The organism is Cognatiyoonia koreensis, assembly GCF_900109295.1.
GTDB lineage: Bacteria > Pseudomonadota > Alphaproteobacteria > Rhodobacterales > Rhodobacteraceae > Cognatiyoonia > Cognatiyoonia koreensis.
The window spans coordinates 1,076,804-1,132,471 of record NZ_FOIZ01000001.1 but is presented as its reverse complement, the minus strand read 5'-3'; the positions used below and the strand labels follow the sequence as shown (position 1 = coordinate 1,132,471).

Here is a 55,668-nt window from a genome sequence, read left to right as displayed (position 1 = left end):
AATTACAAGGACGGGCTGTGCATCGGTCCGGGCGGCGGATTGGTCCGCAATTATCCCCATATTCCCGGTATTGATTTTGCAGGGACGGTCAGTGCTTCAGACGATCCGCGCTACAAACCAGGTGACGCTGTCGTCTTGACCGGCTGGCGCGTTGGCGAGGCGCATTGGGGCGGCTATTCCCAAAAGGCGCGGGTCAAGGCTGATTGGCTGGTACCGCTTCCAGCGGGTCTGGACGCGCGGCAAGCGATGGCAGTTGGCACGGCTGGCTTCACAGCAATGTTGGCCGTGATGGCACTGGAAGATCACGGCATCAAGGACGGCCCGGTGTTGGTAACAGGTGCGGCTGGCGGTGTCGGTTCGGTAGCCACTGCTATTCTTGCCAACCTTGGATATGAGGTTGCCGCTGTTACCGGGCGCCCCGAGACAGCCGACTACCTCAAAAGCCTTGGCGCAACCCAGATCGTTCCGCGTGATGAATTGAATGAAACAATAAAACGTCCACTGGAAGGTGAGAGCTGGGCGGGCTGTGTCGATGCCGTCGGCGGTGAAATGCTGGCTCGTGTGCTCGGTCAGATGAAATACGGGGCAAGCGTAGCGGCTGTAGGACTGGCAGGCGGTGCCGCGCTTCCGGCGACGGTCATCCCGTTCCTGTTGCGCGGCGTGAATTTGCTTGGGATAGACAGTGTCATGCAACCTTACGACAATCGTGTCCGGGCATGGGAGCGTATCGCGAAGGACTTACCAATGAATAAGCTTGAGGCGATGATACAGCCAGCAACGCTCGAAGACCTCCCGAAGCTCGGTTCGGACATTCTCAAGGGGCAGGTCAAAGGTCGGGTCGTCGTGGATGTGAACGCCTGAACCGGCGCGAGTAATACAAGAGCCATCCGGAATCAGATGGCTTGATTTGACCGAAGGTGCATCCCGTCCGCTGATATCGGACGGGAGCCAATTCTTCTTGCTAAGTCATTGATTTATTGGGCCGTTCATTGTCGCAAATGAGGGGCAGAACGCCTTTAAAAGTTTTGTGAAATAGAGCCTAGGGGTTATGGTTAGCGCACAAAAAACAAGCAATGGGGAACAGATTATGGCACCTAAGCCACCACTGATGGATCTGCCGATAAAAACGGCAGATAGCGGTTTTTACCGCGGATTCACGAAAGATGTGACAATCACCGCCAAGATTTTGGTTGGTGCATTGATTATTTGGGCAATTGCTTTCCCGGGACCGGCTGCGTCCGTGTTGGGTGCAATCAATGGGTTCATTCTGGCGACATTTAACTATTGGTATGTTTACGTAATGGCATTCTTTGTCATCCTTTGCTTTGCATTGGCTCTTTGGCCTGCAGCAGGGCGGCTCAAGCTGGGTTTGCCAGAAGACAAGCCTGAATTCTCAAATTTCTCCTGGTTCTCCATGATGTTCGGGGCAGGGATCGGCATTGGGATGTTGACCTTTGCGACGGCGGAACCGATGTATCACTGGGCAAGTAATCCCCAAACGATTATGGGGGAAACCACTGGAAGCTCTGCTGACAACGTGCGGTCAGCCTATGTTTGGTCCTTCACGCATTGGGGATTGGCTGCATGGGCATCCTACGCAATCGTGGGCCTCGCACTCGGCTATTTTTCCTATCGCAGAGGTTTGCCGCTCACGATCAGGTCCGGCCTGACACCGCTTTTTGGAAAGGCGCTTTCCGGACCGCTTGGGCACGTCGTTGACGTTGTCGCAGTTGTTGCAACTGTCCTCGGCGTCTCGCAAACGCTTGGTTTTGGTGTCGAACAGTTCATTTCTGGCCTATATCGGATCGGCTTTGGCGAATGGCTTTACACTGCGGACGCTGAAGGTGCGCGATCTTCATCCACAATGGCAATCATCTTTGCATTGGTTGTTATCATGGGGGCTTCGACGCTATCAGCCTTGTCCGGTGTGGGAAAAGGCATCAAGTGGTTGTCCAACATCAACATGGGGCTCAGCTTCTTTGTGCTGGCGTTCTTTATCGTGTTCGGATCGACACTGTTCGGTCTGACGGCGCTTGGCCTTGGCATCTGGGATTATCTTGTATCCATTCCTGGAAATATCTTCACGGTCTGGGCTAAGGATGGAACCGAGACCGGCGATGCACTTGCAGGTTGGCAGGGTGGCTGGACCATCTTTTACTGGGCATGGTGGATCGCATTCGCACCATTTGTCGGCGTCTTCCTTGCGCGGATTTCGCGTGGGAGAACAGTCCGCGAGTACGTGCTTGGTGCGATGGTGATCCCGGCGGTTATGTGTTTCGTCTGGTTTGCGCTAGTCGGGGGCACGGCAATCGATCTTGAGCTTAACGGCGATGCGAACGGAGCGATCACTGGGGCAGGGCAATCTGACCAGTTATTTGCAATGCTGGCGGTTATCTTGAGCCCGACACTTGCCTGGGTGATGTCTGTTCTCGTTGTGATATTGTTGTTGACCTATCTGGTTACGTCCGCTGACTCTGCGGTACTGATCATCAATACGATCAACGCTGCAGGCGACGAAGGTCCAAAGGCACGGCCACACATCCTGTTCTGGGGTGCGGCGCTTGCATTGGTCGTTGGCGGTCTGATCATTGCTGGCGGTCTCGGGGCTATACAGACAGCAATGGTGATCGGCGCGTTGCCATTCAGTCTGGTGATGGTTCTGATGGGTTTTGCGCTTATCAAAGGTATCTGGCGTGACGGACAGCGCGAACGCCACGGCGTGGAAGCGCACACATCCGAGCAACCCGCCGAGTAACAGCCGAAACGGCAACTTAAGATTGGCCCCGGTGCTTGCGCATCGGGGCCTTTTTCGTTTGGGTGCAGATTATGGAATTAGATATTGCTTGGGTCCGGGCCCAGTTTCCCGCTTTTAGCCAACCGTCCCTGACGGGACAGGCCTTCTTTGAAAACGCCGGTGGCAGTTACACCTGTAGGCAGGTGATCGACCGTCTGCATCGCTTTTACACTGAACGGAAGGTGCAACCCTACGCACCATATGCAGCGTCTGAACTTGCAGGTGCCGAAATGGACGAGGCACGCGAACGGTTGGCGGAGATTCTGGGTGTGAAGACACATGAAGTGTCTTTTGGACCTTCCACGACCCAAAATACCTACGTGTTGGCTCAGGCAGTGCGGCAGTGGCTCACGCCTGGTGATGTTATTGTTGTCACCAATCAGGATCATGAGGCGAACACAGGACCATGGCGCCGTCTAGCGGCCGAAGGTATCGCGGTGCGCGAGTGGCAGATTGATCCGGTGTCAGGCCTCCTCGATCTCGCCGAATTGCCGGAACTTCTAGACGGTGCGAAAGTGCTGGCATTCCCGCATTGCTCCAACGTGGTAGCTGCGATCAACGATGTTGCCGCAGTTTGTAAAATTGCACGTCGACATGGCGTGCGCACCTGTGTCGACGGTGTGTCCTATGCCCCGCATGGGTTTCCCAATGTTGGCGCACTTGGCTGTGACGTTTATCTGTTCAGCGCCTACAAGACCTATGGGCCGCATCAAGGGATCATGGTCATGCGCGAGGATTGGGGCTTTGAACTGCCTAACCAAGGACACCATTTCAATGGTGAAAGCCTGTATAAACGGTTTACGCCCGCTGGACCCGATCACGCACAGGTCGCCGCAAGTGCAGGTATGGCGGATTATATGGAAGCGCTTTCAACTCATCACGGCGGGGCGAACCCACACGACTTGATGCGCGGTGCTGAAACAGCGCTCCTCCAGCCTTTGCTTGATTACCTCAAGGAAAAGAACTCTGTCCGGGTCATCGGTCCGACGAATGCCCAAAAACGCGCGCCTACGATTGCACTTGCCGTACAGGAAAATGCAGAGAGTTTGGCAAAAAAACTCGCGCCACATGGTATTATGGCCGGCGGAGGCGATTTTTATGCGCAGCGCCCACTGGAAGCGATGGGGATAGACTTGTCCACAGGCGTCTTGAGACTCAGTTTCACGCACTACACGAAGAAAGCCGAGATCGACCGGCTAATGTCTGCACTTGATGCGGTGCTCTGAACCGCTTGAACTACTTGAGAAGATGTCGCCGCTAAGGGTTTCCCAAGAGCAAGTCTGCATTAGGTCAGGCCATACCGTAAGGCAAAAGAGTACCCTGCAATGACAGAAAAATCACCTATCCTGATGTGGTTCAGACGCGACCTGCGTTTGGGCGATCATGAGGCGCTGAGCGCTGCGTGTGACAGCGGTAGACCTGTCATCCCCGTGTTCATCTACGACGAAGAAACGCAAGGGCAGGGCGCAGCACCTCGCTTTCGGCTATCTTTGTCGATCGAGGCGTTATCCAAAAGCTTGGTCGAGAAAAAAAGCAAATTGATTTTGCGCAAGGGTGACGCCTACAGCTGCCTGTCAAAGTTGATAAAGGAAACCGGCGCTGGCTCTGTCTACTGGTCGCGCCTTTATGACCCGGTGTCGAAGGATCGGGACACACGCATAAAGGCGGCTTTGAAGAAGGACGGTATTGAAGCCAAATCGTTCAAGGGCCATGTGCTGTTCGAGCCTTGGACAGTCGAAACCAAAAGCGGTGGTTTCTACAAGGTTTATACGCCGATGTGGAAAATGGTGCGTGATCGTGACTTGCCCTCCGCATTGCCAACGCCCAGTAAGATTCCGGCACCGGACAGCTGGCCTTCGTCTGACGCTTTGAATGGTTGGCGCATGGGTGCCGACATGAACCGAGGGCGCGATGTCGTGGTTTCGTATTGTACGGTCGGTGAAACAGCGGCGTCGCATCGGCTAGGTGTATTCATAGCCAACCGAGTCAGTAATTATCAGAAGAACCGGGATATCCCCGGTGTCGACGGCACATCAGGTCTTTCCGAAAACCTGACCTACGGCGAAATCAGTCCACGCAAATGTTGGCATTCCGGCTGGGACGCGTTGCACGATGGCAAGAATGACGCAGAAGTGTTTCTTAAGGAATTGGTCTGGCGCGAATTTGCTTATCACTTGGCCCATCACACGCCAAGGATCGTGAGCGAGAATTGGAAAGAAGATTGGGATGCATTTCCTTGGAAAACTGACGAGCGCTTGGCGGAGATCAAAGCGTGGAAGCAAGGCCGCACCGGTATCCGGTTTGTAGATGCCGCCATGCGGGAAATGTACGTCACTGGCACGATGCACAATCGTGGCCGCATGATTGTTGCGTCATATTTGACCAAGCATCTGATGTGTCATTGGAAAGTCGGAATGGAGTGGTTTGCGGAGTGTCTTATAGATTGGGATCCGTGCAGCAACGCCATGGGCTGGCAGTGGTCTGCCGGATCAGGTCCGGATGCCACGCCCTATTTTCGCGTCTTTAATCCGGTGACACAGCTCGACAAGTTCGACAAAGATCGCGAATACGTACGCAAGTGGATTGCAGAAGAACGACAAAATCCCTCCGCCACGGCAAAAAGCTATTTCGAAGCAATTCCAAGGAGTTGGAACATGTCATCCAATGATGATTACCCTGAACCAATTGTCAGTGCGGATGAGGGGCGAAAGCGGGCGCTTGAGGCCTATGAGTCTCGGGATTTCTAGCGAACGTCGCGGAAACGTTAACATTTCTATAAAACCAGCCCGTGACTCCCGGCGCACACGGTTTACACTTATGAGTGTCAGCTAGAACTACTGCTCTTTGCATGGCTGACGACGAACATTGATACAGGACGCACGATGATCTTGACGACGACTGAGGGGCAAAAGAATTTGCCTCGCTACTTTGCAGCTGTTTACGAGCGAACCAAAGACATCAAGCGTGGACGCTTGGATATTAAACTCCCTGATGGACGCGTCTTTCGATGTGAGGGCCCCGAGCCGGGGTTTGTCGCAGAGGTTCACATCCACAATCCAGACATCTTTGCCCGCACGATCCGTGACGGCGACATGGGGTTTTGCGAAGGTTATCTTGACGAATGGTGGACAACGCCGGACTTGCTGACATTTATGGACCTTGTGCATGACGATGCCGAAGAGATGTATGACGGATTTCCCGGACAGGCGCTGGTCAGAACCTACGAAAAGCTGCGCTTCTGGCTGCAATCCAATTCAAAGCGCCAAGCAAAAAAGAACATCAGCTATCATTATGATTTGGGGAATGATTTCTATCGTCTCTGGCTTGATGAAACGATGACGTATTCAGCTGCAAAGTTCGAAACTGGTCAGGAAAGCCTGGAAAAGGCACAAGAACAGAAATACGCGTCCATGATCGATCAGATGGGCGCGGTTTCGGGTGATCATGTGCTTGAGATTGGATGCGGTTGGGGCGGATTTGCTGAGTATGCAGCCAAGGAACGTGGGATCAAGGTGACCGGCCTGACGATTTCACAGGAACAGTATGATTATGCTGTGCAACGGATTGCTAATGCCGGTCTGTCTGACATGGTGACATTCAAAATGCAGGACTACCGGGATGAAAAAGGTACCTACGATGGTATTGCAAGCATCGAAATGTTTGAAGCTGTAGGTGAAAAATACTGGCCGGTTTATTTCGATACCGTGCGTGATCGCCTGAAACCGGGCAAGAACGCCACACTCCAGATTATCACTGTCGCTGATCGCCGGTGGGAGGTCTACAACCGTGGCCCGGATTTTATACAGAAATACATTTTCCCCGGTGGCATGCTGCCCAGTCCGACCAAACTAAAGCAAGCAGTTGAAAACGCAGGTCTTTCTGTTTCTCATTCAATCGAGTTTGGTGATGGCTATAGTCAGACGCTGCGTCGTTGGTATGAGACGTTCAATGAAAAGTGGGATCAGATCTCGGCACTTGGTTTCGACGAACGCTTCCGCCGAATGTGGAACTTTTATCTGACCTCTTGCGCGGGAACCTTTCATAGCGGAAACTGCGACGTAACGCAGATTACCGTCAAAAAACCGGCGTAATTGATCGGTATACGGCCTGCGACGAAATGAGGACGCAGTGCTATGCCAACCGCCGGACGCTTGACCGCCGCCATCGCCTTTGCCGTGATTGGCGGATATATCGCGACTTTGATCAGCCCGCTTTTCGAGGACGGGAAACAGCCAAGCTGGTGGTATCCGCTTTGCGTCCTTTCCGGTCTTTGGGCGGGTTGGGTTGTCGTTGGTAAACGCGCAGGGCGGGGATATTCCTCGGCGGTCGGGAACGGGATTACGGGCGTGATTGCGCAGTGCTTCTGGATCATCTTCCTGATGTCGTTTGCGGACATGATCAAAAAGTCTTTGCGAAAGTCCTATGATGGTCCCGTCGAGGCAGTTGTGAATGTTTTTGAAATCATGGCTGAATACGGCTTTGCCTTCTGGTCACCAACGCTTGCTGGAATAATCATCGGATGCGGTGTCGCAGGCGGACTATTCGCTGAATTCTTCGCGAAACGCTTTCCCTAATGAATCTATTTGCTTACGGGACGTTGCGATCTGCCGAATTGATGCTGGCTGTCGCAGGACGATCCGCGCGCGGCATACCTTCTTGGCTTGAGGGTCATGGTGTCTTTCCAATCTCTGGCGACGTCGTTCCATGTATCAAACCGAGTATGGAGCAAGCGGCAGAAGGTATCCTCTATACAGAAATGACATTAGAAGAACGCAAGAGGCTGGACCTGTATGAAGGTGCATTTGGTTATGAACTCAGGCAAATAACCGTCATGACCGCCAACGGTGCTGTCGAGGCGATGATCTATTTCCCGCCGGACGACGTCGCTGTGCAACAGGGTACTTGGTCGCTTTCTAAATGGGAAAACGGTCACCTAGTCCCTGCAATTCACGCGGCAAATGAGCTTTTCTCTCATGACCCGCTTCCAAGCCACGCAGAACTGCGGCGCATGTGGCCGATGATCGAAAAACGTGCTTGGGCGAAAGTCAGAGCGACGAATGAAGATCTTGGACCTGCCACCCTCAGATTCTGCCCAGAGCGGGAAGACGTTGCGGCGTATAACTTGGCACCTCCTCAAGGGAGTTTTTTCCGGTTGCAGAAGTTTCAGGTTGATCACCGCCAGTTTGACGGCACCCGGTCTGGTGATCTTGTTCGTGAGGTATTTCTGGCAGTCGATGCCGTTATGGTCCTGCCTTACGATCCTGCAAGAGATCGCATTCTTCTTGTCGAACAGATCAGGATGGGGCCGCTGATGCGCGCCGATCCAAACCCCTGGTCACTAGAGCCGATCGCCGGGATGATTGACGCCCGCGAAACGCCGTTGGAAGCTGCATTGCGTGAAAGCATCGAAGAAGCTGGGCTGACCTATGACCGGACTGAAAAGATGATGTCCTTTTATCCGACCCCTGGTGGAACGACAGACTACTTCACCTGCTACCTCGGACTATGTGATTTGCCAGAGAAGGAAACCTATTCTGGCGGCCTGGACACTGAAAGCGAGGACTTGAGACTGCATACAGTGACCTTTGAAAAGGCGTTGTCACTTGTCACATCTGGAGAAATCAATGCCGGTCCATTGATCGCAATGCTTTATTGGTTGGAAAGGGAACGTTCCCGGCTGCGCACCGCTGCTTGAAACCTCAAGCTGGCCCCCATAGACATATGCTAGGGTAGTGAAGGGGCCGTTATGAATATCAAAGAAAATCTTGCTGAGGCCGTTGGCAATACGCCTCTTATCAAGCTGAGAGCGGCTTCAGAAGCAACAGGCTGCACAATTCTTGGCAAGGCTGAATTCCTTAACCCCGGACAGTCTGTAAAGGACAGAGCGGCGCTCTACATGATCCGCGATGCAATTGCGCGTGGCACGCTGAAGCCGGGTGGCACGATAGTGGAAGGAACCGCTGGCAACACGGGAATCGGTTTGTCACTGGTCGGAGCTTCCATGGGCTTCAAGACGGTTATCGTGATACCGGAAACCCAGTCTGAAGAGAAAAAGGAAATGTTGCGACTTGCGGGTGCGGAACTGATTCAAGTGCCTGCTGTCCCTTACGCAAATCCGAATAATTACGTCAAATACAGTGCGCGGCTTGCAGAGGCACTCGACAAGACCGAACCAAACGGTGCGATATGGGCAAATCAATTTGATAATACAGCCAACAGGCAGGCGCATGTGGAAACGACCGGCCCAGAAATTTGGGAACAGACTGATGGCAAAGTCGATGGATTCACCTGTGCCTGCGGATCGGGTGGCACTCTTGCAGGCGTTGCCGAGGTTCTACAGCCAAAGGGCGTCAAAGTTGCGTTGACGGACCCGGACGGATCCGGGCTCTACAAGTTGATGACAGGAATTGATCCCGCCCCTGGGAATTCCATTTCCGAAGGGATCGGACAGGGCCGCATCACGGCGAACCTTGAGGGATTCAAGCCGGATTTTTGCTACAAGGTGCCAGACTCCGAAGCATTGCCGATCGTCTATGACCTTCTGGCTAACGAAGGCCTTTGTATGGGCGGATCGACGGGGATCAACATCGCTGGCGCGATACGTCTCGCAAATGATCTTGGGCCGGGGCACACGATCGTCACCATCTTGTGCGATTATGGCACGCGTTACCAATCGAAGGTCTACAACCCCACATTTCTTAAAGAGAAGGGGCTGCCTGTTCCGAAATGGCTCGACAGAGCACCATTAGACGTTCCTGATGTGACTATCGCAGAATGAGTTTTCGGCATTTCTATTGGCTGGCCGTTTTCTGTGGCGCGGTGCTGTTCGGAATGGCCGCAGCCGCGCAAGACGTGGGTTCGCCGTCACTGGTGCCACTGGAGTCAGTTGGGCAAGAGGTCACATGGGACAGGGTCGCAGAGTCGACCGAGGATGTCCTGACGGGCCCGAAACCGTCACTTTTCCGTCTTAGCCGACTGCGCGATGAACTCGTTACGTGGCGGGATCAATTTGCGAATGGTAGTGAAATAAATTCAGGGCGGATTGCCACGGTGCAATCCCAAATTGCAGCACTTGGTCCAGCACCCGAAGAAGGTGATGAACCGGCCGCAATTGCGGCGCGTCGATCTGCGCTGGAAGAGCAACTCGCGGATCTACGTGCCCCTGCGTTATTGGCCGAAGAGTCGTTTGCGCGTGCGAATGGCTTGATTGCAGAGGTCGATGCCCTCATCCGTGGTCGGGATGCCCAGACACTTACAACCCGGGCACAAGCACCGATCAATCCGGTTCATTGGCCCGGTGCCGTTCGGGATATGGGACAGGCGATCGACGTATTCTGGTCGGGAACCATCTCGAAGATCAGGGCCGACATAATTTCTGGAAACCTATTCAGGACACTGCCAGTCGGGCTTCTGTTTCTTGCGATTGCTGGCGTGTTGCTCGCGCGCGGGCGAAAGTGGGTTCTCGGCCTGCAATCTTCGGTCGACAACGGGACGGCGCGCGGGAAAGCCGTTTGGCACTTCCTGCTTTCGGTCTGGGAAATTATCCTGCCATACCTCGGCTTGCTCGCTCTTGTAACGGGCTTAAACCGTATGAGTATTTTGGGTGAAGGCGGTCAGCTTTTACTTGATGCTGTCTTCAACGGAGCACTTCTGATCATTCTGACCCGTTGGCTGAACGAGCAGTTCTTTCCGCTATACGGTGACGACGGGCCTCTGCGTTACGGCCTCGAAACACGCCGAAAGGCTAGACGCGTCGGCACCATCCTTGCCTGGCTTCTGGCAGCTTCGATTGTTTTGACCGGATTGATGCGGATTGCAGAACCTGCTGAGATTTCAGTTAGTGTCGTCCTGTTACCGATCCAAATATTGCTCGGATACATGCTGTTTCGGTTTGGGCGGCTTTTGCGCACTGACCCGGCTGTACCAGAACATTTTGACAGTGAGGACTCTCCGCCAAAAGGTCGAGCGCGCCGATTTGTCGGCATACTGTGCATGGGAGTGGCAATAGCGACGCCAGTCCTAGCCGCTGCAGGCTTCTCAGATGCAGCCAGCGCACTTTTCAGACCGTCTGTCCTGACACTTGCAATTCTCGCGGTAGTGATCTTGCTGCAGAGGTTTGTGAATGATCTTTGGGAGTTGCGGTATCGCGAACCAGGACAAAGCAGCGGATCGCTGGCGCCTGTTCTGATTGGGTTTTTGTTCTTCCTTGTCGCGCTTCCTTTGCTTGCGATCGCTTGGGGCGCGCGCATCGAAGATCTCTTTGAAATCTGGGCTCGGTTCCGCGAAGGGTTCGTCATCGGCGATACACGTATTTCACCAAGCGACTTCATTACCTTCGCTGCTGTGTTCGCTGTTGGATTTTTATTGACCCGGTTCATTCAGGGTACGCTGCGAGCAAACGTTCTGCCCCGGACAAAACTTGATCTAGGCGGACAAAATGCCGTCGTTGCGGGCTTTGGTTATGTCGGGATTATCTTGGCCGCCATCATCGCAATCACGATGGCTGGGATCGACCTTTCTAGTCTTGCGATTGTGGCTGGTGCTTTGTCCGTCGGAATCGGGTTCGGACTGCAGAATATCGTTTCTAACTTTGTCTCGGGAATCATCCTTTTGATCGAACGTCCCATCGGTGAGGGGGACTGGATCGAAGTGAATGGGACGATGGGATACGTTCGTGATATTTCTGTTCGATCCACACGGGTTGAGACTTTTGACAGGACAGACGTCATTATCCCCAATGCTGATTTGGTGAGTGGACAGGTCACAAACTGGACTCGCGGGAATGCCGTCGGACGGGTCATCGTTCCGGTTGGTGTTGCCTATGGGACAGATACCCAGAAGGTCATAAGTATTCTCAAGGATGTCGCGATGAACCATCCTCTTGTCTTGCTCAACCCTGAGCCAAACGTACTTTTTCTTGAGTTCGGTGACAGTTCGTTGAATTTTGAGATCAGAGCCATCCTGAGGGACGTGAATTTCGTGATGCATGTGAAATCGGATCTAAACCTCGCGATCGAAAAACGTTTTGCAGAAGAAGATATTGAAATCCCGTTCCCGCAGCGGGATCTTTGGATCAAGAACCCGAAGGCTCTCGAAGGTGGCGAGACATGACCCGCATGCTGTTTCACGAAGATGCTTACTTGCGTGACGCCGGAGGAAAGGTAACCGGATTGACTGAAGAGGGTGGCATCATCCTAGATGCCACCAATTTCTATCCGAATTCTGGCGGGCAACCGGGGGACAGTGGCAAACTGATTTGGAATGGCGGCGAAATCGAGATCGCAACGGCCATCAAGGGGCAAGGTGACGACATTATACTTGTTCCGGCAGAGCCAGCTGCAATGCCGGCTATCGGAACCCGGATTGAACAAAAGATAGACTGGGACCGCCGCTTCAAGCACATGCGTGTGCATACGGCGCTGCATTTGCTCTCAGTTGTCATTCCACTGCCCGTCACAGGCGGTGCCATTGGTTCAGAAAAGGGGCGTTTGGATTTCGACATGCCAGACGCACCTGAAGACAAAGATGCTTTGGATGATACGCTGAACCGGCTGATCGCGTGTAACTTTGCAGTGTCCGAGGAATGGATCACCGAAGCCGAGCTGGACGCGCAGCCAGATCTTGTCAAGACAATGTCGGTTCAACCGCCACGGGGTACCGGAAGTATACGGCTCGTGCGTATCGGTGTCGGTGAGAATACCGCGGACTTGCAACCTTGCGGCGGTACCCACGTCAGCAACACCTCCGAGATCGGTCGTGTTCGTATTGGCAAGATTGAAAAGAAAGGGCGGCAGAACCGGCGCGTCAATCTTCATCTTGGAGTATTGTGATGCGTATATGGCTGCCAATGATCGCCTTGATATGGCCCGCTGTGTCATATGCCGATACATTCGTTGGCTGTACAAAAGCCGAAGCGGAGACAATTGCGCGCGCTGTCAGTGATGCCAAAAGGATCAGCGTCAGCGCTGCCGCTGCTGTTGGTGATACGCCCGAATTCGAAACCTGGTTCGGAAAGTACAGTCCGGCTGCTGCTGAAACCGTGCGTGGAAATTTGAAACGTGTCGTGACCGCTATACGCACGGGCAGGATAAGAACAAAGTGCGAAGACATCAGCCGCAACGAATGTGAGCCCGATATTTATGCCTATGTCTATGATGACGAGCCTTATTTGATCCGGATTTGCCCGCCATTTTTCAGCTTGCCGAACATGGCGCGGCTACGCCCCGGACAAACGAGCAGTAATTTCGGCACACGAGCAGGCACAATCGTCCATGAGATTACGCACTTCAATAACGTCGCCGATACCGATGACAACTGCTATGCGCGAGACGTCTGCGCCGACTTTGCACAAGACTACCCGTCAGAGGCTTTGCGCAATGCTGACAGCTACCAATATTTTGTTGAGGACATCACTTACTTCAAACCCACCGAAGAAGTTGTGAAGCCGCAATTCAACGCTTCTGTAGGAGAGGGCGTGGATTGACCTATCGCCTCGCTGCCTCGGTGACAGCGCTTGTCTGCGTTATCCTCTTTCCAATTCTTTTGCTGGCTACTCCCAGTTACATGGGAACATATGGAGTGGCGAGTAACGCGGAGGCAGCATTCATGAGCAGGCGCGCCTCTCCCATGCTTTTGGGACTCGGGGTTCTTCTATGGATGTCGCGCAGAACAACAGATGGCGCGTCGATTAGAGCGATCAGCGCCGGCGTGAGCGTTACCTTTGCTGGGATCGCTGCTACCGGGATATACGAATTCGTATCATCCGTGGCGCATTGGTACATCTTAATCGCGGCTGTGGGTGAACTTGTCATTGCAGCCGTGTTCTTGCGATTTGTACTTCTCAGTCGTGACTGAAGAGATCCCGCTCCGCAGCCTTGTTCATCGCCTGCTCAGTTTCGGGTAATCCCTCTCGTGACAAAAGAATGGCTATAGGACGCAGCGGTGGCACGTGGCTGCAAACAACCATCATCATCACCATAATCGGGACTGAAAGAAACATACCGGGAACACCCCAAACTGCCCCCCAGAAAGCGAGAGAGATAATGATTCCGAATGACGAAAGTCGCAATGCACGCCCCATCAGCATAGGATCGATAACGTTTCCATTGAGGAACTGAATGATTGCAGCGATGACAAAGATCAGCGCTGTCGTTGTCGGATCACCGAATTCAACATGCGCAACTAGCGCGACCAGTCCTGTCGCGACAATCGAACCAACATTCGGTATGAAGTTAAGAACAAACGTGATGACGCCTAGCGCGGTCGCAAGTTCCAGCCCGAAAAACTTGGCAAGTACATAGACCATCGCACCAGTGATGGCGCTAATGATCGTCTTGACCAGCAAGTAATAGTTCACGCGATGGATGATAGACGCGATGATCTTACCGACACGTTGCGCCTGCGCTTCGTCACCAATGAAATTATGAAGCTTTGTTCCAAACCAGATACGCTCTGCAAACAGAAAGCCAACAAAAAGGATCACGAGCACTGTCGCCTGCGTCATATTCCCTGCTTGTCCAGCAGCAGTGCGCAGGTAACTTGACAGTTCCACGGAACGCAACGCATTGAGGATGGCGGCTTCGCTGTCTTCGCCCAACCAAGTGAAAAGCGATGCTACGGCCTGCGGTGCCCGTTCTGCATAGGACAAGGTCGTCACAAGAACTGTGTTGACCTGTGCCAGCAGGATAGAAGTCAGTAGCAACAAGCCAGTCGTGATGAGGACCAGCGCGACAAGACTGGCTGCCCAGTTTGGAATGCGCACAGGGCCAACGCGTTGTCGCGCAATAAAGTTGATGACGTCGCTCGTCAGCGAGAAAACGATGATGGCGACAGCTAGCGAAATCAGGATGAATCGGGCCTGCACAAGCAGAAACAAAACGACAGCAAAGGCGATGATGACAAGCGCGGTAGTCTGAACACGCGCCAGATCGAAACGGCTTTCTTGCTTATCGGGTGGTAACGGGGTGTGCTTCATCATGGTCTCCAGCCACCGTTATGCGGTCTATATCTGTGAACTGCAATGAGATCGAATGACCCCTTGCGCCTTTGCAGGCTGTTCGCTAAAGACCGCCCCTAAGGACGGGTGGCCGAGTGGTCGAAGGCGCACGCCTGGAAAGTGTGTAGGCGGGAGACCGTCTCCAGGGTTCGAATCCCTGTCCGTCCGCCATCACTTCAAATTCGTCAGAGGTCTGTGCAACAACGATCACATCGATCAGTTGAAATTCTGCATTTCTTTGGGAAAGTTTGGCTCCGGCGGTAGGGATCGAACCTACGACCAATTGATTAACAGTCAACTGCTCTACCGCTGAGCTACGCCGGAAAACCTGAAGCGTCGTATAGCGATGCCACTTCCGAGCGGCAAGGCCCTTTTTGCGGAAATTTCAGCGCACTTGCGTCAATGTAAATTGTGCGTTCGGGGAAAGGGTAGGGTGCGCGACGACTGCTTCGTTTTCGTGTAGATGCACCAAGTGCGCAAAGACGTTCCGCGATGCGGCGGGCAAGAGCGTTTCGGGCGTGTCGTCATAGATTTGCAGTGTCAGCGCCGTGACGGATGCAGGCCCGGCAGAGAGCGAGTTCAATATCTGCTGCGTGCGCATTTCGCGATGTTCAATCAACCATTTCAGGCGTGCCTGCGGATCGGTGACTGGTGCCCCATGCCCAGGATAGAAAACCGAAGCATCGACCCCCTGAAGCCGCCGGCAGGAATCCAAGAAATCAGTCAAATCTCCATCAGGTGGAGAGACAAGGGAACTTGCCCAGTCCATGACCAGATCACCGGTAAAGAGAGCATCCCGCCATGCAAGACACAAATGGTTTCCCATGTGGCCGGGTGTATGGATTGCACGGATCGCCCAATCTTGTCCTGCAATCGCCTCCCCATCAGTCAGCGTCACATCAGGACGAAAATGCGGATCGACGCCTTCGCCGCCGCCAGCAAGGCCAGCATCTGAAAGTTGGCGCATGACCTTGCTCTGGCCTGCGTACCTGTCGCCAAAGCCGATAATCGTTGCGCCCGTTTCTTCGGCAACCGCAACAGCAAGCGGTGAATGGTCAATGTGCGAATGCGTGACGAAGATATGCGTCACGGGCCGGTCGCGCACTGCCGCAAGAAGTGCGAAAAGATGCTGCATGTCATCCGGACCGGGATCAATGATTGCGAGCGATTCCTCGCCAACGATATAGGTGTTTGTTCCCGTAAATGTCATGGGTGATGGATTCGGGGCAAGAACGCGCCGCAGTCCAGGTTGCAGATCATGGACCACGCCGGGAACGGGATCAAATGTGTCTTGCAACATATGGACCTTTCCGATGACCGGCAGCTTGGGTACGGTAAATCTATGTTTTTCAGTTGGCTCAAGCAATACATGCCTCGCGGTCTTTACATGCGTGCCGCGCTGATCCTCATCCTGCCGGTGCTGACGCTCCAACTTCTTGTTTCGGTTGTATTTATCCAACGTCACTTTGAAGGCGTGACTCGTCAGATGACAAGTGCGGTCAGTATTGATCTGCGCTTTGTACGCGATACAGTAAACGCAGCACCGACCTTGACCGCAGCACAAAGGGTCGCCGCCGAACTGGCCGTTGCACTTGAGCTTGACGTTGCATGGCCCGTCGCAATTCCAGATATCGGCAATGACAAGCACTGGACGGATTTGACCGGGAATGCGGTGCGTACCCGGCTCGAGACCCTCGTCAGCGACATCGGAGCGGTTTCGCTGGCGGAGAGGCGACTTGTGACAGTGTGGCTTCAAACGGACAAGGGTCCACTGGAAGTGTCTTTTGACAGGCGTAGGGTATCTGCATCGAACCCACATCAGCTACTTGTCATTATGGCGGTGATGGGGGCGATCATGACGGCAATCGCATATTTTTTCCTGCGCAATCAGTTAAGGCCAATCAAGCGAATGGCAGCGGCGGCTCAGGCCTATGGGAAAGGCAGAATCGCTAATTATACGCCTGGCGGCGCACAAGAGGTCAGAGCCGCTGGTACGGCGTTTCTTGACATGCGCAATCGACTTGAGCGACAGGCCCAGACCCGCACGATGATGTTGTCCGGAGTCAGCCATGATCTGCGCACTCCGTTGACACGTCTTAGATTAGGCCTTTCGATGCTAGACAATACTGATGGTGCGCCGCTGATCCGGGACGTTGATGAAATGCAGCATTTGGTCGACGCCTTTCTTGACTTTGCTCAGGCGGATGCGACGGATGAACCCGACCTCATAAGCCCGCATGATTTGCTGAAACAGGTTGTCAAAGACTGCATCCGCGGAGGGATGTCTGTCGAAATCGCAAAGCACGAAGGACCCGATGAACCGGTTCCGCTTCGCAGTCTTGCCATCAGACGTGCACTTGAAAACCTGATAGGAAACGCAGTGCGTTATGGCACCATGGCGCGCGCCTCTTGCTATGTCACGGATCGTGCAGTGAGGTATGTTGTAGAGGACGACGGACCCGGTATCCCACCTGAACAAAGGGAAAACGCTACCAGGCCGTTTGTCCGGCTTGATCCATCCCGTAATCAGGACAGAGGTTCTGGTGTTGGCCTTGGTCTTGCAATTGTCAACGATATTGCCAGAAGTCACGGTGGGATCCTACGGCTTGGTGAGAGCAAGGAACTTGGTGGATTACAGGCAGAACTGGTTCTCGCAAAATCATGACTGATAATGCAATCGAGGTCGCAAATGCGGCAGCCGCACGCGGCGAGATGGACGTCGCATTCAACCTTCTTGTTCGCGAGGCTCCATCGCCTGAACGGAATGCCGGGATTTGGCGTTTTTGTGATTGGCTCGCAAGTGCCGGGTTCATTGCCGAGGCAGAGGATCGTTTGCGCCGGATGCTTGTCAGCGACCACGATTTTGCTTCAGACGCTTTGGTCAAGCTTTGGACGAACTATGCCGTCCTTGATCCACGGATCAAAGACGATCTTTGCGATTTCCTTTCGCAACAGAAAACGCCAGGCCACGCGCGGCGCGGCCTCCGGCTCATGTATTTCATAGACGGCGCCAGCGAAGTGCTTTTTGAAACATACAGTACTGTTCTGAACGGGTATGAAGGTACCGAGACTCAAAAAGACGGCATAATTGCCGATCTGCTTTCCATCTCAGCAGGACATGGAACACGGCAACAGTTAAACGACGCATTGGCATCAGCCAAAGGACAGCTGACACTGAACCCCAACCGCCTATCGCTTCATCTTGATCGCTATTTCATGGAAAATGGAGGCGGCGAAATATGCCCGAAATTTACAAGACGACGCGCTGCCGCTTTCACAGGAGAGATCGATACTGCATCGGCTGAGGTATGGTCCCGTCTTGCGTCCCTTGAAACGTCCGTTGCTATCGTCGGCAATTCATCGGTTGAAAGGGGAAGGCGTAAAGGCGCAGAAATCGACGGGCATGACATCGTTATTCGCTTCAATCTTCCTAAACAAGATCAGGCATTCGCCATTGACTACGGATCCAAGACTGATCTCATCGTCATTAACCATTCGATCTTGCAACGGCTGGATATCGCATCGCTTGTTGGCGAGCACTTGCTGATCACAGGGCCCGACTGGGACAGTTTCACCGTCAATCGCAAAGCGGCACGCCAGCTTATCAAGCAGGGCAATCGCATTACCATTATCCCACAGCACATACGGAACGAATTGACCCGCTCGCTGCTCGGGTCGGCAAGTTCCGGTTTGCAGGTCTGTGCAGCAGTAGCAGATGCTCGGCGAGGAACAGAAGGTGTCGGTTTCTTCGGCTTTTCCATGACTGACCAGATCGGCGATAGTCCGACTTCGGCGAATTACTTCCGCAAAAGCCGCCCGGTCTTTCGCCACAACTGGAAAGGCGAAGCCGCCATACTTGAAGCGATCAGATCAAACCAGCCTTGGCCAGATGTGCGGTCCGCGCGCTATGAAAATCATTGGGGATCACGACAGATGTTTCGTCCAAAGCGATTCCGCCTTCTTGGCGATCATTCAGACTACCACTGCGGATCCGCTGCGGTCATGCTGCATTTGCGAGATTGCCTCGCACCCCAAGGTGTCGTCACAGATGACGCAGAATTCGATACGCTTGTGGTGAACGGTGAAGGATCGATGCATCACAACAGCCCAGCTTATATCGAGAAGATGGAGGCTTTGAAGGTCGCCCAGGATGCCGGTCTTGAAACCATGCTTGTCAACTCGGTCTGGCAGGCAAACGATAACCGCTACGACGATGTTTTGAAAAAATTGGACAAGATTTACGTCCGCGAACGCGCGTCCCAGGTGGACTTGAAACGGCGGCACGGCATTGACGCCACACTTTATCCGGATTTCGCTTACTACAGCCGCTTGGATCCTTCGCCAAAAGTCTTGGATTTCGAAGGGCGCATGGTTTGCACCGATGTCTACAGCACCGAGTTCAATACATTTGTGCGCTGGACAGGAAAGAAAGAAGCGAAGTTCACATATCTCGATATGCAGGAATTTACCTGGTCTGAGTTGGTCGCGAGCCTTAAAACCGCAGAGATCCTGATCACTGGCCGTCAGCATGCCGTCTATGCAGCATGCCGCGCGGAAATTCCTTTTGTTGCTTTCCCGGGCAACACCCACAAGATCGAAGGACTTTTGATGGCGGCAGGTGTCGACATCCCGATGTGCACGAGAAAAGCAGATCTGAACAAATTGATCCGTTGGGCGCGACGCAACAAGGCAAGCTATACCAAGCTGTTTGAGTGGCTGAAGTCCCAGCCGACTTGGTTCCCAGGGATATAGCTTACGTTTTCAGCGTGATCGTATGAGCCGGTTCACCCCAGTCGATGCGCACAAGTAGCCCACCGCTCGTGGCGTGATCAAGCGTCAACTTTGCATCCCGTTTTGCGACCATGTCCTGTATGATTGCAAGGCCCAAACCGTGACCGGGCACAGTGTCATCAAGCCTTTGACCTTGTTGCATCGCGATCTCGAATTTGTCTTCCGGGATTCCGGGGCCATTGTCAGCGATTTCCAAATAGCCATCATTCTTCGATCCTGCCGCCGATATCCTGATTTCGTCTTTGGTCCATTTCGTGGCGTTGTCGATCAGGTTGCCAAGCAATTCCGTCAAAGCGAAAGAATCGAAGGGGCATCGCGTCTCCGAAGACACTTCGATCACCCATTTCGTCTTGGCATTCCCGACGCGGCGTTGGAATGCTTTGACAACACGTGCGACGACGGGTGCCACCTCACAAGAAGCGGCAACCCGTGTTTGTTGATCACGGGTGCGTGCAAGTTCGCGTTCCACAAGATGCTGCATATCATCAATCTGTGCATCGATTTCAGCGGAAATCGTAGTTTCATCTTCATGCCGCAGATCTTGCGCCAGCGCGCGCATGACAGTCAGCGGCGTTTTCAAACCATGCGCTAGCGTGCTGGCACGGGTTCGTGCATTTCTGATGCTTTGTTCCTGATCTTCGAGCAGGGCGTTTACCTCATCGACAAGAGGGGCAACTTCAATCGCATAATCGTTCGACAAGCGCCGGCTTGGATCCGATTTGACCGCGTTTACTTCCGAGGTCACTTTATTCAGTGGCCTCAATCCGACACGCACCTGAAACCACGAAGCAAGAACGAGAAACGCCCCCAATACTGCCATCGCAAGTGACACATTTCGCGAAAACTGCGATATCGGGTTTTCGACAATTGCTTCGTCGACCGCGATGGTCAGTAGGATTTCCACGTCACCTGATCCTTGCATCAAAGTGATGAGCCAAGTTCCTGTGCGGTAAATTGCGTCATCCGATCCGGTGATTGAGGCAAATTCAATTGTTCCGCGTTCCTTTGGGCGAGGTACGTCAAGGGGCTCAGCCCAGAGTGAAGCAGACAGAACAGGGACGGACCCTTCGGTGACTGCTTGCCAATAGTACCCGCTTAATGGTTGCCTGAAACGCGGATCATCAAGTTCAGACACAACCAGCCGGCCATCCTCGTTAAGTTCGGTTTGGCTGGTAAGCGCGATCAACCAGGCTTCCAGTTCGTCATGAACGCGTTCTTCGAAGTACCCGCGAAAGAAATGGTTAAGAAGTAGGGCTGTCGCCAAGAGCGCAATCAGCGTCGATATCGCTGCTGCGATCAGCAAACGCAGACTGAGCGACGATTTCAAGCGGCATCCTCTGGGATCATGTATCCGAAACCCCGTCTCGTCTCGATTAAGTCAGTGCCAAGTTTGCGGCGCAATCTGCCGACCAGGACCTCGATCGCGTTGCTGTCTGGTTCCTGATCGCGAAAATAGATGTTCTCAGCCAGTGTGCTTTGCGGCACGATCTCACCCTTGTGATGCAATAGAAAGCTCAGCAGTCGAAATTCAAGCGGCGTCACCTTGACCGGCAGGCCCTGCACCGAAATGCGCATCTGGCGAAGATCGAGTTGCAGGTCACCAGCTGAAAGAACGGTCATTTTCTGCTTGGAGTTTCGGCGCAAGAGCGCGCGCAATCGTGCAAGAAGCTCCTCCATCTGGAACGGCTTGACCATGTAGTCATCAGCACCTGCATCAATGCCTTCCACGCGCTCGTTCCAGCTGCTTTTTGCGCTTAGCAGCATGACTGGAAAATCGATGCCTTCCTTCCGCCAATTACGAAGAACACTGATCCCGTCAAGGCGAGGGAGTCCAATATCGAGGATCGCAGCAGCATAAAGCTCCGTCCCACCTTTCTCCCACCCTTCTTCGCCATCAGTCGCAATTTCAGCAACGTAACCTTCGCTCTTCAAGACATCTGCGATTAAGCCCGCAATCCTTGTTTCGTCTTCAACGATTAGAATTCGCACTCAACACCCCCTCACGCCAAGTGTCGCGCCCGACAGCGCATCGACAGTGACGGTTTGTACTGTTCCGTTGGGAGTCACCATCTGTATCCAATACTCAGAGCCACCACGGGCCCCGTTGAACCCCACACGGATCAGGCGACCGGGATAACGATTCTGTACGATCGAAAAGACTTCTCGTAGGGATTTCGCTTCCCCGCGAGCAATCGCTGCGTTTGCATTTGTCATGTCTTGACGACTGATCGCTACGCCGTCTGCGCCACTCGGAGCACTACATCCGCTGCGGTTGTTTCTGTTCGCCCTGCTGGACGGTTCTTCTTTTTCGGGACCAGAGGGATTGCTTGCAACTGATGGAGCCGTCGGTTTCGAGGCAACACTGGGTCGGGTCGGTTGTGATGGCGGCGATGGCTGTGACGGCGGAGAAGGGCCCGAAGGAGCAGACGGCGGTGATGGATCGGATGGTTCACTTGCCTCTGACGACGCTTGCGCACTGCTCAGCTCCGTCAACGCAGGACTGCAGTAAATAGCACCTACAGCAAGTCCCAGCCTTGCAAGCGCAGCCCGACGGCTCAAGTTTTTCGAACTGCCGCTCATTCCGTCATTCCTGAATTCCGGTCCACGGGCTGGATGAGGTGGCACTCCATGAACTGTTGCAGGGTCGCTTCGGCATCTTGACTGATCTGTTCAACCGACGTTTCCGGGAACGCTGCTGAGAGAATGCTACAAATTTCGCTCAATGATGCAGGTTCTTCCAGTATTGTCCAAATGACCCTTGAGCCGGGATTCATGCGATGAATACCGACACCATATGCATCGGCAACATAGTGCTGATCCCCCAAACCTACCTCCGTGAAGTGAGGGACCCGGTGAAACGACGTACTGTTGTCAAATGCTGGAAGCAACGCTGTGTCAACGGTGCCCAAATCAACTTCCGCCGGCATTTCGTGTAACTCCGGCACCGGAAGCAACTGGGCCTGCGTACCAACCAGAGCGCGTTCGAGTTGATCCGCTGCCGCCTCAGCCGAGCTATAAGTTAACCGAAAGCGCTGTGCAGACCGCGCAACACCATAGCTGGCTTGTAGAATGCGACCAGAGTGTGTGATCCGTGCGAAATTCTGCGTCACGAGATCATCCAACACGTCAGCTTCGGAAACCGGGCTCAATTCCGCTAGATCATACGTATCAGTGCGGTCCAGCACCACAATAGCACCAATCGGCAGCGTCTCTCCGCGCGCGGCAAGTGTCTTGGGCGAAAGATACGCATACTGCTTATTCGCAGTGACAGTCGTGCGGATCGCCCATTCCTGAAACGTTTCGCTGAACTCTGCCGGTAGGGGTTGGCGAATACGCATCGCGATCCCGTTCGCGAAACCGTTCATATAGCCGTTGCTGTCGATTTGAACGGGAAGAAAGTCGTCTGTGAAGACACGGTAGCCACGATGTGCCAAAACGGCTGTTAGTGTGCTCTTGCCACTTCGGCGGCGATTTGGAAACAGGACAAGTCTGCCATCGATTTCGACCGCGGCGCAGTGAAGGCAAAGCCAGCTTGGATTTGCTTCGATCTGTTCCCAAGCAAGCGCGACAATCATCTCGCAAACGGCATTCACCGCATCCCAGCGCCGCGCGGGTTCTGCAGGGTCGCGCAGCTGGCAACGGTATATGTTATTGCCGACGTTCGTAAGAACTGCGCTGGGGACGACCGCCGGGTCGGCGCAGTGTGTTGAAAAGTTCCATGAAGGCAGGACAGCACGAATGGTGGGCAAAAGACTATCTGCATCATTCAGCAGAACCGGAGCCTTCAGCCCATCAAAAGTGATGGAGGTTTGCGTAACATGCGCTTCAGTCAACATAAGCGATAGTCTAAATCAAAGTGTTACCGCGTCAAAGCGGATGACTCTCCCCGCAGGCAACGGCGGGGAGAGATACTGACAATCAATTCGTGCAGTATTGCGGATCATTTGTATCAGTGACGTCCGGGTTGCAGTCATCGGAAGACCGGCTGGGTCCGGATGACCGTGATGGCCGGCTGTTGCGGGACGGTCCGCTGTTGCTTGAAGGACCGCTGTTTGATGAAGGACCACTGTTGTTCGAGGGACCACTGTTCGATGACGGCCGGCTGTTGCGGGACGGTCCGCTATTTTTTGATGGACCGCTGTTCTTTGAAGGTCCGCTGTTTGAAGAAGCACCAGAGGAACCGCTGTTTCCGCTGGATGCATGGGCCATGCTGAGGGTCGTCAGGGCAGGGACGGAATATGCAGTCAAGGCAAGGGCACCGATTTTAGCAAGAGCGCCGCGGCGGGAATGTTTCTTGGAGATTTCGTCGGACATGGGGCTTTCCTCGTTCTATTTATTTTCTCAAGAAGCCTTCGGATCTTTGGGTCCAAAGACAGCGTATATCCCTTCTACATGCTATATCCGAACAGCTGGCTTAAGTGGACTGTCAGCGTTTTGTCAGGTTCAAAAGCCAATGAGCAATCTGCTGACTTCGCTCGTTCCACATAGATAATGGCGCTAAAATGAAATCTGGCGGAGAGACAGGGATTCGAACCCTGGGTGGGCTTGCACCCACAACGGTTTTCGAGACCGCCCCGTTCGACCACTCCGGCACCTCTCCGCGCTAGGGGTCAACGTTTCGCGATGTAATCGCGGTACGCAGACCATGCAAGCAGATTTGCCGCATATCCGGAGTTTCACTACCACCTGCTTGGAATTGAGGACTGCATCGCCTATCTCTGAAATGCTCAACGTATCTGAAAGGCTTCTGATGTTCTCTCGCTTGTCTTATGGAATTGCACTTTTTACGGCAGTCGCCGTCGGGGGAACTCTGTCCGCGCAGGACAGCGAAGCAGACAAGATAGGGAAGCTCTATGATGTACTCGCACTGGCGGATCTGCTTTCGATCATGCGGGAAGAAGGTTTGGCGTATGGTGAGGACATCGGAACTGATCTTTTCATGGGTGATCCGGGGCCGGACTGGGATAAAGCTGTCAGTACGATCTACAATCTTGACCGCATGGAAGCGGAAGTCAAAATCGCCTTCGCGACCGATCTGGCAGACGATGATATTGACTCCATGATTGCATTCTTCGACTCAGATCTCGGCCGTACGATTATCAACCTTGAAGTTTCTGCACGGGAAGCCTTGCTGGACGAAACGGTTGAAGAAGCGAGCAAGGAGGCTGCGGCGCTTGCGCTGGCAGATGAAGACCCGCGGATGGAATTGATCAAAACCTACGCCGACGTGAACAACATTGTTGAGGCAAATGTTGTCGGAGCAATGAACGCAAATTTCGCCTTCTATATCGGGCTGATGGATGGTGGAGCGTTTCCGCAAGCGCTTTCGGAAGAAGAAATTCTTGCCGATGTTTGGTCGCAGGAGCCTGACATCCGCACTAACACGACAGAGTGGGTCTATTCGTTTCTCTACTTGGCATACCAGCCGCTCGCGGACGAAGACATTCAAGCCTACATCGATTTTTCCGAAACAGAAGCGGGCAGGGACATTAATAACGCTTTGTTTTCTGCATTTGACGGGATGTTCGAGGACATCTCCAAGAATCTTGGTCGGGCTTCATCGAGATTCATGACGCGGCAGGAACTCTAAGGTTCAAGTGCCGTAAACCATAAGTGCGGTCACAAGCGCGCCCGGATTCCCGCTGTATAGTCCGAGATCGCCCTGCAGTTGCGTGATACGTGCCGGGCGGTCTCTGACTGGTACTTGTGCTGCATCCATGGCCATTCGCAGTGACGGACCATCACCGGACCTAATTTCGTTCAGGATCTCGGGGTAGTTCGTCTTTACGGCCAATTCCACACGGCCACGTCGCTGGGTATACTCTTGATTCTCTACCGCGGTGCCGAAGCCCGAAATTGGCAGCAGAAGCGGGTTGCCTATGTGATTGGCATCAGTTGAACATCCTGCCAGCAGGACGAAAATGGAGAGACTGCGTAACGTCATATTCTTCTCGTTCATAAGGGGTTGACTTGAAGGGCACTTCGCCAGATAAGCCGCCATCCGCACAAGGCACTTGTGTGGCGCTATGCAAAATGACGCCGATTGGCGCGCAGTTGGCAGGCGGGGTGACCCGAGAACACGCAAGTGGCCTGATTGACGCGGAAATTAAAAGGAACGACCCAATGTTTGCGGTTCTCAAAACCGGCGGCAAGCAATACAAAGTCACCTCTGGTGACGTGCTGCGTGTCGAAAAGCTTAATGCCCAAGCGGGCGACAAAATCCAATTTAATGAAATTCTGATGGTTGGCGACACCGTCGGTACACCACTCGTCGAGGGTGCTGGCGTCCAAGCCGAAGTGATCGATCAGATCAAAGGCCCGAAGACGATCAACTTCGTTAAGCGTCGCCGGAAGCACTCTTCCGCGCGCAAGAAAGGTCACCGCCAACAGCTGACGCTCGTCCGTATTGGTGACATCCTTGAAAAGGGTGCCGACAAGTCCGGAATCGCAGCTGCTGTTTCTGGCCGCGGCCTTGCCATCGCTGCCGGAGCCGTAGCTGTTGTTGCAGCTGCTGGTGCGGTTGCAGTCGCGGCCTCCACGCCGAAGAAAAAGGCTGAGACTAAGAAGGCAGAAGCGAAAGCTGAGGCGGCTCCGAAGGCAGAAAAGAAAGCACCTGCCAAGAAAGCAGCGGCAAAGAAGGAAGCTACAGCAGGCGGCGATGATCTCAAGGAGCTGTCAGGGGTTGGCCCGGCACTCGAGAAGAAACTTCACGCTGCTGGCGTCACCACATTTGCGCAGATCGCTGCGTGGACACCGGAAGACGTCGCTGCTATGGACGAGAAACTGTCATTCAAAGGCCGCATCGACCGCGAAGGTTGGATCGATCAGGCCAAGAAACTGGCAAAGTAAGGACAAAGACCAATGGCACATAAAAAAGCAGGCGGTTCATCCCGTAACGGTCGCGACTCTGCTGGTCGCCGCCTTGGCGTCAAGAAATTCGGTGGCGAAGCCGTCATCCCGGGCAACATCATCATGCGCCAGCGTGGCACAAAGATGTGGCCAGGCTCTGGCGTTGGTATGGGCAAGGACCATACAATTTTCGCAACGGCCGAAGGCCAGGTGAAATTCCACAAGGGTCTCAAAGGCCGCACCTTCATTTCGGTTCTCCCAGTGGCGGAGGCCGCTGAGTAAGCCGAAATTCCAAAGGCGATACATTTGGGGGATCGGTTGCAAGACCGATCCCTTTTCGTTTGCGGAGTTCAATTTTCGTTCGCTGACTTGGCAATGGTCTATTTCATACCTCAGGCCTGTCATAACTTGGCCACACGCGGGGCAGTGAGTGAACTTCTGGTTTTTCGGAGGAGGGGAAACCATGATGCATGAAATGATTACAGATCAGATCACGGTTACATCAGACCGGTTTGTCTTGCGACCGCCGCAAGCCTCTGATGCTGGCTTGTTGAACATGTACGCCGGTGATCGCAATCTCGCTCGCGGGACACGATCAATCCCGCATCCTTTGCCGCCTGGCACTATGGAAAACTTGATTGTCAGAGCGTTGGGTCCCAACCGAACCGAAGACATCTGGATCATGGACGGCTCTGCCACCGGCCATGCGGAAGTCTTGGGAACCATAAGCTTGACCCATATGGATCGCGCCCAATCCGAAGTCTTCTACTGGGTTGCTCCGGCATTCTGGAACGTTGGCTTTGCCACCGAAGCAGTTAAATCCCTGCTGTCTGCCAATCCGCATCACGCCGAACGCTATTTTGCTGAGGCATTTCAGGATAATCCGGGCTCTGCTCGCGTTTTGACAAACTGCGGTTTTGATTACCTCGGAGATGCAGAGGCGTTTTCCGTCGCGCGCAATGCCGTTGTCCCGACGTGGACCTATACGTTGAAAGTGCCGAGCTAGGTCATTGACCGCCCGGCCATGCCGGGCCGTGTCCCGGTAGGGAGACACGAAATGACACCAACTTTGAAGACCGAGCGCCTAACGTTGCGTCCGCCTCTACCGACAGATGCCACGCCGATTACCGCAGCCTTGCAGAATCCCAATGTTCACTTCTGGCTCACCGCTGTGACACAGCCATACGACTTCCAGGATGCCGAAAATTTTCTGATATCTTGCACCCATGCGAGTGCAAATTTGCATTGGGTTCTTGATGAAGGTGGGGGTTTAATCGGTTTAATTTCAATCGGATCAGAACTTGGCTATTGGCTTCGGACAGAGGACCACGGACGTGGTTTGATGACCGAAGCTGCGACTGCGGTGGTGACAGATTACTTCACTTATGCTGACGATCCACTCGTGTCTGGTTATCATTTGGGCAATGATGCGTCATGCAATGTTCTGAAAAAGCTTGGTTTTGTGAATACACACATTGATGCCCCGATTAAATCAGCGACTGGTCAACCTGTGCCAACGCAGCGCATGGTGCTCACAAAATCCTTATGGAACGCACGATGATCGAACTTGGCTATCGGAACCTTGAACATCAGGACTTTCACGCCCTTCATCCGATCGTGAGTGACTGGCATATTGTGCGGCAACTCGGATCATGGCCATTCCCGTCCGATCCGGAATTTACGCGGTCTCGTTGTCTGGCCTATGGCGGTGTGGGCTTTGTCTGGGGGGTCTTCACTGACATCGGACTGATTGGTACAATCGGCATAACAGAAGGTGAGCTTGGTTATATGCTCGACAAGCGGTTCTGGGACCAAGGCATCGGGACGCGGATCGTCAGCCATGCCTTGACAGAAGCTTTCAAGAAGTATGATTGGGATCAGATTCATGCCTCGGCCTGGTTCGACAATCCGGCTTCGACCCGAGTATTGACGAAACACGGTTTTATCGAATCCCATCGCGAAATTGTTCATTCCAAAGCCCGCGACAGGCCTACACCTGTGATCCAACACGTTCTGACCCGCGAAGCTTACAACGCCTTGAGGGACAGCTCAGAATAGCTTATCGCACGCACGACCCCGTCAGAAAGACACCGCCATGAAGTTCCTCGATCTTGCAAAGGTCTACATCCGCTCTGGGAGCGGTGGTGGCGGGTGCGTGTCATTCCGTCGTGAGAAATTTATCGAGTACGGTGGTCCCGATGGTGGTGATGGCGGCAACGGTGGCTCTGTCATCGCAGAATGCGTCGACAGCCTGAATACATTGATCGATTTTCGCTATCAGCAGCATTTCTTTGCCAAGAATGGCCAGCATGGGATGGGTAGCCAACGCACAGGAGCAAGCGGCGACGACATCATTCTGCGCGTGCCTGTAGGAACCGAAATCATTGACGAAGACGGCGAAACAGTTCTTGCAGATATGACAGAGGTTGAGCAGCGTTTTGTGATCGCGAAAGGCGGGAATGGCGGCTGGGGCAACTTGCGTTTCAAGTCGGCCACAAATCAGGCACCCCGTCGTGCTAATCCTGGACAGGAAGGGATCGAACGCACGATCTGGTTACAGCTGAAGCTGATCGCAGACGTCGGGCTGCTGGGCATGCCGAATGCTGGCAAATCTACGTTCTTGGCAGCCACGTCGAATGCGCGACCCAAGGTCGCCGATTATCCGTTTACGACACTTGTTCCGAACCTTGGTGTCGTCGGCATTGATGAGGTGGAATTCGTCGTGGCGGATATTCCGGGCCTGATTGAAGGTGCGTCTGAAGGCAAGGGACTTGGTTTCGAATTTCTCGCGCACGTCGAACGCTGTGCGGTTCTGCTGCATCTTGTCGATGGAACGTCTGGTGATCCGATGCGAGACTATAAAGCAATCGTGCAAGAAGTTGAAAGTTATGGTAATATTTCTGACAAGCCACGCATTACAGTGCTTAACAAGATCGATGCGCTTGATGCGGAGGAACGCGTCTTTCTGCACGACGAAATGCAGGATGTCTGTGATGGTCCTGTGCTTTTGATGTCCGGAGCAACTGGTGAGGGAACGGCGGAGGTACTACGCGCATTACGCTCAGAGATTGACGACAACCGGCTTCGCCACAAAAAAGCCGAAGAGGACAAAGAAGAAGTCCAGCCATGGAAACCCTGACAGCTGCGAAAAGACTTGTCGTAAAGATCGGTTCTGCTCTTCTTGTGGACCGCGAAAAGGGTCTGCGACACGAATGGTTGAAATCTCTGGCAGAAGATGTGGCCCGTATTCGTCAACGCGGCACTGAAGTTATCCTTGTTTCATCGGGTTCAATTGCACTTGGGCGGGGTGTTTTGGGTCTGCCATCCAGCGAGTTGCCTCTTGAACAATCACAGGCTGCCGCTGCTGTCGGACAAATCCGTCTTGCAAGAGCTTACGAAGAGGCGCTGGAACCTTTTCGCATCAAGACCGGCCAAGTTTTGGTCACTCTCGAAGATTCAAAAGATCGGCGCCGCTACCTGAACTCACGCGCAACTCTTGAGACGCTTCTTTCTCTTGGGGTCATACCAATCGTAAATGAGAACGATACAATTGCGACAGATGAAATCCGGTATGGCGACAATGATCGGCTTGCCGCCCAAGTCGCTGTGACAATTGGCGCCGATCAGTTGATACTGCTTTCTGATGTCGATGGGCTCTACACTGCAAATCCGGCACAAGACGCTAAAGCCGAACATATTCCGCTGGTCGACGATATCACTGCCGACGTCATGAATATGGCAGGTGACGCCGGATCTGGCCTGTCAAAGGGCGGCATGAAGACAAAGATCATGGCAGCCCGCGTTGCGACAGAAGCCGGCTGCGCGATGGCAATCACATTAGGATCACCGCTCAATCCATTGCAAGAGCTAGAAAACGGCGCGAAAGCGACTTGGTTCACGGCACAAATTTCACCGCAAGCCGCGCGCAAGCGTTGGATTGCAACAATGAAACCTTGCGGGAAAATCTCGATTGATGCTGGTGCTATCAGAGCGCTTCACGACGGTAAGAGCCTTTTGCCAGCTGGCGTTACCGCAACCTCTGGTGCATTCGAGCGAGGCGATCCAGTTGCCGTTCTGGCACCTGATGGTCACACGCTGGCACAAGGTCTTTCACGATACACGGCGGATGAAGCAGCCCGCATTCAAGGACTGCGTAGCACTGACATCGAAGCCGTGCTTGGATATAAAGGCCGGGCCGCACTTATTCACCGAGATGACCTTGTTTTGCAGGAGCGGACACGATGAACGAACTCAATCCAAACTTCATGCAGGAAATGGGCGCTGCCGCGAAAGGTGCAGCGCGTGATCTGGCGTCGGCAACTGCACAGCAGAAAACAAGAGCACTTGACGCTGCCGCTGATGCCATCTGGGCGCAGCGCACCAAGATCATAGCGGCCAACAAGACCGATCTCGATTACGGGCGAAAAAAGAACCTCACCGGTGCCATGATGGATCGTTTGATGCTTGACGCAGTGCGCATAAAGGGAATTTGCGATAGCCTGCGGTTAGTGGCAGCTCAGCAAGACCCAATTGGGTCTGTTATGGAGGAGTGGAACCAGCCAAGTGGCTTGCATATCCAGCGGGTACGTACACCAATTGGGGTTATCGGAGTTATCTATGAATCCCGCCCGAACGTTACCGCCGATGCTGCTGCTTTATGTCTGAAATCAGGCAATGCCGTCATCTTGCGCGGTGGATCTGAATCTTTCCATTCATCGACGGCAATCCACGCCTGCCTGTTGGAAGGTCTGCGCGCAGCAGGGCTGCCAGATGCCGCTATTCAGCTCGTTCCAACCCGTGATCGCGCGGCTGTCACGGCAATGCTGCAAGCCACCGATTTTATCGATGTTATCGTGCCCCGCGGTGGAAAGGGTCTTGTCGGTCTTGTTCAAAAGGAAGCCCGCGTCCCTGTTTTCGCGCACCTTGAGGGCATCTGCCATATTTATGTAGATGCGACTGCAGATCTTGAAAAAACGCGCAGTGTCGTAGTGAACGCTAAAACGCGCCGCACCGGTATTTGCGGGTCTGCAGAATGCTTGCTGATCAATAAGGCATTTTGGAACACTGACGGGGAAGTACTTGTCAAAGATCTGCTGGACGCTGGAGTGGAGGTGCGTGCGGAAGGGGCCGCACAGGTTCCCGGCACAGTGCCGGCAAAAAACGATGACTTCGGGAAAGAATTCCTCGACATGATCATAGCAGTCAAGATTGTCGACGGACTTCAGGCCGCGATAGAGCATATTCGTACGTATGGATCGAACCATACGGATGCAATCATGACCGAAGACGACGACGTTGCCGCAAAGTTCTTCAAGAACGTTGATAGCGCAATTCTAATGCGAAACGCATCGACGCAGTTCGCCGATGGTGGAGAGTTCGGTATGGGGGCGGAAATCGGTATTGCCACCGGAAAATTACATGCTCGTGGACCGGTTGGAGCGGTTCAATTGACAAGTTTCAAGTACCTGGTCACCGGTGACGGAACAGTTCGATCCTAGAAGCGTGCGACAATCTGCGTTGCACTAATGTCGGTTCTCAATTTGCGATGGCTGCCCGCCATAACTGTCGGCAACATCGCGAATTGGACATGTGAGGCGCTATAGTCAATGGACGAACCCATGTGTGTGAGCCCGTTCCAAGGTTCTTCATCAATTTTCAAGCGATCAGACACCGCCGTCATGACCCAGTCCTCACCGTCACGTTGTACGGTAACTTCCCCTCCCGTCGGCATTGCTGTTTCAAAACATAGCAACAACAAGAATGCGATACGCACTTCGTCCCGACGATGTTCGCCTTCAGCCTGCCAATAATAAGTGAGGCGCCCGCCGCGCGCATTTGCAGTCAAGATCGACAAGACATCCTTGCGACTGATGATTTGATCACCGTATGCGGCACCAAATGCGATGCGAAAGAACCGAATACGGGCGTTGGCGTTCTGAACACTTTCAGAGATGAGAGAGAGTTCAGAACCGGAACTGGCTCCCGTCAATTCTAGCAATTCAACACCATTGCCGATGGCACCAATTGGGCTAATTAGATCATGGCAGATTCGTGATCCAACGAGTGTTGCCAATCTATCTTGCATTGAGGGCCCCGATGTTAGAAATGAATGCGATCCTTGAGCCGGGTATGCTTGTGCGCAATCCTGAAGAACCCGACTGGGGGATTGGACAGGTCCAATCTAATATCAACGCAAAAATCACAGTGAATTTTCGCGAAGTTGGCAAGATGGTGATTGATGGGACTCGTGTCATGCTTGTGTTGGTCCAATCTGATACGCGATAGCCAGCAAGTCTAGATGCAACCTGTGGTAGTGCAAGGCTAGGCCATACGAAACATGTTTTACAAGTGCAAATCCGAGATGGTTGCGAAAAGTCCAGCGCGTCCCTAAGAACGTCTGACGCACGTTTTTCTTTGGTGACTGACAAACCTGATGGCATCATCCATCCCACAGTTTCAGACCCATTTTGCACGCAATGACGCGGACATCCTTGCCGCTCAGCGGCTCCGGTACGACGTTTTTGTCAAGGAACTTGGTGCTGTGGACAAAACCTTTGATGGGGCAGACCGCGTAGAAAAGGATGCGTTCGACAAGTACGCAGATCATTTGCTTCTTCGTGACCTTAGCCGCCCGCAGTCTGATCAAATTGTCGGTGTCTACAGGCTGATGAATGCCAAGCAGGCAGAACTCGCCGGGGAGTTTTCTACCGAACGGGAATACGATATCGCGGCACTTAAAATGTCGGGGAAATGTCTTCTGGAACTTGGTCGGTCCTGTCTGCACCGCGACTATCGGGGCGGATCGGCTATGTTTCATATCTGGCAATCGCTGGCAGATCATATTGAAGTCACAGGGACAGAGATTCTGTTCGGGGTCGCATCCTTCCATGGCATCGACCCAATGGGACATGCAGCTTCGCTGAACATGCTCTTTGCCGATCACAATAGCGCATTCGCCGTGCCGTCGCGTCAGCATCTCACGCTGCCTGTTGTGAACGCAGACAAGAAAGAAGCGCTTCGTCAAACCCCGGCATTGATCAAAGCCTATCTGCGTCTTGGCGGAACAGTCGGGCAGGGGGCATATGTTGATCGTGAATTCAACACGACAGACGTATGTATGATCCTCGACGTAGCAAATATGAACGACCGACATAGAGCAATCTACGCCAGATGAATTCACCGACTTGGCAATCCAAGGATATTCCGCCAGGCACGCCGATTTCGACTTCTGGTTGGCTGCGGGTGGCGATAAAAGGTTTCTTGCTTATTGCGCTCATCGCAATCTGCCTCATTTTGCTCTTGTTGCTACGATTGATCGAGGCCCCGCTTTGCGGAGAACGCCGCCCCGTAACGCCGTTCATTACACAATTCGTTTGCAGGACAGCATTTCGCATTATCGGCATCAGGTACCGCATTATAGGTAAGCCAATGCCGGGGCCAGGCGCAGTTGTTGCTAACCACTCAAGCTGGCTTGATATCTTTGCCTTAAACGCAGGCCAGCGCATCACTTTTGTGGCAAAGGAAGAAGTCGCCGGATGGGCTGGCATCGGATGGCTCGCAAAAGCGACTGGAACCGTTTTTGTAAAACGCGACAGGCGCGAATCTCTGAACCAGATTGAGGCGTTCAAAGAACGTCTTGCCGTAGATCAGCGTCTCTTGTTCTTTCCGGAAGGTACGTCAACAGACGGGCTACAGGTCTTGCCATTCAAGCCAACGCTATTTGCAGCGTTCTTCGCGCCAGAGTTTACTCATCTTTCGTTGCAGGCAGTCACAGTTCGCTACGAACCGGCCCCAAGTCAGGACCGCAGATTCTACGGGTGGTGGGGCAACATGGACCTTGCGCCACACCTACTCGCCACACTGGCCGCTTCACCCCAAGGTGGAGTCACGGTTATATACCATCCACCGGTCCAGATTGATGACTTCGAAAGCCGAAAAACCCTGGCAAGATCGCTGGAGGATCAAACGAGATCAGGCCTCACGCCATTGCCTTGATACAATCTTGCAGCGCAAGAACAGGGTTATCTGTTTTCCAGATCTCATCGCCGATCCCAAAGAAATCAGTGTGCGCTGCCAACTGGCGAAGGATATCGTGATCGAGGGCGCCTTCCGCGACAACCGGTACCTCAATCATCTGGGACCACCATTCAAACAGCTCAAATTCTACTCTATTTCCGTCATCCAACGTGGACTGACCAACCGGACCAAATGCCACGTAGTCGGCAGACAGCTCGCCCGCAGTCATTCCATCGTGGCGTGATTGGCGGCAGTACGCCCCGACAATCGCATCTTCGCCCAAATCCTTGCGCACCTTCATCACGGACTTGGCACCGTCCGTCAAATGAACGCCATCAAGGCCAAGTCGTTCTACCATTTGCACATGGGTTTCGATCACCAGCGCAACGTCACGTGCGTGGGTTATTTCACGCAACGCATCAGCCGACTTTGCGATCCGGTCCTCATCTCTGGTCCCAAGCGCAAGACGCACGCAAGCGACCGCCACCGAATCCAGACATGCGGCAAGCGTTTGCGGAAATGTGGATAATTCGATTTCGGATGGAGTGATTAGATAAACCTGCGGCAGGTCTTGATTGTCGGACATCGGTCAACCCTTTTGGTCGTGTTACCATTGCTTTACCGCGCTTTTCACGGCTTGGCTATGGTGCAAAACCTGTGCATAAGCGCGCCATGCCAACTCCAAACCCGCAACCGACTTTTGTCCTCGTCAGGCCGCAAATGGGCGAGAATATCGGTGCGTCAGCACGCGCGATGTGGAATTTCGGGCTGGATCGTATGCGGATCATCGATCCACGCGACGGTTGGCCCAATCAGAAAGCAGTCGCCATGGCGTCGGGGGCAGGGCGGCTCTTGGACGAAGCGCAGCTGTTCGCGACAACGGCGGATGCTATCAGCGATTGCACCTTCGTCTATGCAACGACAGCGCGGCCTCGTGATCTAACCAAGCCCGTGTTTTCACCTGAAGAGGCAATGTCGGATTGCGCAGCGCGTATTGCATCAGGCGAAAAGACTGCGGTGCTCTTTGGACCTGAACGGGCCGGTATGGAAAACGACGATATTTCACGGGCTAACGCAATTATTTCCGTCCCTGTGAATCCTGATTTCCCGTCACTGAACCTCGCACAATGCGTGCTGCTGACAGCCTATGAATTTCGCCGTCAGGGCGAGATTGCAACCCCGACCACCGCCGCTGCGTCGCACGACATGGCCGCGCAGGTCGAGATTGAAAAACTGGCCGCACACTACGAAGACCGTCTGCACGAAGCCGGGTTCTTTTTTCCGGATCATAAGGCCGCAAACATGAAGCTGAACTTGCGTAATCTTTGGTCGCGCATGCCACTGACACGTGCCGACGTACAGATGTTGCACGGGGTCATGCGCCAGATGGTGCGTTGGAGAAACCGCGCGGACTGAGATTTTCTTCCAAAGAAGGCCCTAAATCTGCCCCAAAGCGTTGTTATGCGCGAACAAACAACGCTGGGCAGGCGAATGGAACTTGCGCAATACATCTGGTCTAATCTTCAGACATACTTCGGTGTGAAATTTCTGTTGTCGCCAGTCTATCTGGCCGCGACAGTTATCATCGTCTATGTCGTATGGTCGCTACGGGGCCGCACAAAACCGTTCCTTACATACATGTTGCCAAAGGATGTCTGGACGCATCCGTCAACGAACGTTGATATCAAGGTCGCTCTTTTCAACGGTGCGATCACGGCAACCGGTGCGCTTTCAGCTTTGCTAATCACGCCATACGTCACTTTTGCGATCACAACGCAGCTTGCGCAATTAACAATGAGCGGCGGATCAGAGATTACAGGACTCGTCAGGAGCATTCTTGCAGGGACAATTTTATTTCTTGTTCAGGACTTCTGCAGATACTGGAACCATTACCTGCACCATGAGCAGCGCTTTCTTTGGCCATTTCATGCCGTCCATCACAGTGCTGAGGTGATGACACCAATCACGTTTCTGCGGGCTCACCCGATGTATTCCGTCCTACAGATACTAGTTATTTCCGCACTTGTCGGGATCGCGCAAGGCCTGATCCTATTCGGCGTCGTTGGCACGATCGACATTTCGGTGATCTACGGAAGCACGCTCACATTCAATGCTTACGTTTTCTTCGGCGGGCACCTGCGCCACAGCCATATCTGGATCAGCTACGGGCGCCTGTTGGAGCATATCCTGATTTCCCCGGCGCAACACCAGATCCATCACTCGTCAAATCCGAAGCATCATGATTGCAATTACGGAGAGATATTCGCGATCTGGGACTGGATGTTCGGCACACTTTACGTCCCCGATGGATATGAAGACTTGAACTATGGTCTTGCCGATCGTGATGGAAATATCATTCCGCAAAAGCACCCCACCCTTAAGGACGCAATGATCGGGCCGTTTATCGAAGTATGGGAAGAAATCCTCAAAGGCACGTCAAAAGATCCGGAAAATAAGTTTCCAGCGGAATAGACAGACACATCGTCACACGTTCCCGCCCTTGAAGCCTAAGATGCTCCGCCATAGGTTCCGCGACAAAGATCTGGAGCGCAACATGGCAGATAAGACCCGCAACATCTTCGAAGAGGTTGGAACGACCCAAAAACAGGTGGCGGCCCCTGGCGGAATCGACAAAGGGAATAGCGGTGCGCGCAAGCAGATCCGTACCTGGTTGGTGATCCTCTTTGCGCTGGTCGCCGTCATGATCGCGGTGGGTGGGCTGACACGCCTCACGGACAGCGGGCTTTCGATCACGGAATGGAAACCTATCAACGGAGCCATACCGCCGACGTCCCTTGAAGCTTGGGAAGAAGAATTCAACAAGTATCGCGAAATCCCCGAATATATTGAGCAGAACAAAGGTATGACCCTTGCGGAATTCAAGGTTATCTACTGGTGGGAATGGGGACATCGTCAGCTTGGGCGCGTCATCGGTCTCGTCTGGGCACTCGGCTTCGCCTATTTCTATGTCACGCGGAAAATTCCGAACGGTTGGACGTCCCGATTACTTCTGCTTGGTGGATTGGGCGGTTTGCAGGGCGCAGTAGGGTGGTGGATGGTTTCGTCTGGGTTAAAGCCTGGCATGTTGGACGTCGCGTCCTACCGCCTTGCAATACATCTAGGCCTGGCATTCGTGATATTCGGTTTTCTGACATGGAATATCCTGCAGTTGTCCCGACGGGAATCAGACCTCCTTAAGGCGCGAAGGGCCGGAAACCCGATCCTCTTCACACTCGCGACCGTGCTGCTTGCCTTTACGTTCTTCCAAATCCTTCTGGGCGCTTTGGTGGCTGGCATTGACGCTGGAAGGGCATATCCGGATTGGCCCTTGATGGCAGGCGGCTTCTTTCCACCGCAACCGTTCGATCTGCAACCTGTCTGGCGCAACTTCTTCGAGGATGCGGGGTTGGTGCAATTCATGCATCGCATTGCCGGCTACATCCTATTTCTGTTCGGTGTTTACGCAGTTATCCGGATGCGCGGCAGCGCCAATTCATCAATCCGTTTCGCTGCACATGCAGTTATTGCCATGATGTTTCTACAAATGGTCATCGGAATCTTTACGGTCATGTACTCTGCACCTGTTCACATCGCTATCGTGCATCAATTCGGAGCGGTCATACTCTGGGTTCTTGTGCTGCGCGCGCGGTTTCTAACCCGCTATCCGCACCCGCAAAGCATCCGCGGGAATGGTATATGACAGCCTACAAAGCCCTGATGGCATTTACCCGAGACACGCATGCCCTTGCCCAGATCGCAGGACGGCTTGGGTGGGATCAGGAAACCATGATGCCGCTTGGTGCTACCCCTCAACGTGCAGAAGAACACGGGGCGTTGGCGTCCGTCTTGCATGCACGTCGTACGGATCCGCGGATTGGTGATTGGCTCGAAGCGGCAAAGGCGGACGATGAGGTCGCTGTCGCAAATATCCGCGAAGTCCGCCGATCATATGCCCGAGCATCGAAAGTACCGGCAAATCTAGCAACAGAAATCGCGAAAACGACGTCCTTGGCACATCGCGTTTGGGCCGAGGCGCGAGTGAATGAAGATGTTGCTGCGTTCCTACCCATGTTGGAAAAAGTTGTGGCATTGCGGCGCGAAGAAGCGTTGGCAATCGCTGATGGCTCGGACCCGTACGATGCGCTGCTTGCCGACTATGAGCCCGGTGCATCAGGCGAAACGATTGGGCAAATGTTCGCAGCGCTTCGGTTGCGCTTGGTCCCTTTGCGAAATGCAATTCTCGAAATGCCGGTTCCTGAAAAGCTCACTGTAGTTTTTGATGAAAGCGGGCAGCTTGCATTGTCGGAAAAGCTTGCACTGGCTTTCGGGTATGACAAAACCTACGGCAGGATCGACAAGGCCGTTCACCCATTTTCATCAGGGTCGGGGCTGGATGTCCGCATAACCACCCGAACGAACCCGCACGACCCGTTTAACTGCTTTTATTCGACAATCCACGAGGTCGGCCATGCTGCCTACGAACAAGGGATTGACCGGCAGTATTTACTGACACCGCTGGGCAGTGGTGTATCCATGGGTGTCCATGAGAGCCAGAGCCGTATCTACGAAAACCAGATCGGCCGCAGTCGCTCCTTTACGGGATGGCTATTTGGCCAGATGCGCGACCAGTTTGGTGATTTTGGCATCGCCAACGAGGACGCGTTCTATGCCTGCGTGAACCGTGTCGCTAATGGGTTCATCCGGACAGAAGCAGACGAAGTGCAGTACAATTTACACGTCTTACTTCGATTTGACATTGAGCGTGCGTTAATAAGCGGTGATCTGCAGGTGTCGGATTTGGAAGCGGCTTGGAATGACCGGTTTGCCGCTGATTTTGGCTATTCCATCGACAAGCCTTCAAATGGTATTCTGCAGGACGTGCATTGGTCCGAAGGTTTGTTCGGATACTTTCCAACGTATTCATTGGGCAATGTCTATGCCGGATGTCTCCACGAGTCGTTGCGCAAAGCAGTGCCCGATTTGGACACTGATCTTGCCAAGGGTGACACATCAAAGGCGACAGGTTGGTTGCGCGAGCATCTTCAGCAATTTGGCGGGCTTCGCACTCCACGTGACACGATCAGTCACGCGACTGGCGCGGAACCGTCTGAAGAGCCATTGTTAAACTATCTTGAAAAGAAATTCAGCGATCTCTACGAACTCTAGTCCCATTTTGGTGCGCGTTTCTCTAGAAAGGCGGCGATCCCTTCCTGTGTATCGGGAATAGCCATATTGCGGACCATAGCATCGCCGGCAAACTCATAGGCACTCGCGACATCCATGTCTGCCTGTCGATAGAACGTTTCCTTTCCAAGTTTGACAGCCGCCGTCCGTTTTGCGGCGATCATTGCAGCAAGCTCGCGGGTTTTCTGTTGTAGCATGTCTGGCGGCACCGCTTTATTTACCAGCCCCATTGTGACAGCCTCTTCTGCGCTTATGAAACGACCTGTTGTCAGCATTTCAAATGCTGCTTTGCGACCGATATTGCGCGTCAACGCGACCATCGGCGTCGAACAAAATAATCCAATATTAACGCCATTCACGCCAAAACGTGTATCTTCAGCCGCAACGGCCAGATCGCAGGTTGCAACAAGCTGGCAGCCAGCTGCGGTCGCGATTCCATGAACCTGAGCAATGATGGGTTGGGGCAGGGCATGAATCGCAAGCATTAGCGCCGCGCACCGATCGAACAAGTCTTTCAGGGCTTCGGCATCTTTCGCACGCATCTCCCCTAGATCATGTCCTGCGCAAAATGCCTTCCCGGCACCGGACACGATTACGACTTTCACAGTGGGATCATCTGCAATTTTATCAAGTAGGGCATGAAACCTAGCGATCATCGCATCGGAAAGCGCATTAAGCTTTTCGGGCATGTTGAGAGTCAGATGGGCAATGCCTTCTGCATCAGCCCGCTTCAGGATTGTCATTCTTCGCCTCCTCTGGTGTGATGCCAGACTAGGGTGGTGGATGTATGAAACTCAAGATGGACGTTCTCGCGCTGCAGGACTTTCTGCGCACGGACTTTCCGCAGGTCAGCTCAGATTTTGTGATCGATGGATTGACTGCCGATCTGTTGAGAGTGCGGCTGAAGACGCGAGACAATCATTTGCGTCCCGGTGGGACGGTTTCTGGCCCGTCGATGTTCGCGCTCGCAGACGTCGGTGTTTATCTGGCGATCCTTGCACGCCTTGGTCCTGTCGCGCTTGCCGTGACGACGAGCTGTAGCATTGATTTCATGCGCAAACCGAGAGCTGGGCAGGATCTGATTGGCGAAACGCGATTGCTCAAGTTAGGTCGCGTTCTGGCAGTCGGAGACGTGCTCATGTTTTCGGAAGGTGAAAATCAACCAGTGGCAAGGGCTAGCTTAACCTATTCGATTCCTCCTGAACGCGGGTAGGACAGTCATATTAGCTAAGAAGACTGGGCCGAAACGCGTCCGGCCCAGTCAGGAAGATGCAGGTGTCTATGCCTGTCAAAAAGGCTGCGCTGCTTCTTCAAGCGTGTAGAGACACTACAAGGTCGCGCGTTCACATGCTCTTGCTACCTACTGTCTCTTCGGCTTGAGCTTCCCGTGGAATGACGTGCGGCGGCATTCTGTGCATCTGCGGAGACCTCAGGAGTTTAATTAAGCCAGCCGAGTACTTTTCGCCGCGGGAAGGTCGCATCGTCCATGCCGTTCGAATTGCAATTAATGGGCTGATCCAACATGAGGACTTCAAGGGCGCGATGCTGGGTCTGCGGAAATTGTAAGATCAGCCCCGAGAAGACACTGCTATTTGATGAGGTATTTTAATACCTAAAACACAAGTCTATGTTTTCACGTAAGAATATAGCAAATTAAGTCGTTGACCGTGCTTGTAGGGCGATTATAAGCCAGCTATCGAAATGACAGGGCGCACGCGCCTCCAACCGACTAGGTGAATTTATGAAAACCTTCTCCGCGACTCCGGCGGATATCGACAAGAAGTGGTACGTTATCGACGCTGAAGGCGTTGTTCTAGGCCGTCTTGCATCGATCATCGCCATGCGCTTGCGCGGCAAGCATAAGCCGTCGTTCACACCATCCATGGACATGGGCGACAATATCATCGTGATCAACGCTGAAAAGATTCAGATGACCGGTAACAAGCGCGATGAACGCTATTACTGGCATACCGGCCATCCCGGCGGCATCAAGTCCAAGACCAAGGGCGAAATCCTCGAGGGCGCACACCCCGAGCGTGTTGTCATGAAGGCCGTTCAGCGCATGCTTCCAGGCGGAAAGTTGTCCCGCCAACAAATGACGCATCTCCGCGTATTTGCCGGTGCCGAACATGGCATGGACGCTCAAAAACCCGAAGTTTTGGATGTTGCATCAATGAACGCAAAGAACACGCGCACACAGCACAAAGCCGAAACGACTGGCACACCGGGGACTGCATAATGGCTGATCAAGTGAATTCTCTCGAAGAACTGGGCCAAGTTGCAGAGGGCGTCGCACCCGTTGCTGACGCGCCTGTACAGGTCGAAATCAACCGCGAGCCAGTTCGTGACGAACTGGGCCGTTCCTACGCAACCGGTAAACGGAAGGATGCGGTTGCCCGCGTCTGGATCAAACCTGGTTCTGGTAAGGTCACTGTGAATGGAAAGGACATGCCAATTTATTTCGCACGTCCTGTTTTGCAGATGATCCTTCGCCAACCTTTTCAGGTTGCCGGTGTCGTTGATCAGTTCGACGTTGTCGCAACTGTTAAAGGCGGCGGTCTGTCTGGCCAGGCTGGTGCGGTCAAGCACGGCGTCTCAAAAGCCCTACAGCTTTACGACCCGTCTCTGCGCGGTGCCTTGAAAGCCGCGGGTTTCCTGACCCGCGACAGCCGCGTTGTCGAGCGTAAGAAGTACGGCAAAGCCAAGGCGCGTAAGAGCTTCCAGTTCTCCAAGCGCTAACAGCAATCGATCGCAAACAAATAGGGCGCGCCCACCGGGTGCGCCCCTTTTTATTTCAACATGCACTTTTCTTTGTGGCCTAAAAAGGACGGCTTTTTCCTACCGAATTACGCAATAACGACAATACTTGGATGAAATTTCAGATTGCCGTCACGTCACGCTGGCAGAAATATTTGCCGAATTCTGACCTTGCGCTAAAATCATGTTCATGGATTTTGGTCGCATCATATTGTTTCCCGTGATCCTCACACAGGGACTTTGGGTCGCCGCGCGCGCGCAATGTATGCCTGAACCAGAGGGTCCGCGTACTGGAACGTTGGGACACGGGCCGGAATTACGCGTCCTTATCGTTGGTGATAGTTCGGCGGTCGGGGTCGGGGTCCGTCATCAGGATGAGGCTCTTGCTGGCCAGACTGTGCGACGACTGGCCCAGGATTTCACGGTACATTGGCGGGTTATCGCAAAAACGGGCGCAACTGCCGGCGACACAGTTAAGCGACTGCAATCCACAACTGCGACACCCTACGATGTTGCGATCACTGCCCTTGGTGTGAATGACGCAAAAAACGGAGTTTCCGCCAGTGCATGGCAAAAGAACTACACTGAGGTTCTCCGATTGCTCTCCACACGATTTGAAGTCAAGCACATCACGGCATGTGGCTTGCCACCTGTGCATGACTTTCCCTTGCTGCCACATCCATTAAAAGGGATACTTTCGCGACGCACACAGCTATTCGACCGGCTTCTGCAAAATATCGTTCATCATCATCTGCATGCGCAATTTCTGCCTTTGCCGAAATCCCTTGATCCAGCTCACATGGCAGAAGACGGATTTCATGCTGGGCCACTCATATATGATGAATGGGGAAATCATACGGCGGCGTCGATTAACCAGCACTTTGCCCATTGATCTTTTTTGCAGTTCGCCACACGATTGGCCATGGCATCGCAGTCGCTTAGCTCTGATCAGAAACGCAGCATCCGGCTGATATCATTACCTTTTGCCTACGCGTTTCTCCTGCTTGCTGTGCCGATGTCGGTTGTGGTTCTGTTCAGTTTCTGGACTCAGGACTTCATGACCGTCGATACCACCTTCACATTGAACAACTATCGCGAAATCTGGGAAACACCGATCTACGGAGCATTGCTAAAGCGTTCAGTGATGGTGTCCGGAATCGTAACGGTTGTGACTGTGCTCTCTGCCTTTCCGATCGCCTATTTTGTTTCGTTCCATGTTCGCCCAGAACGTAAATCGCTCTGGCTCTTTTTGATTACGATCCCGTTCTGGACAAGCTATCTGATCCGAGTGTTTTTGTGGAAAGTTATCCTAGGCTTCAATGGCGTCATAAATTCGGGATTGATTTCGTTGAATATCATCGACGAGCCCCTCACTTTCATTCTCTACAACGTCAACGCGGTGATTATCACACTCGCCCATGCGTTCGCACCTTTCGCAATCTTACCGATTTTCGTGGCGCTCGAAAAGATCGACAGGTCGTTGTTAGAAGCTTCAAAGGATCTCGGCGAAAACGGTGTCATGACTTTCTTTCGAGTGACATTGCCACTGGCGATGCCTGGTGTCGTGGCTGCTGTACTGATCGTTTTCATCCCCACCATTGGTGACTACGTCACACCAGAACTGATGGGTGGTGCGGGAGGCAAATTGATCGCAAATATGATCCAAACGCAGTTCCTGGCGCTGAACAATGCCCCGCTGGGGGCAGCGCTTGCACTTATTGCTATGCTAAGCGTTGCTTCGATTAGTCTTGCTTTTGTTTTTCTGAACCGCAGGTACCTGAGAGGCCGCTCATGAAGGGGCTTCGAATCTACGCGATCCTCTACCTGATTTTCCTTTACGCACCGATCCTGCTGTTGCCCATCTTTGCATTCAACGACGGTAAGATCATTGCCTTCCCACTGCAGGGCTTCACAACAAGCTGGTTCGGCGAACTTACAAGTAACAAGGCACTTCATGTAGCAGTCGGAAATTCCTTGTTCATCGCTTTCGTCACGGCGTTGTTGGCAACCATTCTTGGGTTATGCGCCGCGCGGGCAGGGGCGATGGCCAACTTTCCTATGAAGAGAGGTATCACCGGCTTCATCATGTTGCCCTTGGTTTTACCCGAAATCATTGTTGCTGTTTCACTTCTTGTCGTGTTGCGACAAGTGCTCGATTTATCGCTGTCAAACTGGACGATCATCCTCGCGCATATTCTGATTTGCACGCCTTTTAGTATCGCCATTCTGAACGGGGCGTTTCAAAATCTAGATCCTTCAATGGAAGAAGCCGCACTCGATCTGGGAGAGACGCGCTGGACAGCGTTCACGCGTGTGACGCTGCCTTTAGTGATGCCCGGTATCATCTCATCCATGCTTATTTCGTTCACAATCAGCCTCGATGAGTTCATTATCGCCTTCTTTCTGACTGGAACAAGCCCGACAATGCCAGTCTACATCTGGGGGCTTTTGCGGTTCCCCGGCCAACTTCCCGTGGTTATGGCCTTGGGAACCATATTAGTTGCGCTTTCGATCATTCTTCTGTCGCTTGCCGAGATGTTTCGCCGCCGTGGCTTACGGCGTTCTGGCCGCAAGGATTCCGGAGGTTTCCTGTGATTACCCTTCAAAAAGTAAACAAGTTCTATGGCGACTATCACGCCCTCCGCGATATCAATCTGACAATCGAGGCGGGTGAGTTTTTCTCGCTGCTGGGGCCCTCCGGGTGCGGCAAGACCACGCTGCTACGGACGATAGCAGGATTTGAGGGCGTTTCGGACGGAGTCGTTACTATCAGCGGCAAAGATATGGCGGGTGTTCCAGCCAATCTGCGCCCGACGAATATGGTTTTTCAGTCATACGCAATTTTCCCGCATCTGAGTGTAGCTGAGAACGTTGCATTTGGTCTGCGCAAATCCACTATGACCAAGGCCGAAAAAGAGACGGCAGTAGAACAATCACTCGAAATGGTCGGTTTGAAAGGCTACGGAGGGCGCGCGGCCCATGCTTTGTCGGGCGGACAGCGACAGCGTGTTGCGCTTGCGCGTGCCTTGATCCTGAAGCCAAAAGTTCTCCTGCTTGACGAACCATTATCTGCACTTGACAAGAAAATGCGCGAACAGATGCAGGTTGAATTGATCAGACTGCAACGCAGCGTCGGAATTACATTCATTCTGGTCACGCATGACCAAGAAGAAGCGCTGGTGATGTCCGACCGGATCGCCGTCATGTTCGAAGGCGAAATCGGACAGCTCGCGGATCCTGAAACACTTTATCGCCGTCCCAACTCCCGCCGGGTTGCGGAGTTCATTGGCAAAATGAACTTCATCCCCGCCAAGGTAGTCTCGCACGGGATGCCATCAGAAATCGAAATTGCCGGGCTTGGTCGCGTCAGCATAGAAGATGTACCAGGCAAAGAGAGCATCGATGTTGGGATTCGGCCGGAGTCACTGTCGATACTGTTTGAGAGTGACAAAGCACCTCGTCATGAAGTCGACGCAACAGTAGATGAAGTCGTTTACTACGGGGACATGACATACTACGACGTGCGTATTAAAAACGTACCGGAACCCATTACTATCGCAATGAAAAACCTGATCGGTAGACCTGTTCTTGATGTCGGTGATGCGGCGCGTGTCGCGTGGGATGAAAGAGCACTGGTCGCATTCTAGTTTAGCGCAATCGCAAAACGAATCGCGATCGTTTCCAACCCCGGATTAATTGTTTGCGTGTCGGCATTTGACCGGTGATCGTAGCTAACCAGTACTGTCGATCCGTTATCGAACGCATATCCGACCCCTAATGAAGACCGGAATTGCAGTGTGCCACCGAGATTGACTTCGGCATTGTCGAAGTACAGGCCGGGCATAAGCGCTGCTTCGATAAACAATGGCCCATTAAAAACATCTTCTGTCGTCCATTTTGCGCCGGCACCAATCCACATGCCGTTCTCATCTGTGACAGAAGCAGCAATTGTTGGTTGGAAGGGGCCATACTTACCCGCAACGTCATAACCTATCAGAACCTCTGATCCGACGATTTCATCCTGAAACTCAACACCTGCGGCTTGAAACGAAAGCCGAGCGGTTGCGTCTGACGCCCGCAGGCAGTCTGTTGGGCAATCGTTGAGCCCCATGTCACTGAGGCTTGCAATCAAGAAAATACCTGCAAGTGTTCCGTCCATTACAGCGTTCTTTCAGCCGAATGAAATCGACGCAAGAGCCTAAGAATCGGGTGCAATCAGACCGAGGCCCCGAAGATACACCCCGATACCGGTTTCAAGCAGATCTTCCGGAGGGTAGGGGCTTTTCGTCCCAGGACTACCCCGCGCAAACAACTCAACGACACCGTGGGAAAGCGCCCATATATGCGCAGAAAACATCTGCGGCGGCGGCCGCTTTTCTGCTGGAATATGTTCAGATAGGTCGACAGCTGCTTTTTCGAGCACGCCCATTGCACGCGTGGCCACTGCATTCAATTCCGGCGTCCGGTTGATTGAAATTCCGGATTCGAACATCGCAACGTAATGACCGGGATACTTCCGCGCAAAAGCGAGATAAGCACGGCCTGTTGCCTCAAACGCGCCAAGCGCCGATGGCTGCCCCTTATCGTAGGCATAGTCCATCAGATCGGCGAAAATCTCGTAACCCTGTCGCGCGGCTTCGGCGATCAAGTCTTCACGACCTTCAAAATGTCGATAGACTGCGGCCGGAGTCACGCCTGCTTCTCGCGCTGCTTCAGACAGCGTGAAACCGGTTGGCCCCTTCGCTTCAATGAGTTTGAGGCAGGCATCAACAAGCGCCGTACGCAGATTGCCGTGATGATAGCCCTTTTTAGCCATGCCAGATTTCGGGACCTCCCGCGATCTTGTGATCAACGGGGCCAATGTCGCCTTTGCCGTCATATTCAAGATCGGCAAGTACGCTCCGGATCGTGTTCACGCGTGCCCGCCGCTTGTCATCCGAACGCACGATTATCCAAGGTGCATGGTCACTGTGCGTGCGATCAAGAGTTTCGTCGATTGCCTGCGTGTAAGCGTCCCATTTAGAAAGACCCTCGACATCAATCCAAGACAGCTTCCATTGCTTCAGTGGGTCACTTTCGCGATCTAAAAAGCGCTTAAGCTGGGTTGCACGTCCAACATTCAGCCAAACTTTGAAAAGCCTGATTCCATCATCCGCAAGCTGCTTTTCGAAGCCGTTGACTTGTTGAAACCATTGCTCGCGCTGCGCAGGCGTACAAAATCCAAAAACGTGTTCAACGACACCACGATTGTACCAGCTGCGATCGAAGAAAACGATCTCACCTGCAGATGGCATGTGCTTGATATATCGTTGGAAATACCACTGCGTAGACTCTTCCTCTGTCGGCTTTGACAAGGCGACGACGTGGGCATTGCGCGGATTGAGGTTCTGACGGAAACGGCTGATCGTTCCGCCCTTTCCAGCGGCATCGCGCCCTTCGAAGACGACGACGATCCGCTGCCCGTCTTGCTTGGCGGCAGCCTGCAATTTGACGAGTTCGATCTGCAAGTTTCCCAGTGCTGCCTCGTAGGCTTTGCGATCCCAGCGCGAGTCATAGGGATAGGCGTCGTTCAGGATGTCACCCTTACTGGCGTTCTCGATGGCGGCGCGCACGTGCGCCGGCGCCTGCTCTTCGTAGAAGCGAGTGATCCCGCCGTCGAATGGCTTGGTCATTTCTGTCCTCCGTCCCCTATCGGGGACTATGGGCCGCAGCGCTTCTTAGCGCAATCCGGCACGGCTAGCGGCGCGATCAATCGCGGCAATCGTTGCTTCTGGTTCCGCATGATGTGGCATATGCCCGACTCCGGCCAGTTCCGCCAGATTAAGCGACGTAATGATTTTCTGTGCCTCGTACGGATGAACTGAAATAGGAACCGTTTCGTCAAGATCGCCGTGCACGACCTCAATTGGTAGCTTCAAGTCAGGATATCTTTTCTTCAACTCAACGACATGTGGCCGCAGTGTATTTACCTGACGAACGTTTGCACGGAATGTTACCGGCCGTACAGACAGCGGGCCGCCGACGTAGTTTGCGTAACCTTCAGGAACAGGCTGCGGATTAAATATGCCGGTGATGGCCTGATCAATTTGTGAGTCCGTAGCCAATGCCGAAATCAAAGGTATCGTGACCGCACCACCGAACAAACTTCCGTTGATCGTGTAGTAGCGCCCCAAATCGCCGGGCCAAGGCATCATGACGCCGGCGAGCGAAACGACTGCAGCAGCGTTTACATCATCTTCGCCGTCCAATCCCTGGACGGCCCATGCCATCGCGACAATCCCGCCGAATGAATGGCCAGCAACGATGGGAGACTTAATCCCAAGTTGACGCGCTGCCTCGCGCAGCATTTCGGCCTGTATCTGCGGGCTTTCCCCGTCAGTCGCGAGCGCGCCTTGTTCAACTGCGTCTGGTCGTTCAGTATAACCGAGCCCCGGACGGTCAAAGCACGTCACAGTGTAGCGGTCCTTGAGCATATCGACATGGGCGAAAGTGAATTCGCGCAGATTGCCACCTGCGCCGTGAAGCAGGACCAGATCCGGACCGTTGCCCTCACGCGTATAATGGACCTTCTTACCATTCACTTCGACAAAATCGCCAATGGGCGGATAGGCCTCTTCCGCCGTGCGTTCCCGCCGGTTTGCCAGCGCTTTCGTCGCAATCGTGCCTACCAATAATGCAAGCCCTGCGACCGTAAATGCCCTACGTCCCAATTTCATCCAAATCATACTTCGTTGTTTGATAAATTTCGTTGATCCAGTTTCCATATAGGAGGTGCGCGTGAGATCGCCACCGGTTCAGAGGTTGTTTCGTTGGGTCATCACCAGGATAATAATTCTGTGGGACGTTGATCGGCGTTCCGTTTGCGACGTCCCGATCGTACTCGCCCTTCAACGTAAGATCGTCATATTCAAAGTGATTGAAGATATAGAGCGCACGATGTTTTGTATCCTCGACGAGACAGGGGCCTGCTTCATCCGACGAAATGAGCGTGGTTAGTCCTGCGCTATCAATTTCAGTCTGGCACATCTCGGTCCAGCGACTGACTGGGATCACACAATCGTCGGAAAAGCCGCGGAGATAGGGTGACGCTGGCGCACAATTGTGGTGCCGGAAACATCCGAACGCCTTGGCATCCAAGATGTGCTTTTTGACGGCATGGAAGTGATTGATCATTGCCATGCCGCCCCAACACACCCCAAAGGTCGAATGGACGTTCGTCTGTGTCCAGTCGAAAACCTCTTTCAATTCGTCCCAATAGCTGACTTCTTCGAAGGGTAGATGTTCGATCGGCGCACCTGTGATGATTAGCCCGTCAAATTTCTCAGATTTCACATCCTGAAACGGCTTGTAAAATTCTTCCATGTGCTCAGCCGCAGTGTTCTTTGTCTGATGTTCGGACATGCGGAGCAGCGTCAGTTCGATCTGCAAAGGAGTCGCACCGATCAGACGCGCAAACTGATTTTCTGTGTCGATCTTTTTCGGCATCAGGTTCAACAGGGCGATCCGCAGCGGTCGGATGTCCTGGCGGGCGGCAGTGTCTTCATCAAGAACCATCACGCCTTCACGTGACAGCACATCATAAGCGGGCAGGTTACTGGGCAGTTTGATCGGCATGAGTTTCGTCCTGATAAGGTGGCAGAGATAGGCGGGTTAGCTGCGCATCTCAAGGGCGTCAGCGATCATGCTGACAAAGCCCTCCGTATCGTGAACATGCATGACGGCATCCATTGGCACTTTAATGCCCCAGTTTTCCGCCATTTTCTCATAACGTGGCTGCCGGTGGGCGAGTGCCTTGGCGAAGGCCCAGCGGATGAAATCGTCAGGGTCGACCTTGTCTTCTGCGACATTGAATTCCGCGAGATAGTCCTTCCAGGTTGCCAAAAGGAAAGCCGGGTCATAGGACATTGGCTTAGGTTCCTTGTCAAACCGACGGATCAATTCAGCTGTATGTGCGTCCGTACCTTCGATCCACACCATCAGGGTTTTCGAAGCAAGGTCGGTCAGGACCGGATCCGTTGCATCATCGGCGTCGACCCATTCACAGATCGATCCACCGGTGTCACAAATGAAGTGCGGGTACTGATAGAGAGATACAGCACGATCAATGAAATACCCTGTATCGTGAAGGGCCGCGATCTCCGCTTCCTGAAACTCGTCCTGGCGCCGCGTATATTCATCCCACAGCAGGCCGCCCTTATCTGGATCACCAGGCTTGCCAAGATAAGAGGACATTGGCTTGAGATCATCGAAAGAGATATTCGATCCGATGTAGATAGAATTCGAGCGTAACAGATCGCGCAGAAACGGTACTTTCATCGCCTCACGTTTCGCGTTGTCCGCAATCCGTTCGCCCATGTATCGGGTCCCGATCCGATAATCGATCGAGTAGTGAAACCAGTCGCCCGTATCGCGGAGCATCTTGGACAGATAAGTCTTCCCGAGGCCCGACATGGCGAACAACAGGACGCGTTTTTGCGGGGCGTTGCGCCAGTCTTCTGCAGTTTCGTAAATCATGGAAAGATTGGTAGCGGCACATGATCCGAGATGCGAGGGGCATCAATAGGAGCACGAAAGTTTTGCCGCCAACTATTACAAATTAGCCGATTGCATCAAAAACAAGTCAAACAAACACGGGTGTCCTCACATTCGCAGCAGAAATCGCAAAGTGTTGCGCCAACTCTCGACAAATCAGACAACTTTGCAACAGAACACGAAAGGGCCCAGCTTTAGGCCGGACCCTTTCGCAAACTCTGTTGCTAACTTACGCCGTTTTCCGCTTCTTGCGGCGGCGCATTGCGCCCAACGCAATCAAACCCGTGGGTAAAAGAAGCATGCCAGCAGGAACTGGAACGGGTGACACTGAGCTTGCCGTGATGACGCGCACCCAGTCGCCGGGCTCTGTAACATGCATGCCAACGTTCACGCTGAACATGCCTCCTACAACATTGATGAAATCGGCAGTATCGCTGCCTTCAAGGCCACGATTGTCCCCATAGTTGCCTCCGGTATAGGTCACAGGGCCATTTACGATTCCGTCTGAGGCAAAGAGGTTGGTCCCGGCTTGACTGGACATAATGCCAAGGATCATCTCGCTGAAAGTGAACGTCGCGGTATCAGTCACATCTGTTCGTCCACGGGTATTCAGGAAAATCATATGACTATCTACCCGCGTACCTGCAGAAATCGGCGTGCCGCCGTCAACGCCCAGATCGGCCAACAAAAGCACATCAACGCCTTCATTGAACGCTTGAATCGAACTGTTTGTTGGATTGTCTTCACCAACGTTAAGTGGCGATGCAATCACCGTCCCTCCGTTGGACGCCGTGATTGTCGCCGCTGACACTGCACCAGCTGACAAAAATGCTGCTGCAAAAGCGATGGAACTAAGCTTAAAAAAATTCATGAATTTAACTCCCCTTTAAAACCGATTCGATATTTACCTTGCGTTAACTTATAGCGAATCAGGAGAATCACAAAATGTTGTGAAAAAAATGGGCTATCAGGTGATCTTAAGATCTTCATAAATTACTGAGATCAAAGGTGTTCTGTTGACCAGCCCAGAATGCCAAAACCAATGTGGGTGTTGCCACGCAAATTTGACCTTTGTGGGTGTGGTTGCACGAAATTGGGTGCTTGAAGCTGTTGCTTCTAATTACTGAAAATCTAGCGGATCAGCAGATCCTTGCTCGGAAAGCACGTCGGAGTTGCACCCTCCGTCTCTTGCCACCGTCCAATCGACTGCCGTGTCTTGAAACCAACCAGCCCGTCGGCCCCACCCACGTCGTGGCCCATGCCTTCCAATGACGTTTGCAGCGCAACAACGTCACTGCGCAACAGCGTATCAACCGGCCGCCATTGTCCGATGAAATCGCCCACGCCGAAGTCAATTCGATCCCCCACATGCCCCACGAACAACGCATAGACGTCGGATGTGTTATATTCCTTCAGCACATAGAAATTGGGCGTCACGATAAAAGCCGGCCCCAGCCGCCCGGCAGGCAGCATCAGATAACCTTCGCCATTCATTTCATTTTCAGGAAACGGCCGTCCCGATATCCGGGCGATCCCCATCGCGTCCCATTCCCGGATGGGCCTCCCCTGGTCTGGTCCTTCCAACGTACAAGAGACAGACGCGGGTAAGGCAACCTCAAAGCCCCAGTCGCGACTTGACTGCCAGCCCTTGTTCTCAAGATAGGCCGCAATAGATGCGAGCGTGTCTGGAGCCGACCCCCAAATATCCGCACGTCCATCACCGTCGCCGTCCCGCGCATAGGCAAGATAGCTGGACGGCATGAATTGTGGTTGGCCCAGCGCGCCCGCCCAGCTGCTTCGAAGGGGCGTAGGCGCACGACCGCTTTCCGCAATTTTCAGCGCTGCGATCAGTTCAGATCGGAAATAAGAGGAGCGCGTTGCGGCAAACGCCTTGGTTGCCAGAACTTCAAAGGCATCATGGGGGATTGCCGCCCGACCATAGCTACTTTCCCGCCCCCATATCGCAAGAAGGATACGACCCGGCACGCCCGTTTCGGCTTCAATGCGGGCGAGGGTCGCTGCGTGACGTTGTGCCTCTTCACGACCGATGCGCGTGGCGGCGCCAACCACGCTGGCCTCGAAATAGCGCGATGGCGCACCGAATTCCGTCTGACGCTGCTGCCCTTGTTCAGCCGGTGGGACCAGATCAGGCAGGTCCCAATTTAGTCTCACACGCGAAAGTGCGCTATCAAAAGTCTTCCGCGAAACACCTGCATTGGCGGCTTCGGGCCATACCGCTATTTCAAGCCAAGTCTCAAAGTCCGCTTCACGTTCTGCCCGCGTCTGGGCCGAAAGGAGCCCTGGCAAAACAACAAGTAGGAACAGGAAATTGCGCATGAGGCAAATCTAAAGAACGACGGATCAGGTGCAATCCGATTTCCGCCAGTTGGCATTGATATGTCAGTTGAGAACGTCGGGCCAGTTCGCGTCCGCTGAATCGATGTATCCTGGGATGTCTTCCTCCCAACGACGCTGGATACCAGTGGAAAAGTTCAAATAGAGCTTACCGTCGACAATTTTCCAGGCCTCCGGAACCGTCGAGGCAGTTGAACCATTTGCCACAGCGTAAGCACAGAAGCCGCCATATTGCGGTGCATAAGTCTCGGGGTCTGCCGCAAAGGTATCGCGATTTTCTGCCGAAGAGAATTGCCATGTAGCGCCCATCCAATCATGTGTGTGCGCCGGTAGTCCCGCAACTGGCTGACCTTCGGTGAAATAGGCAACAACGTCCGTACCATCCACTGCGATTCCATCATGACTGTAGACCGATCCCTCGTCAGCGGAGGCGGGCCAGATATAGACGCCAATTGCAACTGCAGGGACAAGGATAAGACCAGCGATGGCCGCCCGGCGTGACATAGACATGTGTGGCTCCTTGTCTTAGCTTTCAGTTCATCCAGAAGTGCGCCAAAGTGGATTTCATTACTAGCCGTCACACGCCCTTGTGAAATCCATGTCAATGTCCACGCCAGATCCAACCACCACCCAAGACGCGACTTCCGTCAGGATCATAAAAGACACAAGCCTGTCCCGGAGAAACGCCTTCTTCTGCCACCAATAGCTCAACCTCAGCCTCGGTTTCACTGAGTGGACGCAAGACCGCATCGACAGGCGGACGGGTCGAACGCACTTTGACTGCGACTTGATGCTCGACCTTATCCAAGAAGCGACCACCACCTATCCAGTTAATTTCCTGAAGTGGCACCCGGCGCGTTGCCAGCATCGCCTTCGGGCCAACGACAACCTGCTTGGCTTCGACATCCAGCTTCACAACATAAAGTGGGTCGGCCAAACCACCGATACCAAGCCCTCGGCGTTGGCCGATCGTGTAATGGATGACTCCTTTGTGCTGACCCAACACATTACCGTCGATATCGACGATCTCCCCTGGAACAGCAGCGCCAGGCCGCAGCTTTTGGATGACGGCTGCATAATCACCGTTGGGGACAAAACAGATATCCTGACTGTCTGGCTTGTCGGCAACGGGTAGTCCGTATTTCACTGCAAGTGCACGTGTTTCATCTTTTGACGCGTGATGTCCCAAAGGAAAGCGCAAATATTCGAGTTGATCTTGAGTGGTTGAGAACAGGAAATAACTTTGGTCCTTGGCCGGGTCTGCTGCACAGTGCAGTTCGGCCCTATCACCGCCCATCATACGCTGAATATAGTGACCGGTCGCCATGCAATCTGCATCCAGATCCTTTGCGGTTTCCAGCAGGTCCTTGAACTTCACACGCTCGTTGCACCTGATGCAAGGGACAGGTGTTGCACCACCAAGGTAACTGTCAGCAAACTCGTCCATGACTGCTTCGCGAAACGTATTCTCGTAGTCAAGAACGTAGTGCGGAAAACCCATTTCTTCTGCAACCCGACGCGCGTCATGGATATCACGTCCAGCACAACAAGCTCCTTTTTTTGCTAACGCCGCACCATGGTCGTAAAGCTGAAGCGTGACCCCGACGACGTCGTAGCCTTCTTCGGCCAGCATCGCGGCAACGACTGAACTATCCACACCGCCCGACATCGCAACGACTACACGTGTGTCAGCAGGTGGCTTGGCGAAACCAAGAGAATTGAGCGAGGGATCCAGCGGCATGGTGTCGGCCTTTGTCGGGTTTTGAGCCAAATATAGGAAAATGGGATCTATATCCAACCCGCTGGCTATACCAGTCGTTAAATCATTTGGTTCAAAAGGAGGCACCCGAGGATCAGAGAGAGCAGAGAAAGATGTATTTACGCAAGATCGAAGGGCCCCGATCAGTCACGCTACCCGATGGTAGCGTCATGACACGGGCAGATTTGCCCCCTGCAAATATCAAGAGATGGGTCGCATCGCGCAAGGCAGCCGTGATTACGGCAGTGCATGCTGGCCTGCTGACCCGCAAAGCCGCACTCGAAATGTACGCCTTGTCAGAAGAAGAATTTACCGAGTGGGAAGGCGCAGTTCGTGAACACGGAGTCGATGCACTAAAGACAACGTCGCTACAAAGGTATAGACAACCATAGGGCGAGTCGCAAAAACGTGTTCGAAGTAACCTGAGATTAACCATTGACTGGCAATGATGTGCGCGAGCCCCCAGAACGGAGAAGCTGAATGCGCATTCTACTTGTCGAAGACGATCCTACCACAGCCAAAAGCATCGAAATGATGCTAAGCCACGCAAACCTGAATGTGTATGCGACTGACATGGGAGAGGAGGGGATCGATCTCGCCAAACTCTATGACTACGATCTCATTCTTCTCGACATA

60 protein-coding genes and 3 tRNA genes (2 of these 63 only partly in view) are annotated in these 55,668 nt (G+C 53.4%); 41 read left to right on the top strand and 22 right to left on the bottom strand.

Going from position 1 to position 55,668, the window contains the following annotated elements:
• The 11 genes from acuI to BMY44_RS05610 form a co-directional block, all read left to right on the top strand.
• Positions 1-861 carry the 3' portion of an acryloyl-CoA reductase gene (gene acuI / locus BMY44_RS05660; RefSeq protein WP_089991325.1) on the top strand. The gene continues 123 nt to the left of window position 1, outside the view, so the window shows 861 of its 984 coding nt (coding positions 124-984); its start codon lies off the left edge, out of view; it ends in the stop codon at positions 859-861.
• 226 nt (positions 862-1,087) lie between these two features.
• On the top strand, positions 1,088-2,755 hold the full coding sequence (locus BMY44_RS05655; protein WP_089994602.1) for a BCCT family transporter: 1,668 nt from the start codon (positions 1,088-1,090) through the stop codon (positions 2,753-2,755).
• Positions 2,756-2,826: 71 nt separating this feature from the next.
• Positions 2,827-4,020: an aminotransferase class V-fold PLP-dependent enzyme gene (locus BMY44_RS05650; protein WP_089994599.1), complete on the top strand. Its 1,194-nt coding sequence runs from the start codon at positions 2,827-2,829 to the stop codon at positions 4,018-4,020.
• 99 nt (positions 4,021-4,119) lie between these two features.
• Positions 4,120-5,541, top strand: a complete 1,422-nt coding sequence (locus BMY44_RS05645) for a cryptochrome/photolyase family protein (RefSeq protein WP_089991322.1) — start codon at positions 4,120-4,122, stop codon at positions 5,539-5,541.
• A gap of 135 nt (positions 5,542-5,676) precedes the next feature.
• The gene (locus tag BMY44_RS05640; protein ID WP_089991319.1) at positions 5,677-6,885 is read left to right on the top strand and encodes an SAM-dependent methyltransferase; all 1,209 of its coding nucleotides are present in this window, start codon (positions 5,677-5,679) and stop codon (positions 6,883-6,885) included.
• Positions 6,886-6,927: 42 nt separating this feature from the next.
• On the top strand, positions 6,928-7,368 hold the full coding sequence (locus tag BMY44_RS05635) for a TrgA family protein (protein ID WP_089991315.1): 441 nt from the start codon (positions 6,928-6,930) through the stop codon (positions 7,366-7,368).
• Positions 7,368-8,489, top strand: coding sequence for an NUDIX domain-containing protein (locus BMY44_RS05630; RefSeq protein ID WP_089991312.1), 1,122 nt, complete (start codon positions 7,368-7,370; stop codon positions 8,487-8,489). Before BMY44_RS05635 ends, BMY44_RS05630 begins: the two co-directional genes overlap by 1 nt.
• A gap of 51 nt (positions 8,490-8,540) precedes the next feature.
• Positions 8,541-9,572, top strand: coding sequence for a cysteine synthase A (locus tag BMY44_RS05625; protein WP_089991309.1), 1,032 nt, complete (start codon positions 8,541-8,543; stop codon positions 9,570-9,572).
• Complete coding sequence (locus BMY44_RS05620; RefSeq protein ID WP_089991306.1) at positions 9,569-11,905, top strand: mechanosensitive ion channel family protein; 2,337 nt, start codon at positions 9,569-9,571, stop codon at positions 11,903-11,905. Before BMY44_RS05625 ends, BMY44_RS05620 begins: the two co-directional genes overlap by 4 nt.
• The gene (locus BMY44_RS05615) at positions 11,902-12,624 is read left to right on the top strand and encodes an alanyl-tRNA editing protein (protein WP_089991303.1); all 723 of its coding nucleotides are present in this window, start codon (positions 11,902-11,904) and stop codon (positions 12,622-12,624) included. The genes BMY44_RS05620 and BMY44_RS05615 overlap by 4 nt, the downstream gene beginning before the upstream one ends.
• Positions 12,624-13,277 (top strand): M35 family metallo-endopeptidase, encoded by a 654-nt coding sequence (locus BMY44_RS05610; RefSeq protein WP_089991299.1) that lies wholly within the window; start codon positions 12,624-12,626, stop codon positions 13,275-13,277. Before BMY44_RS05615 ends, BMY44_RS05610 begins: the two co-directional genes overlap by 1 nt.
• Positions 13,278-13,634: 357 nt before the next feature.
• On the opposite strand, the gene BMY44_RS05600 is transcribed toward BMY44_RS05610, so the two are convergent.
• Positions 13,635-14,768 carry an AI-2E family transporter gene (locus tag BMY44_RS05600; RefSeq protein WP_089994596.1) on the bottom strand — a complete coding sequence of 378 codons (1,134 nt, stop codon included), beginning with the start codon at positions 14,766-14,768 and terminating at the stop codon, positions 13,635-13,637.
• A gap of 102 nt (positions 14,769-14,870) precedes the next feature.
• Here BMY44_RS05600 and BMY44_RS05595 point away from each other — a divergent pair.
• A tRNA-Ser gene (locus BMY44_RS05595) sits at positions 14,871-14,960 on the top strand.
• Positions 14,961-15,038: 78 nt separating this feature from the next.
• Here the strand turns inward: BMY44_RS05595 and BMY44_RS05590 are convergent.
• Both BMY44_RS05590 and BMY44_RS05585 read right to left on the bottom strand, forming a co-directional pair.
• A tRNA-Asn gene (locus tag BMY44_RS05590) sits at positions 15,039-15,113 on the bottom strand.
• Between the two features lie 61 nt (positions 15,114-15,174).
• A complete protein-coding gene (locus tag BMY44_RS05585) occupies positions 15,175-16,089 on the bottom strand; it encodes an MBL fold metallo-hydrolase (RefSeq protein ID WP_089991293.1) in 915 nt (304 codons plus the stop codon).
• 42 nt (positions 16,090-16,131) lie between these two features.
• Between BMY44_RS05585 and BMY44_RS05580 the strand changes: the two genes are divergently transcribed.
• Both BMY44_RS05580 and BMY44_RS05575 read left to right on the top strand, forming a co-directional pair.
• Positions 16,132-17,454, top strand: coding sequence for an ATP-binding protein (locus BMY44_RS05580; protein WP_089994594.1), 1,323 nt, complete (start codon positions 16,132-16,134; stop codon positions 17,452-17,454).
• Positions 17,451-19,541 (top strand): glycosyltransferase family 29 protein, encoded by a 2,091-nt coding sequence (locus tag BMY44_RS05575; protein ID WP_089991290.1) that lies wholly within the window; start codon positions 17,451-17,453, stop codon positions 19,539-19,541. Before BMY44_RS05580 ends, BMY44_RS05575 begins: the two co-directional genes overlap by 4 nt.
• A 1-nt stretch (position 19,542) precedes the next feature.
• Here the strand turns inward: BMY44_RS05575 and BMY44_RS05570 are convergent, their stop codons facing one another.
• The 3 genes from BMY44_RS05570 to BMY44_RS18085 are packed head-to-tail and all read right to left on the bottom strand — an operon-like array spanning position 19,543 to position 21,794.
• Positions 19,543-20,907 carry a sensor histidine kinase gene (locus tag BMY44_RS05570; RefSeq protein ID WP_131801579.1) on the bottom strand — a complete coding sequence of 455 codons (1,365 nt, stop codon included), beginning with the start codon at positions 20,905-20,907 and terminating at the stop codon, positions 19,543-19,545.
• Complete coding sequence (locus BMY44_RS05565) at positions 20,904-21,569, bottom strand: response regulator transcription factor (RefSeq protein WP_089991284.1); 666 nt, start codon at positions 21,567-21,569, stop codon at positions 20,904-20,906. Before BMY44_RS05565 ends, BMY44_RS05570 begins: the two co-directional genes overlap by 4 nt.
• Positions 21,570-21,794 carry a PepSY domain-containing protein gene (locus BMY44_RS18085; RefSeq protein WP_131801578.1) on the bottom strand — a complete coding sequence of 75 codons (225 nt, stop codon included), beginning with the start codon at positions 21,792-21,794 and terminating at the stop codon, positions 21,570-21,572.
• 109 nt (positions 21,795-21,903) lie between these two features.
• Here BMY44_RS18085 and BMY44_RS05560 point away from each other — a divergent pair, with 109 nt between their 5' ends.
• Complete coding sequence (locus BMY44_RS05560; protein ID WP_131801577.1) at positions 21,904-22,089, top strand: hypothetical protein; 186 nt, start codon at positions 21,904-21,906, stop codon at positions 22,087-22,089.
• A 67-nt stretch (positions 22,090-22,156) separates the two neighbouring features.
• Here the strand turns inward: BMY44_RS05560 and BMY44_RS05555 are convergent, their stop codons facing one another.
• Positions 22,157-23,416 (bottom strand): PqqD family protein, encoded by a 1,260-nt coding sequence (locus tag BMY44_RS05555; protein ID WP_089991279.1) that lies wholly within the window; start codon positions 23,414-23,416, stop codon positions 22,157-22,159.
• A gap of 128 nt (positions 23,417-23,544) precedes the next feature.
• Between BMY44_RS05555 and BMY44_RS05550 the strand changes: the two genes are divergently transcribed.
• Complete coding sequence (locus BMY44_RS05550; RefSeq protein ID WP_131801576.1) at positions 23,545-24,072, top strand: hypothetical protein; 528 nt, start codon at positions 23,545-23,547, stop codon at positions 24,070-24,072.
• An 18-nt stretch (positions 24,073-24,090) separates the two neighbouring features.
• Here the strand turns inward: BMY44_RS05550 and BMY44_RS05545 are convergent.
• Positions 24,091-24,180 (bottom strand) — tRNA-Ser (locus BMY44_RS05545).
• 45 nt (positions 24,181-24,225) lie between these two features.
• Here BMY44_RS05545 and BMY44_RS05540 point away from each other — a divergent pair.
• The gene (locus tag BMY44_RS05540; RefSeq protein ID WP_242650491.1) at positions 24,226-25,170 is read left to right on the top strand and encodes a DUF2059 domain-containing protein; all 945 of its coding nucleotides are present in this window, start codon (positions 24,226-24,228) and stop codon (positions 25,168-25,170) included.
• Between the two features lie 3 nt (positions 25,171-25,173).
• On the opposite strand, the gene BMY44_RS05535 is transcribed toward BMY44_RS05540, so the two are convergent.
• Entirely contained in the window at positions 25,174-25,539 is a 366-nt protein-coding gene (locus tag BMY44_RS05535; protein ID WP_242650490.1) for a hypothetical protein, read from the bottom strand.
• A 164-nt stretch (positions 25,540-25,703) separates the two neighbouring features.
• Here BMY44_RS05535 and BMY44_RS05530 point away from each other — a divergent pair, with 164 nt between their 5' ends.
• The 8 genes from BMY44_RS05530 (at position 25,704) to BMY44_RS05495 (ending at position 31,927) form a co-directional block, all read left to right on the top strand.
• Positions 25,704-26,429, top strand: coding sequence for a 50S ribosomal protein L21 (locus BMY44_RS05530; RefSeq protein WP_089994589.1), 726 nt, complete (start codon positions 25,704-25,706; stop codon positions 26,427-26,429).
• 12 nt (positions 26,430-26,441) lie between these two features.
• Positions 26,442-26,711 carry a 50S ribosomal protein L27 gene (rpmA, locus tag BMY44_RS05525; RefSeq protein ID WP_089991273.1) on the top strand — a complete coding sequence of 90 codons (270 nt, stop codon included), beginning with the start codon at positions 26,442-26,444 and terminating at the stop codon, positions 26,709-26,711.
• A gap of 181 nt (positions 26,712-26,892) precedes the next feature.
• Positions 26,893-27,435: a GNAT family N-acetyltransferase gene (locus BMY44_RS05520; RefSeq protein WP_089991271.1), complete on the top strand. Its 543-nt coding sequence runs from the start codon at positions 26,893-26,895 to the stop codon at positions 27,433-27,435.
• 51 nt (positions 27,436-27,486) lie between these two features.
• Positions 27,487-27,990: a GNAT family N-acetyltransferase gene (locus BMY44_RS05515; protein ID WP_165611788.1), complete on the top strand. Its 504-nt coding sequence runs from the start codon at positions 27,487-27,489 to the stop codon at positions 27,988-27,990.
• Positions 27,987-28,487: a GNAT family N-acetyltransferase gene (locus BMY44_RS05510; RefSeq protein WP_165611787.1), complete on the top strand. Its 501-nt coding sequence runs from the start codon at positions 27,987-27,989 to the stop codon at positions 28,485-28,487. The genes BMY44_RS05515 and BMY44_RS05510 overlap by 4 nt, the downstream gene beginning before the upstream one ends.
• Before the next feature lie 37 nt (positions 28,488-28,524).
• Entirely contained in the window at positions 28,525-29,568 is a 1,044-nt protein-coding gene (gene obgE / locus BMY44_RS05505) for a GTPase ObgE (RefSeq protein ID WP_089991263.1), read from the top strand.
• On the top strand, positions 29,556-30,674 hold the full coding sequence (gene proB, locus BMY44_RS05500; protein ID WP_089991260.1) for a glutamate 5-kinase: 1,119 nt from the start codon (positions 29,556-29,558) through the stop codon (positions 30,672-30,674). Before obgE ends, proB begins: the two co-directional genes overlap by 13 nt.
• A complete protein-coding gene (locus BMY44_RS05495) occupies positions 30,671-31,927 on the top strand; it encodes a glutamate-5-semialdehyde dehydrogenase (protein WP_089991258.1) in 1,257 nt (418 codons plus the stop codon). The genes proB and BMY44_RS05495 overlap by 4 nt, the downstream gene beginning before the upstream one ends.
• Here BMY44_RS05495 and BMY44_RS05490 read toward each other — a convergent pair.
• Positions 31,924-32,514: a histidine phosphotransferase family protein gene (locus BMY44_RS05490; protein WP_089991255.1), complete on the bottom strand. Its 591-nt coding sequence runs from the start codon at positions 32,512-32,514 to the stop codon at positions 31,924-31,926. The genes BMY44_RS05495 and BMY44_RS05490 overlap by 4 nt on opposite strands.
• 11 nt (positions 32,515-32,525) lie before the next feature.
• On the opposite strand from BMY44_RS05490, the gene BMY44_RS05485 reads away from it, so the two are divergent.
• From BMY44_RS05485 to olsA, 3 genes are all read left to right on the top strand, one after another.
• Positions 32,526-32,714, top strand: coding sequence for a DUF3553 domain-containing protein (locus tag BMY44_RS05485; protein ID WP_089991252.1), 189 nt, complete (start codon positions 32,526-32,528; stop codon positions 32,712-32,714).
• Positions 32,715-32,862: 148 nt separating this feature from the next.
• On the top strand, positions 32,863-33,603 hold the full coding sequence (locus BMY44_RS05480; RefSeq protein ID WP_089991251.1) for a GNAT family N-acetyltransferase: 741 nt from the start codon (positions 32,863-32,865) through the stop codon (positions 33,601-33,603).
• A complete protein-coding gene (gene olsA, locus BMY44_RS05475; RefSeq protein WP_089991248.1) occupies positions 33,600-34,424 on the top strand; it encodes a lyso-ornithine lipid O-acyltransferase in 825 nt (274 codons plus the stop codon). The genes BMY44_RS05480 and olsA overlap by 4 nt, the downstream gene beginning before the upstream one ends.
• Here olsA and BMY44_RS05470 read toward each other — a convergent pair.
• Positions 34,408-35,031: a thiamine phosphate synthase gene (locus BMY44_RS05470; protein ID WP_089991245.1), complete on the bottom strand. Its 624-nt coding sequence runs from the start codon at positions 35,029-35,031 to the stop codon at positions 34,408-34,410. The two genes, olsA and BMY44_RS05470, sit on opposite strands and share 17 nt — an antisense overlap.
• A gap of 86 nt (positions 35,032-35,117) precedes the next feature.
• Here BMY44_RS05470 and BMY44_RS05465 point away from each other — a divergent pair, with 86 nt between their 5' ends.
• The 4 genes from BMY44_RS05465 to BMY44_RS05450 all read left to right on the top strand — a co-directional run bounded on the left by BMY44_RS05465 (position 35,118) and on the right by BMY44_RS05450 (position 39,611).
• The gene (locus BMY44_RS05465; protein ID WP_089991242.1) at positions 35,118-35,861 is read left to right on the top strand and encodes an RNA methyltransferase; all 744 of its coding nucleotides are present in this window, start codon (positions 35,118-35,120) and stop codon (positions 35,859-35,861) included.
• Positions 35,862-35,906: 45 nt separating this feature from the next.
• The gene (locus BMY44_RS05460) at positions 35,907-36,917 is read left to right on the top strand and encodes a sterol desaturase family protein (RefSeq protein ID WP_089991239.1); all 1,011 of its coding nucleotides are present in this window, start codon (positions 35,907-35,909) and stop codon (positions 36,915-36,917) included.
• Between the two features lie 82 nt (positions 36,918-36,999).
• Positions 37,000-38,145, top strand: a complete 1,146-nt coding sequence (gene ctaA, locus BMY44_RS05455) for a heme A synthase (RefSeq protein WP_089994587.1) — start codon at positions 37,000-37,002, stop codon at positions 38,143-38,145.
• Positions 38,142-39,611: a carboxypeptidase M32 gene (locus BMY44_RS05450; RefSeq protein WP_089991236.1), complete on the top strand. Its 1,470-nt coding sequence runs from the start codon at positions 38,142-38,144 to the stop codon at positions 39,609-39,611. Before ctaA ends, BMY44_RS05450 begins: the two co-directional genes overlap by 4 nt.
• Here the strand turns inward: BMY44_RS05450 and BMY44_RS05445 are convergent.
• Positions 39,608-40,399, bottom strand: coding sequence for an enoyl-CoA hydratase (locus BMY44_RS05445; protein WP_278246572.1), 792 nt, complete (start codon positions 40,397-40,399; stop codon positions 39,608-39,610). The two genes, BMY44_RS05450 and BMY44_RS05445, sit on opposite strands and share 4 nt — an antisense overlap.
• A gap of 17 nt (positions 40,400-40,416) precedes the next feature.
• Between BMY44_RS05445 and BMY44_RS05440 the strand changes: the two genes are divergently transcribed.
• From BMY44_RS05440 to BMY44_RS05410, 7 genes are all read left to right on the top strand, one after another.
• On the top strand, positions 40,417-40,842 hold the full coding sequence (locus BMY44_RS05440) for a PaaI family thioesterase (RefSeq protein ID WP_089991230.1): 426 nt from the start codon (positions 40,417-40,419) through the stop codon (positions 40,840-40,842).
• 528 nt (positions 40,843-41,370) lie between these two features.
• Positions 41,371-41,868 carry a 50S ribosomal protein L13 gene (rplM, locus tag BMY44_RS05435; RefSeq protein ID WP_089991227.1) on the top strand — a complete coding sequence of 166 codons (498 nt, stop codon included), beginning with the start codon at positions 41,371-41,373 and terminating at the stop codon, positions 41,866-41,868.
• Positions 41,868-42,368, top strand: coding sequence for a 30S ribosomal protein S9 (rpsI, locus tag BMY44_RS05430; protein ID WP_089991222.1), 501 nt, complete (start codon positions 41,868-41,870; stop codon positions 42,366-42,368). The genes rplM and rpsI overlap by 1 nt, the downstream gene beginning before the upstream one ends.
• 202 nt (positions 42,369-42,570) lie before the next feature.
• The gene (locus BMY44_RS05425) at positions 42,571-43,278 is read left to right on the top strand and encodes an SGNH/GDSL hydrolase family protein (protein ID WP_089991219.1); all 708 of its coding nucleotides are present in this window, start codon (positions 42,571-42,573) and stop codon (positions 43,276-43,278) included.
• Positions 43,279-43,308: 30 nt separating this feature from the next.
• Positions 43,309-44,181 (top strand): ABC transporter permease, encoded by an 873-nt coding sequence (locus BMY44_RS05420; protein WP_089991217.1) that lies wholly within the window; start codon positions 43,309-43,311, stop codon positions 44,179-44,181.
• The gene (locus BMY44_RS05415; RefSeq protein ID WP_089991214.1) at positions 44,178-44,981 is read left to right on the top strand and encodes an ABC transporter permease; all 804 of its coding nucleotides are present in this window, start codon (positions 44,178-44,180) and stop codon (positions 44,979-44,981) included. The genes BMY44_RS05420 and BMY44_RS05415 overlap by 4 nt, the downstream gene beginning before the upstream one ends.
• Complete coding sequence (locus BMY44_RS05410; protein ID WP_089991211.1) at positions 44,978-46,033, top strand: ABC transporter ATP-binding protein; 1,056 nt, start codon at positions 44,978-44,980, stop codon at positions 46,031-46,033. Before BMY44_RS05415 ends, BMY44_RS05410 begins: the two co-directional genes overlap by 4 nt.
• Here BMY44_RS05410 and BMY44_RS05405 read toward each other — a convergent pair.
• The 10 genes from BMY44_RS05405 to mnmA form a co-directional block, all read right to left on the bottom strand.
• Entirely contained in the window at positions 46,030-46,545 is a 516-nt protein-coding gene (locus BMY44_RS05405; protein ID WP_089991208.1) for an acyloxyacyl hydrolase, read from the bottom strand. The genes BMY44_RS05410 and BMY44_RS05405 overlap by 4 nt on opposite strands.
• 39 nt (positions 46,546-46,584) lie before the next feature.
• Positions 46,585-47,202: a TetR/AcrR family transcriptional regulator gene (locus BMY44_RS05400; RefSeq protein WP_089991205.1), complete on the bottom strand. Its 618-nt coding sequence runs from the start codon at positions 47,200-47,202 to the stop codon at positions 46,585-46,587.
• The gene (gene ppk2 / locus BMY44_RS05395; RefSeq protein ID WP_089991202.1) at positions 47,195-48,058 is read right to left on the bottom strand and encodes a polyphosphate kinase 2; all 864 of its coding nucleotides are present in this window, start codon (positions 48,056-48,058) and stop codon (positions 47,195-47,197) included. Before ppk2 ends, BMY44_RS05400 begins: the two co-directional genes overlap by 8 nt.
• 45 nt (positions 48,059-48,103) lie before the next feature.
• A complete protein-coding gene (locus tag BMY44_RS05390) occupies positions 48,104-49,111 on the bottom strand; it encodes an alpha/beta fold hydrolase (protein ID WP_242650489.1) in 1,008 nt (335 codons plus the stop codon).
• On the bottom strand, positions 49,086-50,000 hold the full coding sequence (gene metA / locus BMY44_RS05385) for a homoserine O-acetyltransferase MetA (RefSeq protein WP_089991199.1): 915 nt from the start codon (positions 49,998-50,000) through the stop codon (positions 49,086-49,088). Before metA ends, BMY44_RS05390 begins: the two co-directional genes overlap by 26 nt.
• Positions 50,001-50,036: 36 nt before the next feature.
• Positions 50,037-50,900 (bottom strand): ATPase, encoded by an 864-nt coding sequence (locus BMY44_RS05380; protein ID WP_089991196.1) that lies wholly within the window; start codon positions 50,898-50,900, stop codon positions 50,037-50,039.
• A gap of 247 nt (positions 50,901-51,147) precedes the next feature.
• Positions 51,148-51,789, bottom strand: coding sequence for a VPLPA-CTERM sorting domain-containing protein (locus tag BMY44_RS05375; protein WP_089991193.1), 642 nt, complete (start codon positions 51,787-51,789; stop codon positions 51,148-51,150).
• Between the two features lie 260 nt (positions 51,790-52,049).
• Positions 52,050-53,255, bottom strand: coding sequence for a lytic murein transglycosylase (locus tag BMY44_RS05370; RefSeq protein WP_089991190.1), 1,206 nt, complete (start codon positions 53,253-53,255; stop codon positions 52,050-52,052).
• Positions 53,256-53,318: 63 nt separating this feature from the next.
• Positions 53,319-53,783 carry a YHS domain-containing (seleno)protein gene (locus tag BMY44_RS05365; protein WP_089991187.1) on the bottom strand — a complete coding sequence of 155 codons (465 nt, stop codon included), beginning with the start codon at positions 53,781-53,783 and terminating at the stop codon, positions 53,319-53,321.
• A 91-nt stretch (positions 53,784-53,874) separates the two neighbouring features.
• Entirely contained in the window at positions 53,875-55,014 is a 1,140-nt protein-coding gene (gene mnmA / locus BMY44_RS05360) for a tRNA 2-thiouridine(34) synthase MnmA (protein WP_089991184.1), read from the bottom strand.
• Positions 55,015-55,145: 131 nt separating this feature from the next.
• Between mnmA and sciP the strand changes: the two genes are divergently transcribed.
• Positions 55,146-55,424, top strand: coding sequence for a CtrA inhibitor SciP (gene sciP, locus BMY44_RS05355; protein WP_089991181.1), 279 nt, complete (start codon positions 55,146-55,148; stop codon positions 55,422-55,424).
• 88 nt (positions 55,425-55,512) lie between these two features.
• Positions 55,513-55,668, top strand: the 5' portion of a protein-coding gene (gene ctrA / locus BMY44_RS05350) for a response regulator transcription factor CtrA (RefSeq protein WP_089991178.1). Its footprint extends 558 nt past the window's final position; the window shows 156 of its 714 coding nt (coding positions 1-156); the start codon lies at positions 55,513-55,515; its stop codon lies beyond the right edge, outside the window.

Coding starts and splice junctions, on each gene's coding strand:
- BMY44_RS05655 (WP_089994602.1), top strand. CDS start 1,088: ATGGCACCTAAGCCACCACTGATGGATCTGCCGATAAAAACGGCAGAT.
- BMY44_RS05650 (WP_089994599.1), top strand. CDS start 2,827: ATGGAATTAGATATTGCTTGGGTCCGGGCCCAGTTTCCCGCTTTTAGC.
- BMY44_RS05645 (WP_089991322.1), top strand. CDS start 4,120: ATGACAGAAAAATCACCTATCCTGATGTGGTTCAGACGCGACCTGCGT.
- BMY44_RS05640 (WP_089991319.1), top strand. CDS start 5,677: ATGATCTTGACGACGACTGAGGGGCAAAAGAATTTGCCTCGCTACTTT.
- BMY44_RS05635 (WP_089991315.1), top strand. CDS start 6,928: ATGCCAACCGCCGGACGCTTGACCGCCGCCATCGCCTTTGCCGTGATT.
- BMY44_RS05630 (WP_089991312.1), top strand. CDS start 7,368: ATGAATCTATTTGCTTACGGGACGTTGCGATCTGCCGAATTGATGCTG.
- BMY44_RS05625 (WP_089991309.1), top strand. CDS start 8,541: ATGAATATCAAAGAAAATCTTGCTGAGGCCGTTGGCAATACGCCTCTT.
- BMY44_RS05620 (WP_089991306.1), top strand. CDS start 9,569: ATGAGTTTTCGGCATTTCTATTGGCTGGCCGTTTTCTGTGGCGCGGTG.
- BMY44_RS05615 (WP_089991303.1), top strand. CDS start 11,902: ATGACCCGCATGCTGTTTCACGAAGATGCTTACTTGCGTGACGCCGGA.
- BMY44_RS05610 (WP_089991299.1), top strand. CDS start 12,624: ATGCGTATATGGCTGCCAATGATCGCCTTGATATGGCCCGCTGTGTCA.
- BMY44_RS05600 (WP_089994596.1), bottom strand. CDS start 14,768: ATGAAGCACACCCCGTTACCACCCGATAAGCAAGAAAGCCGTTTCGAT.
- BMY44_RS05585 (WP_089991293.1), bottom strand. CDS start 16,089: ATGTTGCAAGACACATTTGATCCCGTTCCCGGCGTGGTCCATGATCTG.
- BMY44_RS05580 (WP_089994594.1), top strand. CDS start 16,132: ATGTTTTTCAGTTGGCTCAAGCAATACATGCCTCGCGGTCTTTACATG.
- BMY44_RS05575 (WP_089991290.1), top strand. CDS start 17,451: ATGACTGATAATGCAATCGAGGTCGCAAATGCGGCAGCCGCACGCGGC.
- BMY44_RS18085 (WP_131801578.1), bottom strand. CDS start 21,794: ATGACAAATGCAAACGCAGCGATTGCTCGCGGGGAAGCGAAATCCCTA.
- BMY44_RS05555 (WP_089991279.1), bottom strand. CDS start 23,416: ATGTTGACTGAAGCGCATGTTACGCAAACCTCCATCACTTTTGATGGG.
- BMY44_RS05540 (WP_242650491.1), top strand. CDS start 24,226: ATGCAAGCAGATTTGCCGCATATCCGGAGTTTCACTACCACCTGCTTG.
- BMY44_RS05535 (WP_242650490.1), bottom strand. CDS start 25,539: ATGAACGAGAAGAATATGACGTTACGCAGTCTCTCCATTTTCGTCCTG.
- BMY44_RS05530 (WP_089994589.1), top strand. CDS start 25,704: ATGTTTGCGGTTCTCAAAACCGGCGGCAAGCAATACAAAGTCACCTCT.
- rpmA (WP_089991273.1), top strand. CDS start 26,442: ATGGCACATAAAAAAGCAGGCGGTTCATCCCGTAACGGTCGCGACTCT.
- BMY44_RS05520 (WP_089991271.1), top strand. CDS start 26,893: ATGATGCATGAAATGATTACAGATCAGATCACGGTTACATCAGACCGG.
- BMY44_RS05515 (WP_165611788.1), top strand. CDS start 27,487: ATGACACCAACTTTGAAGACCGAGCGCCTAACGTTGCGTCCGCCTCTA.
- BMY44_RS05510 (WP_165611787.1), top strand. CDS start 27,987: ATGATCGAACTTGGCTATCGGAACCTTGAACATCAGGACTTTCACGCC.
- obgE (WP_089991263.1), top strand. CDS start 28,525: ATGAAGTTCCTCGATCTTGCAAAGGTCTACATCCGCTCTGGGAGCGGT.
- proB (WP_089991260.1), top strand. CDS start 29,556: ATGGAAACCCTGACAGCTGCGAAAAGACTTGTCGTAAAGATCGGTTCT.
- BMY44_RS05495 (WP_089991258.1), top strand. CDS start 30,671: ATGAACGAACTCAATCCAAACTTCATGCAGGAAATGGGCGCTGCCGCG.
- BMY44_RS05490 (WP_089991255.1), bottom strand. CDS start 32,514: ATGCAAGATAGATTGGCAACACTCGTTGGATCACGAATCTGCCATGAT.
- BMY44_RS05485 (WP_089991252.1), top strand. CDS start 32,526: ATGTTAGAAATGAATGCGATCCTTGAGCCGGGTATGCTTGTGCGCAAT.
- BMY44_RS05480 (WP_089991251.1), top strand. CDS start 32,863: ATGGCATCATCCATCCCACAGTTTCAGACCCATTTTGCACGCAATGAC.
- olsA (WP_089991248.1), top strand. CDS start 33,600: ATGAATTCACCGACTTGGCAATCCAAGGATATTCCGCCAGGCACGCCG.
- BMY44_RS05470 (WP_089991245.1), bottom strand. CDS start 35,031: ATGTCCGACAATCAAGACCTGCCGCAGGTTTATCTAATCACTCCATCC.
- BMY44_RS05465 (WP_089991242.1), top strand. CDS start 35,118: ATGCCAACTCCAAACCCGCAACCGACTTTTGTCCTCGTCAGGCCGCAA.
- BMY44_RS05460 (WP_089991239.1), top strand. CDS start 35,907: ATGCGCGAACAAACAACGCTGGGCAGGCGAATGGAACTTGCGCAATAC.
- ctaA (WP_089994587.1), top strand. CDS start 37,000: ATGGCAGATAAGACCCGCAACATCTTCGAAGAGGTTGGAACGACCCAA.
- BMY44_RS05450 (WP_089991236.1), top strand. CDS start 38,142: ATGACAGCCTACAAAGCCCTGATGGCATTTACCCGAGACACGCATGCC.
- BMY44_RS05440 (WP_089991230.1), top strand. CDS start 40,417: ATGAAACTCAAGATGGACGTTCTCGCGCTGCAGGACTTTCTGCGCACG.
- rplM (WP_089991227.1), top strand. CDS start 41,371: ATGAAAACCTTCTCCGCGACTCCGGCGGATATCGACAAGAAGTGGTAC.
- rpsI (WP_089991222.1), top strand. CDS start 41,868: ATGGCTGATCAAGTGAATTCTCTCGAAGAACTGGGCCAAGTTGCAGAG.
- BMY44_RS05425 (WP_089991219.1), top strand. CDS start 42,571: ATGTTCATGGATTTTGGTCGCATCATATTGTTTCCCGTGATCCTCACA.
- BMY44_RS05420 (WP_089991217.1), top strand. CDS start 43,309: ATGGCATCGCAGTCGCTTAGCTCTGATCAGAAACGCAGCATCCGGCTG.
- BMY44_RS05415 (WP_089991214.1), top strand. CDS start 44,178: ATGAAGGGGCTTCGAATCTACGCGATCCTCTACCTGATTTTCCTTTAC.
- BMY44_RS05405 (WP_089991208.1), bottom strand. CDS start 46,545: ATGGACGGAACACTTGCAGGTATTTTCTTGATTGCAAGCCTCAGTGAC.
- BMY44_RS05400 (WP_089991205.1), bottom strand. CDS start 47,202: ATGGCTAAAAAGGGCTATCATCACGGCAATCTGCGTACGGCGCTTGTT.
- ppk2 (WP_089991202.1), bottom strand. CDS start 48,058: ATGACCAAGCCATTCGACGGCGGGATCACTCGCTTCTACGAAGAGCAG.
- BMY44_RS05390 (WP_242650489.1), bottom strand. CDS start 49,111: ATGATTTGGATGAAATTGGGACGTAGGGCATTTACGGTCGCAGGGCTT.
- metA (WP_089991199.1), bottom strand. CDS start 50,000: ATGCCGATCAAACTGCCCAGTAACCTGCCCGCTTATGATGTGCTGTCA.
- BMY44_RS05380 (WP_089991196.1), bottom strand. CDS start 50,900: ATGATTTACGAAACTGCAGAAGACTGGCGCAACGCCCCGCAAAAACGC.
- BMY44_RS05375 (WP_089991193.1), bottom strand. CDS start 51,789: ATGAATTTTTTTAAGCTTAGTTCCATCGCTTTTGCAGCAGCATTTTTG.
- BMY44_RS05370 (WP_089991190.1), bottom strand. CDS start 53,255: ATGCGCAATTTCCTGTTCCTACTTGTTGTTTTGCCAGGGCTCCTTTCG.
- BMY44_RS05365 (WP_089991187.1), bottom strand. CDS start 53,783: ATGTCTATGTCACGCCGGGCGGCCATCGCTGGTCTTATCCTTGTCCCT.
- mnmA (WP_089991184.1), bottom strand. CDS start 55,014: ATGCCGCTGGATCCCTCGCTCAATTCTCTTGGTTTCGCCAAGCCACCT.
- sciP (WP_089991181.1), top strand. CDS start 55,146: ATGTATTTACGCAAGATCGAAGGGCCCCGATCAGTCACGCTACCCGAT.